This is a genomic window from Acetobacterium sp. K1/6 (assembly GCF_034438075.1).
GTDB classification, from domain to species: Bacteria; Bacillota; Clostridia; order Eubacteriales; family Eubacteriaceae; genus Acetobacterium; species Acetobacterium carbinolicum.
In genome coordinates this window covers 1-57,671 of sequence record NZ_JAXQGA010000021.1, presented here as the reverse complement: position 1 = coordinate 57,671, position 57,671 = coordinate 1, and the positions used below count along the sequence as shown (strand labels likewise).

Here is a 57,671-nt window from a genome sequence, read left to right as displayed (position 1 = left end):
GAAAGACGGCAAATAGCCAGTTGATCGAAATAAGCGCTTTTATTCATGTTGGCACGATTATTGCGATATATAACAGCAAGAATTAACATAACATCTCGTAAATAAGTAAGAAAGGAGAAAAGTGTAATCGTTTAGGCTGCGAGAAAGAAAAAACAGGGTCCATGACTAATACAGACAGGAATAGGACAATTGTTTTTTATGTTGTGAATTTTGCAATAATTAATTATAAGTTTATGAAGGAGACAAAAATGTTTAGATTTACAGCAGATCAGTTTGTTTATGATATTAATGGAACTAAGATTGGTGGACAGCCTGGGGAGTATCCCACCGTTTTAATTGGGAGTATTTTTTATCGCGGTCATAAGATAACCAAAGATTCAGAAAAAGGGTTGTTTGATGAAACAGCAGCCAAAGATTTACTGGATAAAGAAGCGGAACTATCAGCCGAAACCGGTAATCCCAGAATTGTCGATGTATTAGGGGATACCGAGGTCGCTCTGACCAAACATGTCGAGTTTGTCCTAAAGCACACCACTTCTCCAATTTTGCTTGACAGCCCCAGCCCGGAGGTGCGAATTGAAACACTCAAACATTTTGCTAACGATCCAGTGGCGATGAGTCGAATTATTTACAACTCATTGGAAGAAAGTTGTACCGAGCATGAGTTGGAAGTCATGAAAGAGTGTGGTGTTAAGACGGCGGTTGTTCTGGCCTTCAGTAAAAAACATTTACAGCCAGCCAAACGCGTGAAACTGCTGATCGGCGATGAAAAAAACGAAGGGCTGTTGACCAAGGCTAAACGAGCTGGTGTTGAGCAATTTCTGATTGATCCCGGGGTTCTGGATGTTGCCAGTAGCAGTTGGACGGCCATGGCAATCCGAGATATTAAAGAACAACATGGTTTTCCCGGTGGATGTGCTTCATCGAACGCCCTCTATTTATGGAAAAAAATGCGATCAAAAGGCAGTCCTTATTTTGAAGCGGCCGGCGCTTCGGTCTTTACTTTTCCATTGACTCACGGTGCTGATTTTATTTTATATGGACCAATGGCCAATGCCGCCTGGGTGTATCAAGCCGCTGCGACCACCGATGCGATGTTGTCTTATTGCAATAAGATCACCGGAACAAAACTGGGGACACTGGAAACACCGCTGATGAAAATTTTCTAAAAACTTTGAACCAAATCTAAAATAAGAGGAGGAGTAACTAAAATGCAAGAAAAAACGACAAAGAATCGAACAGTGTTGTATATTTCAGCAGCAATCGCTATCGTTTTTGTATTAGCTAGTATGCTTTTTACTGAAGGTACTACAGCCGTATTTAATCTGTTAAATTCATTTATTACAACGTCTTTTGGATGGTTGTATTTATTGGCAGTCGGGATATTTATTGTGTTTGCCATCGGTGTTGCCATCAGTCCATTTGGAAAAATTATATTGGGTAAGGATGATGATAAACCTGAATTTACTAACTTCCAATGGTTTTCAATGTTATTTGGCGGTGGGATGGGAATTGGTTTGGTATTCTGGTCGGTATCGGAACCGATTATGCATTATCTGAGTCCGCCCGTTGGAGAAGGGGGAACTCAGGCAGCAATGGAAATAGCCATGCGAACCACCTTCTTCCACTGGGGATTGCATCCATGGGTAGTCTTTGCAATTGGCGGTTTGGGACTGGCATATTTTCAATTTAGAAAAGACTTGCCATTCTTGATCAGTTCAGCTTTCTATCCATTGATTGGTGAAAAAATACATGGACCAATCGGTAAAACGATCGACATTCTGGCAGTTTTTGCAACGATTTTCGGTGTCGCAACAAGCTTGGGTTTTGGAGCAACTCAAATTGCTACTGGTTTGCAATACATATGGGGGATTCAATCCTCGCCAATGGTGATTTCGATCATTATTGCTGTGATGACAGCAATCTTTACTTTAGCAACAATATCAGGACTGCATAAGGCAATGCAAGCCGCAGCTAATATAAAAATCTGGCTTTCAATTGGATTTATGGTTTTTATCTTTATTTTTGGCGGCAGCGTGTTTATTTTAAATAATTTCACGAATTCATTAGGCGCTTATCTGCAGAACATTGTCGGTCAAACTTTCTGGATGGGGAATGTTGAATGGTTAAACGGCTGGACCGTCTTCTATTGGGCATGGTGGATTGCCTGGGCTCCATTTGTGGGACAGTTCGTTGCACGTGTATCTAAAGGCAGAAGCATTCGCGAATTTATTTTAGCCGTAGCCTTACTTCCTTCTGGTTTTTCTCTGATTTGGATTGCAATTTACGGCGGTGCCGCATTTAATTTAAATGCAATCTCCGGTGGCGCAATCGAAGCGGCAGTTAGTGCCGATTATACCACCGCACTATACGCTCTTTTGCAACAATTACCACTCTATGGCATTACGTCAATCCTAGCGATTTTCCTGATTTTAATCTGCTTTGTTGGAGCAGCGAACTCAGCAACCTATGTTTTAGCGATGCTGACATCAGACGGAGATATGGACCCGGACAAAAAATTAAGAGGTGGCTGGGGTATTGCCCAGGGCCTAATCACCATTATGTTAATTCTTGTGGGTGGAACTTCAGCCTTAAAAGCCTTGCAAACAGCGTCAATTGTCGCGGCATTCCCCTATATGCTGGTTATGATTGTCATGTGTTTTAGTATTCTCAAAGCGCTAAAAGCTGACTATGCTGAAACCCAGTTAAAACTTAATAAAAATGGATTTAAAGAAACAGCCGAAAGCCTACTGGCAGCAGATGTTTCAAACAAAGGTTAAAAAATTTAGAAAAGAGGTATTACAATATGTTACCAAAATTTGATGTCTTGACAGATGAACAAATTGATAAGATTCATAAAAACAGCCTGAAAATTCTTCAGGAAATTGGTGTTGAATTCTCTTATGATCCAGCTATTGAAGTGTTTAAAAAACATGGTCAGCGGGTTGAAGGTCATCGGGTATTTTTAGATCCGGACTTTGTCGAGAACATGGTTGAAAAAGCACCCGCTCAATTTACCCTCCATGCCCGTAATCCCAAGCACAATTTAATTTGTGGTGGCAAAAACATTATGTATATGCCCGGTTATGGGGCACCCTTCGTCTATGATGCCGATGGCGGCAAACGGGATGCCACGATGGAAGATTACAACAATTTTGTTAAACTGGCCGGAGCCAGCAAAAACTTGCACATGACCGGCGGGACCGTGGTTGAACCAAGTGATGTTGAAGATGAGATCAGACATTTAAAAATGGCTTATAGTCATATCATTAATTCAGATAAATGTTTTATGGGCAGTTCTTCTGGTTATGAGCACGCCCGAGATTGCATTGAATTAACGGCAGTCCTCCATGGCGGTTTGGATGTGATTAAGGAAAAACCAGCCCTGATCTGCTTAGTTAACTCGGTGACGCCCCTTAAATACGATGACCGGATGCTTGGTGGATTAATGGCCTATGCCGAAGCTGGACAGCCGATGGTAATTGCTTCACTGGTTATGGCAGGATCAACCGGTCCGGCAACGCTGGCTGGAGCCATGTCGCTTCAGAATGCGGAAGTACTGGCCGGGATTACCCTGACTCAGTGCATTAATCCGGGGACACCAGTGGTTTATGGCTCAACCTCGGCAGTAACCGATATGTCAACCGGATCGTTATCGATCGGAAATCCGGAGAATGCCTTGTTTACATCAGCCAGTGCCCAGTTTGCCCGATTCTATGGCGTACCCTGCCGAGGTGGCGGGGGCTTAACTGATGCTAAAACTGTTGATGCTCAGGCTGGTTATGAATCGATGATGGTTCTCTTTGCCGCCAGCACCACAGGAGTGAATTTCGTTCTGCATACAGCCGGAATTCTTCAATACTACATGGCGATGTCTTATGAAAAGTTTATGGTCGACGATGAAATCGCCGGGATGGTGCTACGTTACCTCAAAGGATTTGATACTGATAGTGATGAAAAAATGGCCTATGATGTGATTGAAACGGTTGGCCCAGGTGGTCACTTCCTGACGCAGAAACACACTCGTAAGAACTTTAAGACAGAATTTTTCAGACCTGCACTGAGTGACCGTCAATCCTTTGATGGCTGGTCAAAGGATTCGCTTGATACCAATCAACGGGCAAAATTAAAATGGCAGGAAGTTCTGGCCAGTTACACTCCGCCTGAACTGGATCCGGCAATCAAAGAAAAAGTTGAAGCATTCATTGAAAAACGATCGAAAGAATTATTGAAATAAAAAAACATAAAAAAAAGGAGAAAAATAATGAACCCAATATTTGAAGAAATTAAAGATGCAATTGTCGATGGTGATGAGGATTTAGCAATTGAGCTGGCCGAAAAAGTTGTTGCTGAAAAAATCGATCCGGTCCAGGCGGTACAGCTTGGTTTTATTAAAGGAATTGAAGAAGTTGGGGCAGCATGGACCAGCGGTGAAGCCTTTTTACCCGATGTAATGATGGCCGCTGATGCTATGAAAGCGGGAATGGATGTGCTGGAAGATGTTCTGGCAGCAGGCGAAGGCGAAGGCGCCTATGAAGATAAGGGTAAGATTATCCTTGGCACCGTTGAAGGGGATATCCATGATATCGGGAAAAATATTGTCGGCGCGCTATTAACCTCTGCTGGTTTTAAAGTCTATGATATCGGCATCGATCAGAAGGCTGAAGACTTTGTAGCCAAAGCAGATGAGATTGGGGCTAAGATTATCGCTGCCAGCGCATTATTGACAACTACGATGAAGTCTCAAAAAGTACTGGTCGAATATCTGGATCAAAAAGGCTTGCGTGATCAATATAAAATTATCATTGGTGGCGGACCAACCAGTGAAAAATGGGGTGAAGACATTGGTGCTGATGGTTGGGCCGAAACAGCCGATGAAGCCGTGGAACTCTGCAAACAACTACTGGGATAGAAAAAAAGATGATACAATAAAGAATTATTACAGAACAGGTGCCAGAATTTTATTAAAATTTTGGCGCCTTTCTATCATATAACGAAGTAGAAAGGAAGTGAATATGATGGTATTTTACATATCAATTGGTCTTATTCTGCTGTTTCTCATTTTTGGTTTTTTATTTCCGGAACAATTGCTGGAGATTACCAGTCAGATGTTTTCTTTTATCACCAATGATTTGGGCTGGCTTTATCTGGCAACGGTTCTGGGAATCTTAATTTTTTCTCTTTATCTGGCGTTTGGCAGGTTTGGAAAAATTCGCCTGGGTAGTGATGATGATCGTCCCGAGTATTCGAATTTTTCCTGGTTTGCCATGCTCTTTAGTGCTGGTATGGGGATTGGGCTGGTTTTCTGGGGTGTTGCTGAACCGGTTTTTCATTATGCCGAACCGCCGATGGGGATTGAACCGTCCTCTACTGAGTCAGCCATGATGGCTTTTCGCTATACTTTTTTACATTGGGGGCTTCACCCCTGGGCGATTTATGCTATCGTCGGATTGGCGCTGGCTTATGTTACCTTTCGAAAAAAAATGCCGTGTTTAATCAGTTCAACCCTCTACCCCCTGCTGGGTGAAAAGACCAAGGGGCCGATTGGACAGGGGATTGATATCCTGGCCTTGATTTTAACAGTAATTGGCGTTGCCACCTCCTTGGGGATGGGAGCCTTGCAAGTAAATGGTGGTTTAAATACCCTCTTTAATGTTCCCAACTCAATCGGCAGCCAGGTTATTATTATCGCTGTTATTACGGTTTTATTTTTAATCTCCGCGGCAACCGGTATCGATAAAGGCATAAAAATACTCAGCAACACCAATATTATTATTGCTGTGTTGCTGTTGCTGTTTTTATTTTTATTTGGTCCAACCGTTTTTATTCTCGACACCTTCTTTGTCAGTCTTAGCGGTTATATTCAGAACTTACTGCCAATGAGTTTGGCCTTATCACCGTTTGAAAAAGATCCCTGGGTTGGCGCATGGACGATTTTTTATTGGGCCTGGTGGCTTTCCTGGGGGCCGTTTGTGGGAACCTTTATTGCTCGAATATCGAAAGGCCGAACGGTGAAAGAATTTATTCTGGGTGTGATTATTCTGCCCGCCGTTTTTTGCTGTCTCTGGTTTACCGTTTTTGGCGGAACGGCCTTGTATTTCGAAATCTTTGTGGGTGTTGATATTGTTTCCCAGGTTATAAATGATATGACGGTGGGTTTGTTTGCCACCTTATCTTATTTGCCGATGGGGAAAATCGTCTCCTTTGTTGCAACGATACTGATTGTCACATTCTTTGTAACATCGGCAGATTCAGCAACTTTTGTCATCAGTATGTTCTCTCGAAACGGGGATTTGAATCCGGATACTAAAATTAAAATGATCTGGGGGACCTTGTTGTCATTAATGGCGATTGTACTGCTTTTTAGTGGTGGACTGGTCGCCATGAGAAATACCTCCATTATTATGGCACTGCCATTTTTAGGCATTATTATTTTAATGTGTGTGGCTATTTTTAAAGCGTTTAATAATGAATAGAAGATATAAAAGTTGACTTATTTAACGGGTAGAATAAGTGACTAAAGTTAATGAAGGACTTATCGTTTAGTTTAGCAAATCGTTTTCGCTATGAGTGAAAGTACTGTTTAACAACTTCGACTAGAAGTTTGTCTTTTATAAAAAATTTAACATAAATGCATTGCTGATAAGAACTACCATAATATATAATGAGTGAAATAAATTTAGAGTCATCGAAGCAAAAGAAAGAGGTTGAGGTTTGAAAGGGAATAAAAGTCATTTGAGAAAATCAAAGTCTATTCGGACAAGGCTGTTAATTGTACCACTGATTTGCGTACTGGCAGGGGTCTTTTTAATTGGTGCAATATCTTCGTATTTGACCAGAGACAGCTTGTTGGCTGAAATGAGAGAGAATGGATTTTCATCATCGCAGCGTTTTGTTGATCGAATTGAAGACAATACTGAAGCCGTTAAAACCATGAATGAAATGCTAGAAACCCAGATTCGCAGTGTCGGAAATATCATTTTTGCCAATCGGGACCGGGTCAACGATGAATATTTAACACAGTTGTCGGAACAAACCGGAATTAATCCCATTTATCTGTATAATCCGACAGGAACTATTTTTAATGCCGCTTACGGTGAATATATGGGATGGACAGTCCCCGCCGATCACCCCATTCATGATTTTATGGTCAGCGGGGCAACAGAACTGATGGAAGAAATCCGAGCTGACAGTGAAACCGGTAATCTGTTTAAATATGGTTATGTGCGAAATAGTAGCGGTGAATTTATTCAAGCTGGAGTATCGGCTGATCGGGTGCTGGAATTAACTGAAAAATTCGGGTATCAGGCCTTGATTGATGAATTGGTGTCGGACGAGAGCATTGTTTATGCGAGCTTTATTGACAGAGATTTGATCGGCGTGGCGGATAACAACAAGGATGACATTGGCGAAAGTTATCAGGACGATGAGACCATAAAAAAGGTCGCGCTTGATGGTGAAATGAGTGCCAAAGAGTTTTTTGATGAAGTGGAAAATGCCAACGTTTATGATGTCTTATATCCCGTTGTGATCAATGGGGAACTCGAAGGGGCTTTGAATATAGGCTATTCGATGAATAATGTTCAAGCCGCAATCACAAAAAATATTATGCTCATTGCTCTGGCGGGATTGTTTGTTTTTCTCATTTTGGGAGTAATCTTATATAAACTGTCAACGTCAATCACCAAACCCATTGCCAGTGTGAACCATATGATCAAAGAGATGGGAAAAGGTCATCTGGGCATTCGCCTAAACATGGATGCACAAGACGAGATTGGTGAAATGGCCATGACCATGGATACCTTTGCTGATGAACTTCAGAATGTTGTCATTGGCACGATGAATCAGATTTCTTCGGGTGATGTTTCAGCCGATATTGAAGAAAAAGACGAATTGGACGAAATTACCCCGGCCTTAAAACACACCATCAAAACCATCCGCGGCTTAATTGAGGAAGCAACCCGCCTGTCTCAAGCTGCTGTGGCCGGTAAGCTCGAGACAAGAGGTAATACAAAGGCTTTTGAAGGTGGTTTTAAAGATATTGTTGAAGGCGTCAATGCCACGCTTGATGCTGTGGTTGGACCGATCAATACGGCAGCGGAATATGTGGATCGGATTGGAAAAGGAGAAATTCCGGAAAAAATTACGCAAACTTATGCCGGCGACTTTGATAAACTCAAGCTAAGTATCAACGCCTGTATTGATGGCTTGGGGGCCCTGAAAGAAGGGAATCGCGTGTTGTCATTAATGAGTCAGAATGACTTAAGTCAGAGTATTGATACGCACTATCTGGGGATTTATGGAGAAATAGGCGAAGGGATTAATGCGGTTCACGGACAGCTGGTAAAAATTGTCAATATTGCGAATCATATTGAAGACGGCGAACTCAGTGACCTAAGAGAATTAAAATCCATTGGTAAACGAAGCGACAATGATACCCTGATTCCGAGCTTGATTGGTATGATGGAAAATATTGTTTTGCTGGTGGAAGAAACCCAAAAAATGACTGCTACGGCAGTCAAGGGGGATTTGCGTTTCAGAGGTGATCAAACACGCTTTACCGGGGAGTATGCAAAAGTCATTGAAGGATTCAACGAGACGTTGGATGCTGTAATTCGTCCAATCAGCGAAGCGTCAGAAACGCTAAAAGAGCTGGCGGCAGGCAATTTAAATACATCAATGCGCGGCGATTATCAGGGGGATCATGCCATTATTAAAGAAGATATGAACCAGACCATTGTTAATTTAAAGCGTTACGTCAATGAAATTACTTGTACCCTTGAAGAAATAAGCCGGGGAAACTTAGATCAAGAAATAACCTCTGTTTATACCGGCGACTTTCTGGCTATAAAAGAAGCGTTAAATGGTATTAGTTCCAGTCTAAGTACAACCATGACGGATATTGATGTGGCCGCAGCGCATGTAGAAATTGGTGCCAGACAGATTTCAGATGGGGGTCAGGCACTGGCTCAGGGAACCACTGAGCAGGCCAGCTCAATTCAGGAATTGACCGCTTCCATTGAAGAAGTAGCTGGTGAAACCAAGCAGAATGCCATCCGAGCGAGCGACGCCAATGAGCTGGCAGTAAGAGTCCGAAAAAATGCCGAAGTTGGTAATGGGCAAATGGCAAAAATGATTTCAGCGATGGGGGACATTGATGAATCGTCCAGTAATATTTCTAAAATTATTAAGGTCATCGATGATATCGCCTTCCAGACAAACATTCTGGCGTTAAATGCTGCGGTTGAAGCAGCCCGGGCCGGGCAGCATGGCAAAGGTTTTGCTGTCGTTGCTGAAGAAGTTAGAAGCCTGGCAGCACGGAGTGCCGAAGCCGCCAAAGAAACGACTGGACTCATTGAAGGATCGATCGAAAAGGTTGGAGTCGGGACGAAAATTGCCGATCAAACAGCAGAAAGTTTAAAAGAAATATTAGACGAAATTGAAAAGGTGACCAGTTTGGTGGGGAACATTGCCAGAGCTTCCAACGATCAGGCCGCCGAAATTGCCCAGATTACCCAGGGCATTGAGCAGGTTTCCGAGGTGGTTCAAACGAATTCAGCGACTGCCGAAGAAAGTGCTGCATCCAGTGAAGAATTATCGGGGCAGGCAGAAATGCTTAAGGTGATGGTCGGAGCCTTTAAGCTTAAGGATCAAACCAAGCAGAGAAATGAGAGCTACCTTGACAAGACTGATGATAAAAAAGAGGCGCGATCGCAGCCAAAGATTGTTTTAGACGACTTGGAACTTGATAAATACTAGAAACTAAAGTAGTCAATTGAAGAAGGCGATCAATCAAAGAGTACGCTTTTACGATACGAGTCAAGTATGTGTGTAGCATCTAGGTCGATAAAAAACAGAGACTATCCCTACAAGGGATAGTCTCTGTTCAGGCTGTCAAAAAAGATAACCGGCAATTGGTCGGTGCGGTAGTTTATTAACAACCTCCGCTGTTTATAATTTGGCCAGGAGTTGTTCTTTCTTCTGGTTGAATTCTTCCTCACTGATAATGCCCTTTTCTTTTAGAACCGCTAATTTTTCGATCAGCGCAATCGGATCTTCTTGAGCCGGTGGAGTGGCTTGAGGGACAGTTTCAAAGGCTTCAGAAGCGGACGAATCGGGAGCATCCGGGGTAACTTCAGCCGGCTTGTAGGTGTTATAAATCGCTTTAAGCCGCTCGGCTTCGCCAGCATAGAGGATGCTGATGGTTTCGATCGCATCGGCTGTTTTTATTTCAGTATCATTGGGGTTCATCCCCAGGGTGAGTGATAAATCCAGAAAAGAAACCGTGCTCAGTTGGGTGGTCAGAGACAAAATCTGGTCATAAGGAAAACTTTTTTTCGTCTCTAAATCGCGGTCATAGAGCACAATTTTGCGATTCGTACAGGTGATGAACTTTTTGGAAACCAGGCTACCCATCCCCCAGGCAAAATAGACCAGTTTTTCGTCGGGTTCTAGAAAGCTTTTAACAATTTCCAGGGTGGTGGGATCCAGTTTGGAAGCAATGAAAGCATCAACCTGGGCATCATCAATGACAAAATCATTGTTTTTCAGACGCCCGAGATATTCAGTCAAAGTGATGATGTCGATGGATTTGATTTCTTCGGCCGGGGTGGTGATCAGGGTGATGGCGTTAACAAGGAGGCTGCAGTGGGCATCGCCCTTATTAATGGTGATGCAAAAGAGCTTTTCACGGGGAATGGAGCCTATCGCAAAAAATGACGGGTTTTCCGGGAAAAGAATTTTAAAATAAAGATGACTGGTGGTGAGTAGGATTATCTGACCTTTGGAATCTTTGAATTGAAATAAGAACTGTTCCTGCATGGAATAGGTTGGAAAATTTTTTAAGACATTTTTCAAAGCTTTTTCGTCATTGGGGTACATCTCAATTTTGGTTGCAACGGGGCTGTTGGCAGGTAGCAAGAGTTTATCAGAGAAATTTCTGGTAAACATCGTGACCTCATCATCCCCGGCATTGATCAGTGGGCTGGCAGGAGCCTCCACCGGATTAAGCAGCTGCTCGACCAGGGTATCGGTATAGGTTTTGATTCGCTGATCCATTTCAGCTCTTAACCGTTCCTGTTCTTCTTTTTTAAGAGCTAAATCTGCTTGAATTGAATCAATACTTTCCTTGGCCAGATCGGTAACATCTTTAAATAGATCTTTTAGTCCCATGATTGGTCTCCTTTTGATTGATGAATTACTTTTTGATTAATTATTTTCATTTTACCTAAGGATGAGTAAAATAGCAAATTAAAACAGCCGCCTGAATCGATCTTTAAGATTAATTCAGACGGCTGAAAAAATATTTAGTTAAGGAGGACTAGCCTTTTAAAATAGAAAGTGCTTCTTCCCGGCCGCATTCCATCAGGTAAGGAATTCTGGTGACTTTAGCACATTCTTCAGTTAACGACATCAGTTCGTTGCGGGTGATGCTTTCAGTACTAAAACATCGGGCACCGGCCATTAATTGTTGTAAGCCAACCCGGATTTTGTCGGAGTAGCTGTAAATACCAATAGCCCCCAAGGGGATATTTTTAATTTCTTTGGCTCCAACGATGTCTTTGACCGCTTCGTAACAGACAAAAATTTCTTCTGGTGTGGAACCGAATTCGCTAACGGTTTTGGGCAGCTTATTTTCTTTGATCCATTGGTCAATGTTTTTACCAACCATCCCAGGAATCATCAGGGCACGGCCCATACAAACCGCTTTGACATAGGGTGCACCGAGGGCTAAGGCTTTGAAAACCCCGTCTTCACTACTGAATCCGCCGGCAAAGGCCAGGTCAGGAACGCGCTCGCCCTGGGATTCCAGAATCTGGGCAAATTCAACGGCTGCTGAATGCAGGTAAATGGAAGGCATCCCCCATTCTTCCATCATTCGCCAGGGACTCATGCCGGTTCCGCCGGGGGCACCATCAATGGTCAACAGGTCGATCTTAGCTTTTGAACACCATTTCATGGCCATTGCCAGTTCTCTTAAGCCATAGGCACCGGTTTTTAAGGTGATTCGTTTATAACCTAAGGCTCGTAAACGCTCAACTTCAGCCATAAAGCTTTCTTCACTGATAAAACCAAGACGACTGTGACGTTCAAATTCTTTAATGGCACCATCGTTAAAAGCGGCTTGAATAACTGGATCCATCGGGTCCGGGGTGACGATGTAGCCACGTTTTTGCAGTTCCATGGCTCGTTCGATGGTATTAACTTTGATTTCGCCACCGATACATTTAGCACCCTGGCCCCATTTCAGCTCAATGGTTTCAATGTTGTGTTTGTTGATGATGTATTCGGCCACGCCTAAACGAGTATCTTCAACATTCATTTGAATGAGAATTTCGCCCTTGCCGGAGTGATATCGTTTATAGGCTTCAATGCGGCGGTCCATGTCAGGAGCCTCAATAACCATATTGTTTTTGTTAAGAACCAGTCGGGGGTCAATCCCACAGACGTTTTCACCACAAACAATGGTAACACCAGAAATAGCGGCACCAACGGCGAAATGATCCCAGTTTTTGCGGGCGATTTCGGTGGAACCTAAAGCACCTGTAAAAATCGGAACAGCCATGGTCACTTTGCTATCCCAGCCATAGGCGCATTCGGTGCTGACATTTGGAAAACGGGCATTGTCAGGTGTGCCCACTTCGCCGTTAGGTAAACCTTTTGCACCGAGGGCATAACCCTGAATATTTAAATGAGAATAATCGACCGGATAATCCTTGTCACCACCGGCGGTTACATCACCGAAGGGACCTGGATAAATCAGTTCCCGGCCTCTGAAAGTGGCTTTGAAAACTTCACAATTACCCCGACATCCATCCACACAGCGTGAACAGATTCCAGAACAGGGTACAACACTTTTGGAACGGTTGAAAGTTTCGGTGGCATCGTTGCCATTGGGTCTTTGAAGATTCATTAATTTTCCCCCTTGAAAATTTTGGTTTTGTAAAACATGTAAATTTCTGTTGATAATTTGCACCTTTGAAAATTATCAATTTATCCTTATTCAGGACAAAAAACTTACTTTATCATTATAAATCAAATAAGAATATTGTCAATAGAACCCCAATCTGAGCAAAGCAAAACGGATACAGTGACTTGATTTGATCGTGTTGTTGTAGTAACGACAAAGATAAAAAAAAACAACCATTGCGCTATAAGTGTACTAATATGGCGTACATTTATAGCACAATGGTACGTGTAAATAGCCCCATTTCGTGATAAAAAATTAAATATAAACTTTTTCATCAATGACTTCTGTATTAAGAACAATGCTTAAATTGCCGTTTCGACATCGTAATTTGTCAATGAATTCTTTTTGATCGGTATTATTTTTCAACGTAATGGTGTAGTTAATTTCAAAAAGAGAGCCAAAATCACTGGTTTTAACCCGCTGAATTTTGTGACTGCTCGTATAGTGCTTTAGAATATCATCAAAACAGTTCTGAAAATCAATATCTTCGGGGATCGTGATTTTTAACTGCATATTTTTAACCTTGGGTTTGCCATAGTTTGAGATGCTTAAGATTACCATCACCGTGCAGAGGATAATCGCAAAGATAGCCCCATATAAAATGTAACCCATACCGCAGGCAAGACCTACCGCCAGGGTAAAGAACACATAAGAGATATCAATGGGATCTCCCGGGGCACTTCGGAAACGGATCAAGCTGAAAGCGCCAGCCAGACTGAAGGCCCGGGCAACGTTATTGCCGACTAATAAAATGATGATAGAAATAATTGCCGGCAGCATAATCAATGTGACCACAAAGCCTGGGGAATAGCCGTCTTTGCCTCGGGTTCGGACATAGACGAAGCTGATAAACAAACCCATCGCCAGAGCGGCGAAAATGACGCTTAAGGTGCTCTCAATCGTTAGGGTTTCGGTCAGGGTGGTGGAAAAAAGTGATTCAATCATGAGTGGTCTCCTTTAGTTATTAACACAGGGTGTCAATTTGCTATTGATCTGATCATTAGTGTAAATGGGAAGGTTAATCAACTTGCCAATACTTTGCTGGCGGTAATCCTTATAAGCTTTTCCGTATTTGGAAAAACTGCTGCTGTAAATTGCTAATTCGGTTAAGGCGTGAGTCAGCCAGAGAGGAATGGCTCCCAGAATTTTTATCTCCATCAGATAGTGATCGGCTGGGATAAGAGAATGTCCGAAATCTCCTTTTTCGAGGGACAGACTATGCTGTCGACTTTTCAGGTTGTAGTCAAAGGTCACTCGGAGCTCAGGGTCGTTTTTTCCGACAAAAGCAATCCGTTGATAGCCGATGTAGGTCTTGGGCGTGACCAGATGATTTTTTAAGAAAAACTCAATCTCTTCCAGGACCAGCCGATTTATGGTATTAAGTTCTTTGGGGTATTCCAGCTTTGAAACAAAACGGGATGCTTCATTAAGACGAAGGATCGCCCGCCGTTTATTGACAACACCGCCGATTTTCTTTTTGAGTTCCAGGAAAACCTGATCATCGGGAGAGGTGGGGATCGTATAGCTTCGCAAACGAAGCTTTTCCTTGTAATAGGGTTTGGCAAGGGAATGGCGGATAATGTCGTAATTTTCGGTGTCATAATAGATATTGTAAATGGAATAGCCGTCATTTTTTTTTGTATAGTCATCGGGTTTCATCTGGGTTAAAAGCAAAGGCATCAGTTGTTTGAGTTGGCTAGCACTTAACTGATATTTATTTTCAAAGCGTTTAAAAGTTTTTGTGATCATGATAGTACCTCCATAAAGTTTTCTTCATATCGTTGCTTTTCTAAAGTATACTCGACCCGTTTGTTAAGCGTTTGTTAATTTTGTGTTTTTTTTGTGAACGTTCTGAAAATAAAAAAGATGCACCCAAGGTGCATCTTTGAGGCAGTCAATAAACTACCGACCAATTGTTAATCTGTTGTTTTTCGCCATGCGAAAATCGCTACGCTACTTTCGCATTGGTCGCGGGTAGCCGCCAACTATAAACAAGCTTATGATTGGCTCGTTGCCTGCGCCCAGAATCAGACAGGCTCTGCCATATCCGCTCCGATACGTACAACATGCGAACAATTGTCGGTACTGGGCTATCTTTCTTATTGTGCAGTACTAAATTTTTAGCGTAAACCAGAAAATCGAGCCTTCATTAAGCTTTGAGGTGACACCGTAATCTCCGTGGTGGATATCGAGGATGGATTTGACGATGGATAGACCCAGACCAGTGCCGGTGACTGCCCGTTTGTGGGTTTTATCGACCTTATAATAGCGATCCCAAATATAGGGGAGATCTTCAGCGGCGATTCCTTCGCCGGAATCAGCCACTTCGATCTTAACCCAGTTGGTCAGATCGTCGGCCGGATTTTGGAAGATCGTCTGGGTGACGGTGATTTTTTTATCGTCTCCGGTATAATTGATAGCATTGGTTAACAGGTTGTAAAACGCCTGAGAAATTCGGGTTTCATCCGCCGTCAGGGTAACCTCCCGGTCAGCGATAAAATCAATCTGGTAGCCATCGAGTTCCATCATTTTATTCATTCGGTTAATGGAGTTGCTCAAGCTGACGGTCACGTTATAGGGCTGAAGATGGACATTGATGTTGCCAGTTTGCAGCTTGGAAATGTCCATGACATCATTAACCAGGGTGGTTAACCGTTTGGTTTCATCCACAATAATCTGGGCATTTTCGGAATTGTTTTCATCCGGTAAATCCCGCATTGCTTCAGCATAGCCGCTGATTAAGGTTAGAGGGGTGCGCAAATCGTGGGAGATATTGGCAATTAGTTCCTGACGTAGTAGCTCAACCTTTGAAAGCTCTTTGGCGGTAAAGTTCAAGGTGTCTGAGAGCTCGGCAATTTCTTTGTAGCCTGTTCCCTTAAACTGGGTTGAATAGTCACCGGTGGCCAGCATTTTAGCACTTTCGTTGATGGCTTCAATAGGTCGGGAGATCCATTTGGCAATGATAAAAGCCAGGATTACCGAAAACAGAATCATAAAGGCTGTAATATAATAAAGTTGCACCCGTAGGGTATTAACCGTCGCATTCACCGGCGAAATCAGTGAGTTGAGTACCAAAATTAATTCGTTATTGTTCGCATCGATGATGGTTTTAGAGTAAATAAGGGTATCCTTTTCTTTTTCCTCCGCTGGCGGTTTATCCTGAATTTGAGTGTTTTCAGGTTGAACAGAATCAGGCTCTGTTTCTCTGGCGTAGCCATCATGATTATAATACTGAAACAATTCGCCGTCATTGTTGGTCACTTCGGAATGAAGCGCTTTTTCATCAAAGGTTGGCTTACTGTGAATGATGCATCCCTTGACAACATGGGAAGAGTAGATGGTATCTCCGGAACTTGACAAAACCTTGATGCAAATATCATTATTTTCAGAAACGGTGGAAATGATGGTGGCAATATTTTCGTCATTAATACTCTTTTCAATGGTGTTGGCAGTGGCTTTGATTTCATTGATTTTGATGCTTTTATAAAAACTGTTCAGAAAAACGACCTGAAAAAGCCAGAGCAGTATCAGTAACACCCCGCAAAAGCCAAGCAGAAATAGAAAAATTTTCCATTTGATACTGATCTGTCGGGATTTATTTTTTGGGGGGAAAAATGACTTGCTTTTTTTCAATGGTTTAACCTTCAAACCGATAGCCCACGCCCCGCAGGGTAGTGATCAGTCGGGCATATTCTCCAAGACTTTTGCGGAGTAATTTAATATGGGTATCCAGGGTTCGGTCATCCCCGTAGAAATCATAGCCCCAAACTTCAGTAATCAGTTTTTCTCGGGTCAAAGCGATGTTTTTGTTACGGATCAGATAAAAAATAAGGTCAAATTCTTTTGGCGACATATCGATGCTTTCGTTATCGATAAGGATTCTTCTGGCGGTAAAGTCAGCGGTCAGGCCATCCTTCACAAAGATATCATGTTCCAAAGACTGATCCCGGGCGGCCCGCTTCATGATGGCATCGATGCGCATCATCAGTTCTTTGGGCGAAAAGGGTTTTACAACATAATCGTCGATGCCCAGTTCAAAGCCATGAATCTTGTCATATTCTTCACCTCGGGCAGAAAGCATCAAGACCGGAATGTTTTGGGTTTTTCTAATTTCTTTGACGGCAGAAAAACCATCCAGTTCCGGCATCATAATATCCATAATAATAATATCAAAGGTTTCGTTGCGGCAGCGTTCAACGGCTTCCATCCCGTTTGAGGCTTCAACCACCGTATGACCTTCAAAAATTGCGTATTTTTTAATCAATGCTCGGATTTTTTCTTCATCATCCGTTATTAATAGTTTATACATCCACGTCACCTCTTTTTCTCATTATAATATAAACAGGATAATATTGCTAAGTGTTTATTGCGTGAACAAGTTCTGATTTATGGCTGAAAAATCTTTAGAAAGCTGATGATTTATGTGACATCATCACAGAAAAAAAACGGCAAAGGCGATAAGATAATAACATAATAAAGAAGTACTAAAATTTACACCAATAAATTATATAAAGGAAGGTTTTATTATGTTAAACTTATTATCAAGAAAATCAGAGTCAAAAAATTCAGTAAAAAGAATATCTCCGGCTGAGGCCAAAAAACGATTGGATGCCAATGAACCAATCGTGCTTCTCGATGTGAGAGAAAAAAATGAATATGCCGGCCAACATATTCCGAATAGTATTAATCTACCATTAGGCCAGATTCAGACGGTGGATAAAATCGTTCCGGATAAAAATGCTACGATCTTTGTTTACTGTTTGAGTGGCGGCAGATCACAAAGTGCTGCGAGTCAGATGGCCAAAATGGGATATCAGAACATTTATAATCTTGGTGGCATCGGCGGTTGGAAATATGGAACCGTTAGCAGTCATTAATTAAAACTTGAGGTGGGTATGGGAGATCAAGAAATTCAGGCGTTATCCAGAAAAATATTTTTAACCATTTCACCACCCGGAAATGGGGATATTATCGGTGATCAGGAACGCATTCTTAACGCATTGACTCCAGATTTTGGAGCGGTGCGTTTTTCTCGACGCCTACTAAAAAAAATATACCCCTTGTGTCGGGAAGCCAATTGGGAGATTACGCTGACGCTGGTAAAAAGCGGCGCAACCTGGGAGCTGGTGGAACTGGAACGAGGGGATTGGCGGCATCGCCATTTGGGGTTGGCCGTCGATTTGGGCAGTACCTCCGTGGCAATGAGGATGGTGGATTTAAATACCGGTAAGGTCCTGGGTGAAGAAAGTATCCTAAATCATCAGATTGCGTATGGTGATGACATTCTCAGTCGTATCTTTTATGCCAAAAATAAACCGGCTCATCTTCTGGCTGTGCAGGAAGCAACGATTGGTACCTTTAATGCCCTGATGAATCGATTGGAAGAAGCGACTGGAATCAATGCTCAGAAATCCTGTATCATGGTTGTTTCTGGCAATACCACGATGATCCATTTTTTATTGGGTATTGATCCCTGGCCCATTTTCGAGTATCCTTTTGCGCCGGTATTTAACCATACCGGTTATCTTGACGCCTGGGATCTGGGGCTTAATACCAGTGGCTATCTTTATTGTATGCCCTCGGTTGCGAACTATTTAGGCGGCGATACCATCAGCGGTTTGCTGCTGGCCGGTCTTCACGAAAAAGATGAATTGGGATTATTTATCGATATTGGTACCAACGGTGAAATGGTCTTAGGAAATAAGAACTTTCTGGTGGCCGGAGCCGGAGCAGCCGGACCGGCATTAGAAGGCGGTATCAGTAAAAACGGCATGAAGGCCACCGTTGGGGCTGTGGATTCGGTTATTATTGTCGAAAATGAGCTCAGGTTGACAACCATCGGCGGTCATCGGCCCCTGGGTATTTGTGGGTCGGGGATTGTTGATCTGATTGCCCAGATGCTGTTAAGCGGCTGGATTGATTTCTCAGGCCGCTTTAATCCCGAGAAATCCCGCCGGATTGTTAAACGCGATGAAGAATATGGGGTTCTATATGCCACCCGGGATGAGTCCGGCAGTGGTGAAGAACTGCTTTTTACGCAAAAGGATATGAGCCAATTTATCGATACGAAAGCTGCCGCCAGCACCATGGTTGCCTATCTGCTGGAACGGTTGGGTGTTGAGGCCATGGATGTTGATCGGCTGTATGTTTCTGGGGCTTTTGGGACTTACATTAATCTGGAGTCAGCGATCACCATCGGTCTTTATCCGGATTTACCCCGAGAACGTTTTGTTTCGTTGGGAAATAGTTCCTTAAATGGGGCTTATTCCCTGTTAACCAACGGTGATAAAATGGAAACGGTCACGATGCTTCAGGAACGGATCGAGTATCTGGAGTTTGGAGCGGCCACCGATTTTATTTCCCGGATGTATGCCGCCCGGTTTTTGCCCCATACGGATTTTGATCTCTATCCCACCGTTAAGGCAGCACTAAAAAAACAGGGACGCTTGCGATAGCTGTCAAAAAAACAGGCCGCCAGACAATGGATGTCATCCATTGTCTGGCGGCCTTTATTCTGTGAGTCGTTATTTTTGTTCGACTTGGGGCAGACTGTCAAAACCGATTTGAAGATCTTCATCAGTGGGAATATAGTCGGTCATGTTGCCAGCGTTGTAGTTCATATAGGCAGTCATATCAAAGTAGCCGGTGCCGGTTAAGCCAAAGACGATGACTTTCTTTTCGCCGGATGCCTTGCAGGCTACTGCTTCATCAATAGCGGCTTTAATGGCATGAGCAGATTCGGGGGCAGGCAGGATGCCTTCGATTCGGGCAAACTGGGTGGCCGCTTCAAAAACTTCATTCTGGGTATAAGATTTAGCGCGGATATAGCCGTCATGGTAAAGCTTGGAAATAATTGGGCTCATCCCGTGGTAGCGTAATCCGCCGGCGTGGTTGGGTGAAGGCATGAAGCCGCTGCCCAGGGTGTACATCCGAATGAGTGGAGTGGTTTTCCCGGTGTCGCCAAAGTCCAGGGCATAACGTCCCCGGGTTAACGATGGGCAGGATGCTGGCTCAATAGCAACAAAGTCGATGTCATTCTTGCCTTCAATTTTGTCGGCCATAAACGGCGCAATCAGACCCAGTAAATTGGACCCGCCTCCGGCACAGCCAATGATGATATCCGGTTTGATGTCATATTTGTCACAGGCAATCTGGGTTTCTAACCCAATGATAGATTGATGCAGACCGACATGGTTTAAAACGCTGCCCAGAACATATTTGCAACTGTCGGTGGTGACGGCCACCTCAATGGCTTCGCTGATGGCACAACCTAGCGAGCCGTTGGTGTCTGGGGTTTCAGCTAGAATTTTTCGTCCGGCGTTGGTGGTGTTGGAAGGGGAGGCAATCACCTTGGCGCCATAGGTTTCCATGACTGCCCGGCGATGGGGTTTTTGCTCCGCTGAAACCTTAACCATATAAACGGATAAGTCCAGATTAAAGTAGGCACAGGCCATTGACAGAGCAGTGCCCCATTGTCCGGCACCGGTTTCGGTGGTTAATGCGGCTAAGCCCTGTTTTTTGGCGTAATAGGCCTGGGCAGCAGCAGAGTTTAACTTATGGGAACCGGAGGTGTTGGTTCCTTCATATTTATAATAGATCTCTGCCGGAGTATCCAGCTCTTTTTCCAGACAATAGGCCCGGACCAGGGGCGAGGGTCGGTACATTTTATAGAAATCACGGATTTCTTCGGGAATTTCAATGTACTGCTCGGTAGTATTAAGTTCCTGATCCACCAGTTCTTCGCAGAACACAGGCAGCAGTTCCTCTTTGGTGCAGTATTCACCGGTGCCGGGATTTACAAAAGGCTCAGGCAGCTCCTTCATTTTGGCCCGGAGATTGAACCAGTATTTCGGCATCTCATCTTCACTTAAATAAATCTTATAGGGTATCTTTTTCATGGCATTTCCTTTCTTTCTGTTGTTAAATCATTACAGACTAGACGTCTGTAAATACAAAAAACTCGTCCTCTACTAAACGTAAAGGACGAGTATAACGACTCGTGGTGCCACCTTTTTTCACAGGATCAGACCTGTCTCTGCAGAATACCAACATATTCCTCAACACTTACGTAGTTGTCACGTCATGGAATACTCGGCCGAAGCCTTTGACCATGCCCTCAGCGGTCCATTTGATGGATTGCGTTCTGCAAGGCTCTCAGCCTACCTCGCTCTCTGTTAGTGCATCTTCCACCGTTATCTCCGCATCAATGGTTTGTTTTTATTTAATTAGCTATATTCTAAATGAAAAATTAAGAAAAGTCAATTAGTAAATTCTAATCTTGACAATTATCCGGAAATGAAGTACAATCGAATTGTAAAGAAATTGTAACGAAACGGAGTTTCGATCTGAGGATTGAAATCGAAATGGAGGTTTTATGATAGAAAAAAAGAATCAGAGTTCGAATAAAAGAAAAAAGTCGATTCTTAAGATCGGGATGGCCAGTGTGATCATCACCTGTGTGGTAGGAACGGCCAGTTCTTTTGTTTTTGCTAAGGAGATCAAAGTAACCGTTGATGATAACGAGAGAATGCTCAGCGGTGGCATATTTCAAAATGTTGGCGATGTGCTTGAAGACAACGGGATAAAACTGGGTGATCAATATTCTGTCAATGTGAATACCAAATCGGTACTGTTTACGGTTGATAATATCGAAGTGAAAAGCAAAGCCAGTGGTGAGCTGGCTTTTGACGGGAAAACCATTATTTATCAGACAGAAGCAAAAACAGTGGGTGATTTACTCAAAGAGTATCAGATCGAACTAGAAGATCTTGACCGGGTTGAACCTGGCAAATCGACGCGCTTAGAAGATGCAAAGAAAATTAAGGTGATCCGGGTTCAGGTTGAAGAATTGCCAAGCCGACAGGTTGTCACCTATACCACCCAGAATAAAGATAATCCGGAAATGGAAGTTGGTAAAAGCAAAACTGTTCAGGTTGGGGTTGATGGCGAATCCAGTCAGGTTGAACGGGTGCTTTATGAAAATGGTGTGGAAGTTAAACGAGAAATTATTTTTGATGAAATTGTAACCGCACCGACACCTGAAATTGTGGAAGTGGGAACAAAAGCAGTGGTTGAAACTCCAGCAGCGGTGGCAGAAACTCCGGCAGTGGTAAAACCCCCGGCAGTGGTCGAGACTCCCGTGGTTGAAACACCAGTAGTAAAAGAGCCGGTTCCAGCTCCGGTAATTGAAACACCGGCGCCCACACAAACAACAGCGACCAATACGATTCCGGAAGGGGCCGTAAAAATGACCATTCAGTGTACAGCTTATACGGCAACGGGAAATGCAACCGCATTGGGTGTGATGCCAAAAGCCAATCACACCGTAGCAGCCTGGAGTGGTTTGCCCTTCGGCACTAAGATTTATATTCCGGCCATGGGTACCACCTATACGGTTGAAGACCGGGGCGGTGCAGTAACTCAGGGAATCGTCGATATTTATATGGATTCCTACGATGCCTGTATTCAATTTGGACGACAGAATCTGGAAGCGTATATTATTTATTAAATTGAATAAAAAGCAGGATGTGCGTCGCACATCCTGCTTTTTACAGAAAAAACGATTATAAAAAGATTGAAATAAAAAAGCAGAAACCGATCGCGCGGTTTCTGCTTTATTTTTTTAGATGTCTTAAAACGATGGCCCGATAGTCGAAGGGATTGGTGATATCCCGGGTGTAGGGAATCGCAGCAATGTTTAGTTTTACATCCGCTTCTATGGCTTCATATTCTGATATCAGCGCATTGAAGGCATCGGTAATCTCCTGATTAATCAGCAACTGATTTTTTACGGAAGTATTTTCCATCAGAATACTGAAGACACTGCCATCAAGAATATAAATCAGATGATTACTGTAGCAGTAGTTCTTGATAATCTTTAAGGTTTTATAAAGAATCTCATCCCAAAGCCTTGCTCCGTTCATGGTTTTGAGTTCGTCCAGATGGCAAACCGTAATCATTTCCAGGGTAAGAATCGTTTCGCCTCGGGAAGCCCGATCCATGGCGTATTTGAGATCCTTGTAGTAGGCTTTCTCAATGGTTAATCCGGGACTTTCTTCCAGATTGTCATAGGAAGCAATTTGTTGTTCCAGATTTTTTTTGAAATGGAAAAGCTCCCGGACCTTTTTGATTAATAATGCCGAGCTCCATAAAATCATCGGGATCACAACCAGCCAGCCGATCTGATACAAGTTAAAGGGAACGCCCAGGTAGAAAACAGAAATGAGGGTTAAAACCACATAACTGCAGAGTAGCAGGATCATAAAAAAGATACTCGCACCATAGGGCATAGCAATGGTAAAAATCAGACAGGTAAATAAAATAAATACCACCGAGTAATCAATAAAGTTAAAGTCCGAGGCGGTAAAAATCAGGAAAGCCCCAAAAACCATTAATCCCATAAAGAAAAAAACAAGCGGCGGAACCATATTGGTTAAGCTGGGCTTTTGGATGGGGTTGTGGTTTGCTTTTTTGGGTGGTGTTTTTTCCAGATCTGGCGGTTTCGTAGTCAGAACGGGTTTTTCTACCTGGCGTGGCGGTGTTTTTTTCAGTTCGGGGGGAGGAGCGGTGTTTATTGGATTTGGGACAACTTCCGCTAACGGCTTTGTTTCAGAAAAGCTGGAATTGGAAAAATTGTCACCTGTGCCTGGCATGGCTTTATTGGCGATCTCAGATGCCGTTGCCATTTTGGGGATGGCTGAGGTCCGCTCCGCTTCAGAAGCGTAAGGCGTGGTCCGTCCTAATATTTTAGATAGGGTAGGCAGTTCCTCATCATCCTCAATTTCATCGTTGGGGGTGGAAAAGCCAACCTTGTCACTAAGTGGTGATGTTTTTTTACTGAGAAGATCGCCATTAAAGGCAAGCTGGTTTGTCCGGGTTTCGAAAGGACGGGAATTGAGGACGGCCTGATCGAGCGCATCATCATCCGAAATATCCACCCCAGAAAGAAAATGTTCATTGGGGTGGTAGGGATCATGAATAGTTGTTTCAACAGCCTCAGGATTCATTTCTCGCGAAATAAAGCCGTCTTCTAGGAGTGAAGTAAGCTTTGCATCTATTCGTATTTCACAGTCCTGGATGGTCGCATCCAGAAGCTGTTTTTTTTCGAGAATAATATCCAATTTACTCGGCTGGATTTTGTCATTATTCATATATATCCATCGCTTTCGCAAATAATTTCGTTGCAATAATTTTTGGTCATTGACTTTATCATCATAATCATGGATGATAAAGGAGCTTTTAGAGGCGGGTCAACCGACAGTGAATTAGAAACGGTCCTCTACAACTACACATTATAGCAAAGATTTGGCATAGATTAAAGGAAAAATCGAAAAAAGGCCGTAAATTCAGATAAATATTTTTATCAACAGCTAGAAAGACCGGTTTTTTTAAGTAAAAAAAGTTTAAGTCGCCTGTTTAAAGGGTTCTTAAGAACCGGCTGATTTGTTTCAACTTTTAGCTGTGTATATGTGGATAAGTTATTAAAAAACTATCAACAGGCCGATTGTAAAAAGGCAGATCAGAAAATCCCATGATTAGGGATGTTTTGAGCATAATTGGCGTTGTTTACAAAAGTTATCCACAAATAGTGGATAGAATCGACGAATTTGTGGATAAACCTGTTGACAAACCTGGAAAATATAAAAAGCGTGTGGAATAGGAGGAGTTAATTGTGGATAACTTTATAAAAAAAGGGGAAAGAATCGAGGATTTAGGGCTTAATAATTTGAAGATTATTCAAAATCCGGATTATTTCTGTTTTGGTATGGACGCAGTGTTGCTATCCTGGTTTGTTTCCCGGTTAACAAAGGGATCTCCCCACATCATCGATCTGGGAACCGGAACAGGGATTATTCCATTATTACTTTATGGCAAAACAAAGGCAGCCTCACTCACTGGGCTGGAGATTCAAAAACCGCTCGTGGAAATGGCCAGGCGGAGTATGGCGCTCAATGGTTTGTCAGCCCAGATCCGGATCATTGCCGGGGATATTAAAAACCCTGGTAGTGAAATTCTGCCAAACACGTATGATGTGGTGGTTAGTAATCCGCCCTACATGCGGGCCCAGGCGGGGCTGAAAAATAATTGTGAAACCAAGACAATTTCCCGACATGAAATTTTGTGTAGTATTGAAGACATTCTCATTTTCAGCAAACGGATGCTAAAGGATCGGGGACGCCTGTTTCTGGTTCATCGACCGGAACGGCTGGGGGATATCATTTCTTTGATGCGCCTTTATAAAATCGAGGTCAAACAGCTGCAATTTATTTACCCATCCTTAAAAAAAGAGGCCAATCTGGTTTTGATTGAGGGGCGAAAAAGCGGTCAACCGGGGTTGAAAACGGATGCTCCTCTGATTGTATACCAAGAAGACGGGGAATATACTCAGGAAATTTATGATATCTATGGGATGACCAAGCCGCAATAAAAAAATGAAATGAGAAAAAACCGATCTCGGCGATTAGCTGAGACCGGTTTTTTTATAAACGGCCCCGCCGGGCCTTGAGAATACGAATGTCTTCACCCAGAAAGGGAATCGTTTTAAAATAGCCAGAGATCCGTGAGGAAAGCCGTTCGTCATAAAGTGATTTTATTTTAAGCACTGTCAGATTGCTGGAAATAATCATCTTTTTTTCGGCATTAAGGCGGCTGTCGATGACCTCATAGAGCTGTTTTTGGCTGTATTCTGAAGAAAATTCAGCCCCCAGATCATCGATAATTAAGAGATCACAGAGCAGCAGTGGTTCATAAATTTCGGTCGAGGTTTTCTTTTCCCGGAAAAGTTGATCCTGAATGCTGGCGACCAGGTGAGCAGCGGTGACATAGACAATCCCATAGCCCTTTTCAGTGAGTTTGTTGACAATGCAATTGGACATAAAGGTTTTGCCCACGCCAGGCGGACCGACAAAAAGAAGCTGATCTTCAATCGTTTCAAAATTCTGACAATATTTTAACATATTTTGTTTAATGTTGAGGGCGTTGGACCGATGACTGGCAGTTGTAGAACCAATGGGCTGCTCTGAATAATAGTCGGAATTAAAGGTTTCAAAGGTTTCCCGTTGGGCCCGGGTTTTTAAGTCATAGCTGGAAAAACTGATTTCGGCCAGACATTGATTAAGACAAGAGCAAGGTCCTTCAGGAAGAATTCCTGAATCCTGACAAAGCGAGCAATAATACGAATGGCTTAGTAGAGCGGCCTTTTCTCCGGCAAAATCTTTTTTTCTGGTTTCAAGCGCACTCATTTGCTTTCGGATGGCAGCGGTTTTATCCAGTTCATTGGCGATGGTGGCCCGGGTCAGGGCAACTCCCAGGCGATTGATTTGATTATCCAGATCAGAAAGCGCGGGTATCTGACGATAGAGGGCTTCTTTTTTTTGGCGTTGTTTAAATTGGTAAGCATGTTGTTTTTTTTGTAGCAGGGCAAAGGCGGCATTATAGGTCTTCATCACTTATCTCCAGTTCCGGCCATAAATCCTCGGCGTAGTCAACTTCCATATCCAGGTAAGCCTGTTTACGGGAATCACTCATCGGTTCAAGGGCTTCTTTATGATCAAATTTGGGTTTTGGTTTGTCGTTTTTAATGTCTTCCAGGGTTTTAAAGCCCTGTTCGTGCCAATTTTTCAGGATCCCGTCAATATATTTCATATTCGGTTTATTGGTTCGGGATAAAGCCTGGACAATGATTTCCATGGAGAAACCGTAATTCTTAAACCAGGTGTCCATCATCTGTCGCTCAGAAACCATGGGGTTTCGTTGAATTCCCAGGTATTTAAAGATTTGATAATAGCTCGTTCGTTTATGGGCGGAGTCTTTGATATAAGCTTCGGCCTCAATATGATCCCGAACCTCGGCAGCATGAAAGCTTTTAGCGACAGTTTCCAGATAGGAGATCACCTGGGCCGGGGTAAAGGTGCGGTCTTTTTTATTGATCATATTAATGGAATACTCCACAATCAGGATCACCGCTTCCGGAGTGAAATTGTAGTCATCGAGCCAGCGCTTAAAAAGCAGGGTTTCTTTTTTGGTGATGGTCCGGCTTTCATACATATCCTGGATGGTGGTGTACATGCGTTGAATTCGGTCTTCGATGCTGTTGGAGGATTGCGTATTTCTAGGAATGGTGGTTTCCGGGATGGCTTCATTTTTATAGAGGATGGTGCCGGTGATATTATAAAAACGGACCAGTGCATCACGGGTGCCGGTGTATTCAATAGCGATAATTTTTTCAGATGCCCAATAATCCCAGGCTTTTTTTACGTCGGTCTCCAATAAATTCAGATCCTTGGCGATATCTTCATTACTGATCGGGGTCAGACCCTGATTAAAACATCGCTTTAAGCCATAAAGATAGACCTTGACGTAGTCCCCCCGAGCCATGGGCATGTAGTGATTAATAAAAATATTTTCAATGGGTGTTACACCCAGGTCATCATGGCTGGAAACTAATTCAAAACGATTCATTTTTTACCTCAAGTTATGGATTGATAATCTTTTTTACTTAAAATCTTTTAATTGTATAAATACAATGATGTTATTATATCACATCACATTTAATTTGTGAGGAATTCCTGTTTTCTTTAGGCCGAGAAAAGAATTCTTAAAGAGTATAAGAAAAACCGGCAGGCAGATAAAAAAATGGCATAAAAACTCAAGATTTCTTGATAAAAATGAAACTTATGATATAATTACCAATTGGATATTGCATATACACTTGCACTGAAAGGAATAAATATGGATGCTTTTATTATAGAAGGAGGTAACCCCCTACAAGGCGAGGTTACGATCTCCGGGGCAAAAAATGCGGTACTGGGAATAATTCCAGCTGCGGTGCTTTGTGCCTGCTCAAGTAAGATAGAAAATGTTCCCGATATTAAAGATGTTAACAAGATGATTGTTATTCTGGAAAAATTGGGCGCTGAAATATATAGAGAAAAAGATACTTTGATTATTAATACCGAAAAACCAATTTCATATGACGTATCGGAGTATGAAGAGGAAACGGGTCAAATGCGGGCTTCTTATTACCTGCTGGGCGCTTTATTGGGACGCTATCGCAAGGCGATTGTGCCATTGCCCGGTGGTTGTAATATTGGCGATCGCCCGATTGACCAGCATATCAAAGGCTTCCAGGCCTTGGGAGCAACCGTGGTGATTGAACATGGTCAGGTAAAAATGGAGGCACCAGAACTGAGAGGCGCCCATATTTTTCTCGACGTGGTCAGCGTCGGTGCAACGATTAACATCATGTTGGCGGCAGTCCGGGCTGATGGCAAAACAATTATTGAAAATGCCGCCAAAGAACCCCACATCGTTGATGTGGCTAACTTTTTGAACCTGATGGGAGCAAACATCAAGGGTGCGGGAACAGATGTTATCAAGATCGTTGGGGTTGAAGAAATGCATGGCTGCGAGTATTCAGTGATTCCGGATCAGATTACTACTGGTACCTATATGATGGCCGCAGCGGCCACACAAGGAGATATTTTAATAAAAAATGTCATTCCCAAGCATATGGAGGCGATCACGGCTAAACTCAGCGAAATGGGTGTTATTGTTATGGAAGAAGACTATGGGATTCGGGTTATCGGCAAGCACCCCTTAAAAGCGGTGAATGTCAAGACCATGCCGTACCCGGGCTTTCCGACCGATCTGCAGCAACCAATGGCCGTATTAATGACAATCGCCCAAGGTACTAGCACCATTACTGAAAGTATCTTCGAAAGCCGCTTTAAATATGTGGATGAACTGCGCCGGATGGGCGCCAATATTTCGATTAACAGCCGGACCGCGAGTATTATTGGGGTGGAAACCTTATCGGCTACTAAAATAAAAACCACCGATTTAAGAGCTGGAGCCGCCATGGTTATTGCTGGTTTGATTGCCGATGGTGAAACAAAAATCACTGAAATTATTCATATCGATCGGGGATATGAAAATTTACAGGAAAACCTGAGAAACCTGGGAGCTGATATTCGGCGAATTTCCGAGAAAGACCCTTCTTTTCTTTAGTTCGATTCTGACTGATGGAAGGAATTGGGAAAAGATTACCTTAAATCTCGTAAAGTTAGGTTAAGTCAGGTTTAAGCATCATTCGCTAGGATTAACCTAACAATTTGACTGGCCCCTGGTGCATTTAAATGGAATAGTTTTACATCGTTTTTTAAAATGAACAGGGGAGCAGCGATTGAAATTTTGTAGTCTATATAGTGGAAGTTCAGGTAACAGTTTATTTATCTCAAACAACAACACAAAGATACTCATTGATGCTGGGCTCAGTGGGAAACGGATCCAGAGTGCCATGGACCTTATCGCGGAGGATCTTCGAGAAATCGGCGGTATTATGGTGACCCATGAACACAGTGATCACATCCATGGGGTGGGGGTATTATCGCGCCGTTTTGACCTGCCGATTTATGCCAATGAAAAGACCTGGGAAGCGATGCTAAAAAGCCTGGGTAAAATCGCTGAACATAATATTAAAATCTTTGATTTTGAAAAACCATTTGATATTCAGGATCTTCAAATCAAAGCCTTTAAAACATCCCATGATGCAGCAGATTCAGCCGGATTTGTCATTTTTGACGGAAAAAAGCGGTTGGGAATTGCCACTGACTCCGGGATTATAACTCCAGAAATGCGCGGTGCCCTTAGTGGTTGCGATTTGGTGGTGCTGGAGTCTAATCATGACGTGTCGATGCTGGAAGCTGGATCGTATCCTTTTTATCTCAAGCAGCGGATAAAAAGTGATTTCGGACACTTATCCAATGAGACCGCCGGTGATTTGGCTTTGGCGCTGGTACAGGAAGGCACGAAGCAGTTGGTGTTGGCCCATCTCAGTCAGGAAAACAATTACCCCCTGCTTGCTTACGAAACTACCGCCCGGATATTATCAGAAGCTGGGATAGTTCTGGATAAGGATGTGAAACTTTGTGTGGCCAAAAGAAGTAGTGCCAGTGAGACAATTAACCTGTGAGATCTTCAACTAAGATTGAGGAGAAACGATGGATGACGATCTGAAAAAAGAAAAAAAGCCAAATTCTCTTATTATCGGTATGCTTGGTGCAATAGTTGGCGGTATAATTGTGGGCGCTTTATTCCTCGGTGTGGACTTTTTTTTCGACAACAGCACCGTGATACAAGGTGCTAAGAATGAAATTGTCGTTAACCAGGGATCGGCAGACTCGGTGGTTGAAGCGATCGCTCAAACTGTGCCGCCATCGGTGGTGGGGATTGAGACAACCGGAGTGGCTATGACCGCGTATGGTCCGCAAGAAGCAAGCGGGGTTGGTTCCGGTTTTATTTTAACCAGTGATGGCTATATTGCCACGAACCAACATGTTGCTTCAAATGATATTTCAGGCATGACCGTATCACTGGCTGATGGGAAAACGTATGACGCTAAACTGATTTGGTCGGATTCAACTCTTGATATGGCGGTTATAAAAATTGATGCAACGGATTTACCGGTTCTTGAACTGGGTGATTCAGACAATGTCGTTGTCGGCGAACTGGCGGTCGCAGTGGGTAATCCATTGGGGCTAAATTTTGAGCGAACGGTAACATCTGGCATTGTCTCTGCAATTAATCGGAGTATTCCTCTAGACAGTGGGTTGGCCGAAGACCTGATCCAAACCGATGCTTCAATTAATTCGGGAAATAGCGGGGGACCGCTAGTCGATAAAAATGGCAAGGTGATCGGTATTAATACCTATAAACTGACCACAGGTGAAGGCATGGGTTTTGCCATTCCGATTAATATTTTAAAACCAATTCTTAACGAGATTGTGGCAACCGGTAAGTTTGATGCCACTGTGATGGGAATCACTGGATATGATCGGGCGATTGCCGATTATTATGTCACCGACAGCAAGGTCGACTTTAATGAAGGGATCTATATCGCATCGGTGCAACAAGGCGGCGGTGCTGCCAATGCCGGACTGCTGGCTGGCGATATCATCAAAGAAATCAATGGGGTTAAAACCAATACTATGCTTAAGATGAAAGAAATTCTCTATGCAGTTGATGCGGGCGAGAAGGTGAGCGTTACCTTTGAGCGAAATGGCCAAAAACAGACAAAAGATGTGGTGGTTACATCAGGACAATAAAAAATGATCAAACAGGAGTCAATCATTCAATGATTGACTCCTGTTTTTTTCAGTGCTATAATCCTGACCAATGTTGTTTAAGATGGCGTAAAAATTAGAAGAAGCCCCATATGTTTACACATGTAAACATATGGGGCCTTTTTAGGTATTCTTTTTTACAAAAAACAACGAAATGATTGACTTTTCTATAAAAATAAATATAATAAGAATTATAGTTACAAAATTTCAGATGCGAATAAAAACAAAAGTAATTAGCCGGAAACAAGAGAGGTAATAAAAATGAAAAAGGTAGTTGATGATGAGCGTCTGATGGTGAAAATTTGTGAGATGTACTACAATCAGGATATTAATCAGAAGTTGATTGCCAAGGAATTGGGGCTTTCACGACCAACTGTGTCGCGGATTCTTCAGAATGCCAAGGCGCGCGGGATTGTCAAAATTGTCATCGATCCAATTTTTGGCAACAATTACGTGGATCTGGAAAAGAAACTGGAAAGCCGATATGGTTTAAAAGAGGTTTTTATCGTAGATAGCAAACAGGATAACCGGGATCAGAAAGATGAGTTGGCTAAGGCGACCGCCAATTATCTGGAACGATTGATCAAAGATGATACCATTATCGGGATATCAATGGGTTCTTCTATCGGTCAGATCTATCGTTTTGTGTCAAAGGGAACCATAAAGCGGGTGACCTTTATCCCGCTGATTGGTGGAATTGGACATCTGGGTATGGAACTCCACTCCAATACGATTGTGGAAGCTCTGGCCAAGGCTTTTGGTGGTGTTTCTTATTTGCTCCATGCGCCAGCTCGGGTATCAGGAGTCAAGATTAAAGAGGAGCTGATGAAGGAACCGGATATCAAACGGATCATTAAAATGGGCGATGGCCTGGACGTGGCGGTAGTTGGAATCGGGGTTCCTAATCGTGGTTCGGCCATTATGTCCACCGGTTATTATGATGAAAAGGATATGGAAACAATGCGTCAGAAAAATGTGGTGGGGGATGTCTGTATGCAGTTTTTTGATATCAATGGTAGCACCGAACCATTTGCTGCCGACAATTGTGTGATTGGGGTTGATATTAAAAAGCTGCGACGGGTTCCACATTCGATTGGGGTTGCCAGTGGTCCTGAAAAAGCGCTGGCTATCCAGGGTGCCATAAAAGGCGGGTATATAAATGTTTTAGTTACTGATGCGGAATGCGGAAAAAAACTACTGGCGATTGAGCAAGCATCGGAACGGGTTTAAAAAAGAAAGAAGCGTAAAAATGAATGAAATTTTAAAAATGTCTATGAATGAAATGGCAGAAGCAGATTTTGATTGCTCATGTGGACGACACCACACGCTGTCGATAAAAAAAATCGCCATTGGCAAAGGTGTAATTCAGCAATTGCCCGATATTGCAGCAGAATTCAAGGGAAAACAACTCTACATGATCAGCGATAACAATACCTGGAAGGCGGCTGGCGAGCAGGCCTTTAAAATTTTGAGTGATTCCAATTTTGAGGTAAAAAGCCATCAGTTTGAAACCGGTACAGAAATACTTATTCCCGATGAATTAGCAATGGGAAGAATGCTTCTGGAAATGCCTCTGGGCACCGCTTTAATTGTCGCTGTGGGTTCTGGTACGCTTAATGATATGGCCAAATACCTGTCATCGCGGACCGGGATTCCCTATATTATTGTGTGTACGGCGCCATCGATGGATGGGTATGTCGCCGATGGGGCACCATTAATCTGCAACGGACGAAAAATATCCTATGTGGCAACTTTGGCCTACGGCGTGGTTGGTGACACCGATATTATGAAACAGGCACCCATGCATATGATTCATGCCGGGCTGGGCGATGTACTGGGAAAATTAACGGCGTTAACTGACTGGTCGTTGGCAGTTGCGATGATTGATGAATACCGATGTGAGACCTGTGTTAAATTGGTTGAGGAAGCCCTGCGAAAATGCATTGAGTTTGCCCCAGCCCTAAAAGAACGAAATGAGGAAGCAATTCTCTACCTGATTGAAGCCTTGACATTAACTGGGGTGACCATGGCCATCGTTGGTGTATCGCGGCCGGCGTCCGGTTCGGAACACTTGCTTTCACATTACTGGGAAATGGATTTTATCGCCCGTCACAAATACCCGGAACTCCATGGGGTAAAGGTCGGCATCGCCACCCCCATCGTAGCCGAAATTTATCAGCTGCTAGACGATGAGCTACCACCAGAAACGAAGGCCCTGGCTCCCCAACGTGAAGTCGTGGAAGCTCTTTTAGAAAGTGCCGGAGCGATGATTTCCCCAAAAGAAGTTGGCATCGACCGGGATCTTTTTTATCGCAGTTTAATGGAGGCGAATACAGTACGTAAACGTTATAGCGTTTTTCAGTACGCAAAAGATAAAGGGCGATTAGAAGAAATCGCCGGGATAATCACCGAAAGGATTTACGGAAAATGATCATGCCAAAAAAAGAAGCGCTAAAAGATGTTAAGTTATTTGCCCTGGATATGGATGGTACGGTTTATCTGGGAAATGGTTTAATCGACGGAGCACTGGACTTTATAAAAGAATTGCGAGCCCGAAAAAAGGATTTTATTTTCATCACCAATAATTCATCCCGAGTGCCCAGCTTTTATCAGGAAAAATTAAAAAAAATGGGCTGTTTTGTAGAAGCAGATCGGATCATCACCTCTGGAGATGTGACCATTGAATATTTAAAAACGTATCACCCCGGACAATCGGTCTATTTAATGGGTACACCGCTGTTGGAAGAGAGTTTTAGACAACACGGCATCAATCTGGTCCAGGAACAGCCAGATGTAGCAGTGGCCAGCTTTGATACCACCCTGACCTACGAAAAGCTGGAGAAAATCTGTACCTTTATTTTAAATGGCGCAGTTTTTTTATCGACCCATGTGGATTTAGTTTGCCCTACGGAAACCGGTTTTATTCCCGACTGCGGTTCCATGTGTGCCCTGATTACCAAATCCACCGGTGTGGAACCCAAATATTTAGGTAAACCCTTTGCTGAAACGATGGAGATGATTCTGTCCATTACCGGGCATAAAAAAGAAGATGTGGCCTTTGTCGGAGACCGGATCTATACTGATGTGGCCACCGGCGTCAACAACGGCGGTAAGGGTTTTTTAGTGCTGACCGGGGAGACCAAAATAGCGGATATAAAAAATTCAGATGTGGTTCCGGATTGCGTTTTTGAATCGCTAAAGGAAATGACAGACTACTTATAAAGGAGGGAATCATTTGATTTATTTAGCATTGGTCGCGTTTGTGATGATGATCTTACAGAGTGGATTAACTTATTTTCAGTATAAAAATTATCAGCAGGCGGTCAATAGTCTGTTAAGTCAGGGAACCATACTGGGTATTGGTTTACGTAAGGGCGGTTTTCGTTTAAAAGGAGGGGCGATTATTGTTTTAGCCATGGATTGTCGTAGCGGACGTATTTGTGGGTGTAAGAAACTAGAAGGGATCGCCCTATGGAAGCGGTTTTTAGAAACCGATTATTATAATGGCCTGTCGCTATCAGAAATTCGCGAGGTAGGTCTGGCAGAAGATCTAAAGATTAATAAAAAAAGACGAATAAAGGAACCATATGCACCCAATGGTTTGGATAAAAAAAGAAAAAAAGGGGCCTTGATTCAGGCCGTTGAAGCCATCGATAAGCGATTGGAAAAGGACGTAAAGAATGCACAATATCTTAAAAGACGGGAAACCGAAAGAGCGATGGGAAACAAACAGCCCAGATCAACATAAACTGCTTTGATAAAATAGTGCGCTGTAAACGTTATAATTAATAAATAGAAATAGAACAAGGAAAGAGATAAAAATTGCGCGCTGGGTGAGCGTCAAAGATACAGCGGCAACAGGTATTGGTAATCATTTTTGTCAGGCTTTAAAATAATAATAAAGGGAGAACTTATTTATGGAAATACTAGCAAGTATCGGCAATCATTTTTATGGCTTATATCAGGCGGGTGGTCAATTTCTGATGATCTATATCACTGATTTTATCCCCTGGATTCTTTTGATGATCACATTTATGCACATATTATTTAAACTCATTGGCTTGGAACGGATTGAAAAATTAGCAAAATTATTGGGGAAAAACCCCATCACGCGATGGTCCCTGATGCCCATGCTATGCATGATGTTTTCAGGAAACCCGATGACCTATCCCTATGCCCGTTTTTTACCGGAAAATCAGAAAGTTGCTTTTTTTGATGCTTCTATTTCATACTGTCATCCGGTTACCGGTTTGTTTCCCCATGCCAACCCGGGGGAATTATTTGTTTACCTGGGTATCGCCACGGGGGTTTTTCTGGCCGGATATGATTTAGGATTTTTGGCTATTTCTTATTTCCTGATTGGTATTTTAATTGTCTTTATTCGCGGTTTAGTAACTCAGCTTATTTATAATGCCAAATACAAGAAAAAATACGGCACAGCAGAAAAGAAGGAGGCGTAAGCATGTTTAAAGCAGTTAAAATTGAAAAGGGTCATGGCGGCTGGGGTGGTCCACTGGTTATACAGCCGACGGAAAAGAAGGATAAGATTGTCTCCATTACTGGCGGCGGAATTGATCCGTTGAGTAAACGAATTGCCCAGATTACTGGTGCAAAAGCCATTGATGGCTTCAGTAACGGTGTGCCTGATGATGAAATTGCCTGTGTTGTCATCAATTGTGGAGGCACTTTACGATGTGGGGTTTATCCCAAAAAAGGCATTATGACCGTCAACATTACGCCAGTCGGACAGTCGGGTCCACTGGCAGAGTATATTAAAGAAGAGATCTATGTGTCAGGGGTTGTTGATAAAGGGATTAGCTTGGCAGATGGTTCTGAGGTGGCTCCTGAAACAGAAGCGGTGGTTGAAGTGGTCGTTGAAGCGGTTACGGAGCATCGCTCAGATGATAACTGGGTAGCCAGAGGTGGTAAAGCCTTGGCCGGCTTTGCCACAAAATGTGTCCAGGGCGGTAAGGAAGCCGTTGACATTACAATTAAGGATATTCTTCCGTTTATGGCTTTTTATGCTTTACTGCTGGGGATCATTATGTATACCGGCCTGGGGAATTTAATGGCCGTTTATGTTTATCCCTATTTGGGAACACTGCCCGGCTTGTTGATTCTGGTTGTCATTTGTGCGTTACCGATGATTTCGCCTCTGGTTGGTTCAGGTGCATTAATCGGTCAGGTTTTAAGTGTCCTGGTTGGACTGGGTATCGCTTTAGGAGCCTTTCCAGTTTATCTGGCACTGCCGGCGTTTTTTGCTGTAGATGCACAGGTGGGCTGTGATTTTATCCCGGTGGGATTATCGATGGGAGACGCCGAAAGCGATACTGTGGATATTGGTGTGCCATCGGTGCTATTATCCCGTTTGATTACCGGCCCCATCGCGGTTGTGATTGCCTACTTTTTTGCGATGGGCATGTATGGACTTCTATAAATATGTTTATATAAAATAAAAAGGGGAACAAAGAATGTATAAAACAATCATAACTGAAATTGGGCCAATGGCTTATGAATTGATCGGCGGGGGGATGCTGGTAGTATTTAATGAAAACGCCCCGGCAGCATTAAGAGAGATGTCCGTCATGCATACCATCGAATCCTTGCGTCATCCAGTTAAGGTGGATGATATTGTGGTGTTTGGCGATCAGGAGTACTTAGTGACAGCTGTGGGTCATGAAGCGAATAACACCTTGGATACTATGGGGCATTGCACATTTTGCTTTAACGGAAAGAGTGAGGTTCAAATTCCGGGACAGATTGAATTATCAGGTGATGGAGTACCAACGCTAGCGATTGGATGCGGTTTTCATATTTATTCAACCTGATAAAGAATAAAAAAGAAAGGAATGAAGGATTCATTAACAGGTAGTCATATGCATGCAAAACAGGTTACCATTATTAATCCCACCGGCTTACATGCACGACCGGCGGCAGAGTTTGTCCAGAAGGCTGGAGCGTTCAGAGCAAATATCCAGATCAAAAAAATGGATGAGGATCCAGCAACAGGTGATGCAAAATCGCTACTGGGGATTATGTCAATTGGTTTGGGCCAAGGGGATACGATTGAAATAAGTGCCGAGGGTGAGGATGAAATGCTGGCGGTGGAAACTCTGGTCGCCCTGGTTGGCAGTGGGTTTGGAGAAGTGTAATGATTCTAAGACGTTAAAAAAACACCGTCAGGTGTTTTTTTAACGTTTAAAATCAGGCATAAAGCAGTTTGCTTTTATAGATGATCGATTTTAAATCGGTCTGACACCATTGGAGTTCCTCCAAACTGATGCCGAAGTCCAGTTGCCCCTGGGTAGCGATCAGGAGATGCTCAAGGTTGCAGTTGCCGGCCCGCTCGCCGATCCCAAAGAGGGTGGAATCGGCATATTTAGCCCCGCAGCGAAGCCCCTGGATGGAATTGGCGACAGCCATGCCGAGATCGTTGTGCATGTGTACCTCAATGTCGATGTTGGGGGGGATTCGGCTGATGGTGGCCTTGCAGAGGCTGGGTGACATGATCCCCACGGTGTCCGAAAAACGCAGGGTAGTGGCGCCCAGATCCCGGGCCGTTTCAACCAGTTTAACAACAAAATCCCAATCGGCTCGGGAGGCGTCCTCCAGGCCGATGGTCAGTTCTCTTTTGGCGGTGTGGATGGCCGCGGCACAGGTACTTAGAGTTTCTAACACCTGGGAGCGGCTTTGACGCAGTTTTTCGCGAATCAGCAGATCCGAAGCGGGGACACAAACGTGAATAATATCGGCACCACAGCCGATGGATTGGTCAATATCAGAGAGACTCATCCGATTCCAGCCAATAATCTGAGCCTTTTTACAGGCCAGCTTGATTTTTTCAAAGGCCCGGCATTCTTCTTTACCCATGGCGGGGGTACCGGCTTCGATCCGGGTAACCCCCAGGGCATCGAGAGATTTGGCGATGGTGACTTTTTCCCGGACGGAAAAGGCCATTCCCGGGCTTTGTTCACCGTCTCTTAAGGTGGTATCAACAATATATTTCTGTTTTGATGTCATTCTGGACCTCGCTGGCAAGGGTTCGCAGTTCCAGTTCGGACAGGTTTCGGCCGAGCTGGGTGCAGCGTCCTTTGATTTGTTTTAAAATGGAATGGGCCATCGATTCGGATAAATCTGAATCGTTTAATTTATACAACAGGCTTTTCCGACCAGAGTGTTTGCCTAACACAATTTCACGTTGGTTGCCGACGGTTTGGGGATTAAAGGGTTCGTAGGTACGGGGATTTTTTAACACCCCATCGACATGAATCCCGGATTCCACCTTAAAAATATCGGCTCCGATGATGGCCTTCATTTTTGCCACCGGCTGGCCGGCAAGTGCTTCATAAAGGTGGCGCAGTTCACTTAAAACCGATAAGTCACCGCTAAACGTGTGGGGCAAATGGAGCTTCAGTCCCATCAGTACTTCTTCCAGCGGTGGAAAATTATGGTGGTTGGTAAAACCGCAACTGATGCTCGTTCCGCCGGCCAACACCCATTCCAGGGCGATGGCCGTGGCGCAGTGCTGCTGGTTGCTTGGGCAGAGGTCCAGGGTTTGGGCACCGCTGCCTAGCAGGGCTTTAAAAATTGACGGATAGTCTCGGGTCATCAGGTCTTCCAGCCCGGTGATGCGGATCTTTTGATGCTGATAGGGATCTAATTGGCCAACAGAAATGTTTTTTTGCACCAGATCATTGGGCTCCAGCTTCCAGAGGGGTTTCGGTTCGTTCATCCCGGGGCTGCCTGAAGCGAGGGACTCGGGATGAATCTGGGTCAGAAAAAAATTTCGGTTCCCCAACCATTGCTTCAAACCGCAAGCATTAGCCGGAAAACCCAGCCGGGAAAGCAGATCCGGGGTTAATTCGATTTTTGTGACCCCACAGGTAAAAAGCAGGTCACAGAAATGGTTAAGATCCCGGGTGGTCATTCCGGCCGTATTAAAGGTTGTCAAGGTCCGATCAATAATAGTAACCATTTGTGTACCCCGCTTTCGTTTGTTTTAATTAAAGATTGATGCTGCCAATGTAAGGGCAGCATCAATCGGTGAAGTATAAAAACAGAAGATTAGCCAAGTACCGACAATTGTTACATCATGTTGTTTGCATCGGAGCGAACCGGTTGATAAACCTGTCCGATTCTTCGCGAAGGCAACGAGCCAATCATAAGCTTGATTATAGTTGGCGACTGCCCGCGACCAATGCGAAAGGAGCACAGCGGATTTCGCATGGTGCAGCAAACAACAGATTAACAATTGGTCGGTACGGTAGTTTGGCACTACCCAAGAGGGTTAAATAACCAGGTCTTCGACCACCTTGCCGCCTTCGACGTGCTCGTCCATAATCCGTTCCACATCGTCCACGGTGACCTTGCCATACCAGACGCCTTCGGGATAAACGACCACGATCGGGCCCTTGTCACAGATCCCGAAACAGCCGGTGTTGTTTAGCATCACGTCGCCCGATAAATCCCGTTCGTCGATTTCTTCAAGAAAGGTCTGCAGGATTTTCACTGAATCCTGTTGAAAACAGTACCCTTTTTGGGTGCCGTTGATCCGGCAGCTGGTGCAGATAAAAAGATGATGTTTGGGACTAACCATTTTAAATTCCTCCTGATCGTTTATAATAGTTTTAAATAATGATGATAACTGTCAACTTAACTGACAGATAGCCTGTCTAAAAAGTTAACCCAGTACCGACAATTATTACATCATGTTGTTTGCATCGGAGCGAACAGGTTGATAAACCTGTCCGATTCTTCGCGAAGGCAACGAGCCAATCATAAGCTTGATTATAGTTGGCGACTGCCCGCGACCAATGCGAAAGGAGCACAGCGGATTTCGCATGGTGCAGCAAACAACAGATTAATAATTGGTCGGTATGGTAGTTAGCAATGCTAGAAATTACCGGCGGTGCGCAGTTCGGACTTTAAGATTTCCTGGGCTGCCGTTTTAACAGCATCTTCAATGCGGTCGTAGGTTGAGATGACCTTGATGCCCTTGCTTTCCAGCCGTTTGGTGGGCAGATCACCAATGCGCATAGTGATGGCGCCGTCGCAGTCATTTAGAGCTTTTAGAATGGTGCCGATCTTATCTTCTTTTTCGTCGCATTCTTCGGCGCCCGTGCAATACTTGCCGATTACCCGTTTTTCTTTAAACCGGACCTCATCGTCAAGGTAGTCATAGATATAAAGCTCTGAAGCCTGGCCGAAATGCTGGTCCACCAGCATCCCGCCTTTAGAGGTGATCGCAAAGCGCAATCCCGTTGGTGCTGCCAGAATCATTTCATCTTTTTTAGCTTCAGTTTCCCGGAAATTCAGGGAGATATCACTATCCAGTTTGCCGATGGCATCGGCCCGGCATTGTTTGCAGTGATACATCTGTTTTAAATGAACCCCGCATTTATCGCGAATCGCATTAATTTCGTGGTTGGTGGCAATTTGCAGATCTTCAAAGGCGGAACCTTTAACCGGAATCAGGGGCATCACATTGGAGATAAAGCAGCCCAACTCTTTTACCGTTTTGACCACTTCTTCGATGTGTGTATCATTGATTCCCATCAGGGTGACAGTATTGATTTTGACGATTACCCCTTCATCGATCAGGAGCTTGATCCCTGAAAGCTGGTTAGCCAGTAAAATAGAGGCACCGGCTTCGCTACGGTAGCGGTTCCCCATAAAATCGACATGTTTGTAGATCTTGGCACCGATGGCCGGGTCAACCGCATTGACGGTGACGGTAACGTGGGAAACACCCAGTTTTGCCAGTTCTTTGGCATAGTAGGGCAGCATTAAACCATTGGTGGAGACGCAGAAGGTAACAGAGGGGTCATAGTCATGGATCAGGGTCAGGACCTTTCTCGTTTCTTCAAAGTTTGCCAGGGCATCTCCGGGGCCGGCAATTCCGACGACGGTGAGGTTTTCCACCTTTTCTTTAACCAGTTTATATTTTTCAAAGGCCGCTTCCGGGGAAAGAATTTCAGTAGTCACGCCGGGACGGCTTTCATTGGGGCAATCAAATTTACGAACACAGTAGTTACACTGAATGTTGCATTTAGGAGCAATGGGGAGGTGCATCCGGGCGTTTTTCTGGGAGGCACCGCAGCTATAGCAGGGATGATTGGCGGTTTTTTCTTCAATGGTTTGGGCTTGGGGTGTTAACGGGTTATTTGTCTTTATTTTTTCCAGCACTTTCATGTTAGCTTCCGTTTCCGGCTCTAATCCGTATTTGGATTTTGGTCCTTCATTATAGTAGGTGTTATATAGGGTTTCCCGGAAACCGCCTTCCACCGCTTTAAGAATGGTGTTGGTGATCAGGTCCAGGAGCACCTGGGAACCTTCATAGCCCAAGGTCCGAACCCGCTGGCCGCCGACGCGGTCATGGATTGGAAAAGCACAGCGGATGAGTGGAATCCCGTGTTTTTCTTCAATCCGGCGGCCGTCGGAATTTCCCAGCATCAGGTTAGCACCGAGTCGCAGGGCTTCTTCTTCAATGGTTTCAAAGTCGACATCATTTAGGATCACGTAATTGTCAACAAAAAGAACATCGGCCAATTTGGAAAGCTCGGCTTCGATTTTTCCTTTAAGCTGGGGACAATTGGAACCAGTAGCCGCGATCACCGGCATCACCCCATTTTCACAACAGAGTCGGACTGCCGAAACGACAAAATCCGGTTCACCGAAGATGGCAATGCGACCCAGGGCGTTGTATTTATGGGAGTCGACCATGCCATCAAGGTAACGACCGCGTTCCTTAGCAATTTTTTCAGGAATGGCTTTTTTTGACAATTCAGCTAAGAGATCGATTAAGGCATCAGTATCACGGAGTCCCATCGGTAGGTTCAGGCGTTTGTAAGGAACCCCATAGTTTTCATACAGGTAAACCCCGGGAGATTCATCGGGCTTGATGGTATCAGAGATTTCGATGGTGGCCCGGGCGCCAGCCATTTTCTGGATTTCCGAAATCGGGGTACCATGCATCGGCAAACGATAATAACTGCTCTGATGGACGCCGTCGAGATTTTCGGAAAGATCTGGCAAAAGAATATATTCCAGTCCAAACTGGTCCAGTAGATCGATTAAATAACGGGTATCCGCCGGGGAAATCATCGTGGTGACGATATTGACCTTATTGTGTTTGGTGGCGTCCATCTCAACATGGGAGACAATCGCTCGCAGCGCCCGGGTAAATCCTTCAAATTGGGTACCGCCGTACCCAGCCGATTTAACGGGAATAATTTTTACCGTTTCGTCAGGATGAGCGGCGTAAAAATTCTTGATGATATATTCAATATCTTCACCAATGGTTTCGGCCAGACAGGTGGTCGAAACGCCGATGACCTCAGGTTCATACAATTTAATCAGATTTTCCAGCCCGATAATCAGATTTTTCTCACCGCCGTAGACAGTGCCTTCTTCAGTGAGGGAAGAAGAAGCAATATCAACCGGTTCATTGTAATGAGTGGCCATGTGGCGGCGGATATAGGTGCTGCATCCCTGGGAACCATGGAGGATATTCATACATTTTTGAATACCGTAGAAGGCATTGGCGGTTCCCATCGGCATGCACATTTTACAGGGATTGACATTTAGGTTGACTAAATTTTTAGACATTTTTCATACCTCCTATGACTTCCCAGACAGGACTGTTCATTGACAGATTGATTTCTGAGGCGAAGTTCAGGGTGCCTTCGTAGCCTGCCAGGGGATGCTTGCGTTCATGGTTATGATCACAAAAGGCGATGCCCAGTTTATAGGCCAGCGGCCGTTCCTTGACGCCGCCTACTAATATATCGGCTCCCATTTCTTTCATAAAGGCTTCCAGTTCAGCCGGGTTGGCGTCGTCTAAAATGACGGCGTCTTCGTCGACCAGATGTTGGATGACTTCATAATCATCCTTGCTCCCGGTTTGGGTGCCGACCATCACGGTATTCATGCCAAATTCGTGAAACTGGCGGATCAGGGAGATTGCTTTAAAGCCGCCGCCGACATAGATAGCGGCTTTTTTTCCTTCAAGATTATTACGATATTTATTTAAAAGAGGGATGACTCTATTTTTTTCTTCTTCAATAAAGGCTTTGGCTCGCGTAATGACTTCTTTATCACCGACGGCATAGGCAATCCGCATCAGTGAATCGGAGGTGTCGGTCACACCAAAAAAACTAACTTTGATAAAAGGGATTGAGAAAACCTCTTCCATCTGTTTAGCCAGGTAGGTCATCGAACCGGCACATTGAACCAGATTGAGTTGGGCCGCGGGGGCTTTTTTGAGATCTTCGACTTTGGCATCGCCAGTAATATTAGCAACCACTTCGACGCCGATTTGTCGTAAATAATTTTTAATAATCCACATTTCCCCGGCCAGGTTAAAATCGCCGAGAATGTTGACACCGTGCGTTTTTTTAGGTAAGAATTTGGGGGTAACCAGGCTCATAATAGCGTTGCAGGCCATCTTATAGCCGGTTTTTTTGGTTCCCGAGAACCCTGGTGATTTAACTGGAATCACACGAATTTGGTATTTTTCTTCGGCTTCGCGACAGACAGCGTCAATGTCATCACCGATAACACCAACAATACAGGTGGCGTAAATAAAAATAACTTTGGGTGAGTGGATAGCCATGACTTCATCAACAGCAGCAGCTAATTTCTTTTGTCCACCAAAGATAACATCGCGTTCGCGTAGATCCGTTGAATAACTGTTTCGATAGCCTTCTTCGTCACTGGATAGACTGCCGCGAATATCCCAGGTATAGCTGGCACATCCAATCGGGCCATGGATAATATGGAAGGCATCGGTGATGGGGTTCAAAACAACCCGGGCCCCACAGAAAACACAGGCTCGTTGACTGACGGCCCCTGAGACACTTGCTGACTCACACTTGATTCCGTCTCCGCTGCATTCCGAAAAACGGATTGACTGGGCTCTTTCTGGTAAAATTGCCGCATCATTTTTCATTTTACAGCCTCCTTTCAAATAAAGGGGAGGAAAACCTCCCCCCCAATAATTACATAATCATTTCCATATCTTCATCTGCACAGTCACGATCCTGACGATCCATGAGGGCATTTAAGATCATTTCGGCTAAACGCATAGCACCCTTATATCCGACCAAAGGCAGGTAAGAGTGAACATAGCGGTCAACGATGGGGAAGCCGGCGCGTACTAAAGGAATATCTTCGGCTTTGGCGACATATTTGCCATGGGTGCCGCCGATCATCAGATCGACACTGTCGTTTTTAATCCATTGGTGGAGTTCAAACAAATCAGCATTCCCTTTAGCGGTACAGCCTTCCACACCAAACTTTTCAAAAAGTTCATTGGCTTTTGCTTCAAATGTTTTACCGGGTGTCCCGGTGACCAGATATTTTGGAATCATACCCATTTCTAAAGTGAATTGTGCCAAAGCTAAGACGGTATCGGGATCGCCGTAAATGGCAACGGTTTTATTTTGAGAATACTTATGTGAATCTAATAAGATATCGACTAATTGACCACGTTCTTCTTCGATGATGTAAGGAACCTCGTTTTTAGAAAAACGATTTAACGCCATGATATATTGATCCGTTAACTCAATACCAATTGGCAACGGAAGCGTAGCAAAGGGAACCTTACATTTGGTTTTTAAAGATTCAGCAGGTGGTGTCGAAGTGATTTCACCTAATGCCAAGGAGAGCTCGCAATTTCCAAGATCTTTGATATCATCAATGGTGGTTCCGCCTTTAGGATACATGGTGTATTCACCGGTCATTGGTGAGTCCATAACACCACTGGTGTCTGGCAGCATGGTATACTTAACCCCCATCAGGGTCATCAGTTTTTTCATTTCGCGCATGTCGCCAGGATTGACAAAGCCGGGGAAAAGAGCCAATTTGCCATTTTTTTCACCGGTGTTTACTGATAAGTAATGGATTAATCCCGTGATCATGCTGGAAAATCCAGTGATGTGTGACCCGACATAACTTGGGGTGTTGGCATGAACAACGATTTTTCCTTCGGGAATCTTCGCATCAGTGATGTAAGTAACAAGGTCATCGCCGATGGTTTCACTTAAACAGGTCGTATGAACGGCAATAATATCGGGTTCATAAAGGTCAAAGATATTTTTTATGGCTGTTTTTAAATTTGAACCGCCGCCAAATACGGAAGCACCTTCGGTAAATGAACTGGATGCAGCAATGGCCGGATCTTTAAAATGTCGCGTTAAAAACATTCGATGGTATGAACAACACCCTTGTGAGCCATGGCTGTGCGGCATGCAATTATGGACGCCCAGCGCAGCATACATGGCGCCGACCGGTTGACATGTTTTTAGTGGGTTAATGCGCAAAGCAGATCGTTCGGATATTTCTTTTGGTGTAACATCTAACATTATTCCATACCTCCTAAATTGCCAATTAATGTCGGCTCGCTTTTCCAGGGAGCTTGAACTAAACTAAAAGCTGGTGTATTAACAGCTAAGGTTACATCTCTGGCAAAATTTAATGCACCTTTAAATCCAGCATACGGACCGCTGTAGTCATAGGAGTGTAATTGTCGCGATGGCACGCCTGACCGTTGAACAATATATTTATCCTTAATCCCAGAAAAGAAGATGTCTGGTTTTAATAATTTTAAAAATGCTTCGGTTTCAAACTGGTTATAGTCATCGGTAATCATGGCCTTATCGGCGATATCGGCCCATAAACCATCATAGGATTCAATCGGTAAACCGGCCTCTTTTAATTCTTTTATGCGTTCTTCGGTGTGGAAAGTCCGGTATTTAGCAGGATCTTTTACAACCGTGATGCTTTCAATGTTTTTAGAATCGGCATCCATTTTAAGCGGTAGCACTTGACGACCTTCGTAATCATCACGATGGGCAAATTCATAACCGGCTAAAATAACTTCGACACCGAGGCTTTTTAATAAGTTAATATAATGGTGAGTTCTTGAACCACCAACATAAATGGCGGCAGTTTTGTCTTTCAGCATCGATTTGTAGTAAACCATTCCAATTGCAATTTCTTCTTCTTCATCAGCAATGACTGCTTCTGTTTTGGCTGTTAAAGCAGGATCGTTGAAAAATGCGGCAACATCTCTGAGTGACTGCTTAATCCCTTCGATGCCAATAAAATTGACCTTAAGCCATTCGGTTCCATATTTCGTCTTTAGCATTTCAGCAATATAATTAATGGAACGATGGCATTGAACAAGATTCAGGTCGGCCGTATGCGCATTTTTCATTTCTTCGTAGCTCCCATCACCAGTCATGACCGAGACAATGTTATAACCGATCCGTTTAAGAACCCGGCAAATTTCCCAACCATCACCACCGATGTTGTATTCCCCTAAAAGATTAATGGAGTATTTTACCGGTTTTGCGTCACCGGTACCAATAACATTTTTCATTAAACCGTTATTGGCAATATGATGTCCCCCGGATTGACTAACGCCTTTGTAACCCTCACAACTGAAGGCAACTACTTTAATATTGTACATTTCTTCAGCTTCAGCTGCGACGGCGTGGATATCATCACCGATCAGTCCGACTGGACACGTTGAAGCAATCATAATACAGGCGGGATCAAAGATTTCAACCGCTTCTTTAATTGCTTTTTTTAATTTCTTTTCACCACCAAAGACAATGTCGGTTTCTTGCATATCCGTCGAAAAACAATATTCTAAAAAGTTCTTCGTGTTTTCATCGCCTTTGGCTTTATTTCGTCGGGTTCCCCAGGCGTAGTAACTACATCCGATCGGGCCATGAACGATTTGGACAACATCTTTTAGTGGGCCAATAACAACCCCTTTACATCCTGCATAACAGCAACCACGGTTGGTCATGATTCCCGGGATGGCTCGAGTATCAGCGGCAATGACATTCGGTTCACCGTCTTCAATTTGAATAACATGTTCTTTTCTGTTTTTATAGAGTTTAGAGCTATATTGATCGAGCACTTTATCTCTTGAATCCATTTTAATCACCTCTTTCTAAAATGCATCCGCATTTTTTTCGCCACTTCGTACCCGAATGGACTCTTCAATTGGGATGACGAAAATTTTACCATCACCGGGATTTCCGGTCTGATTGTTGTCAATAATAATAGAAACGACCTTCGCGACATCTTCATCCTCAACGATTAATGTAAAAAATCGTTTTGGAATTAAGCGGGATGATTCAGTTAAGGATTCACCAATCGGTGAGATGGGCATTTCTCCTGCGTCAACGATATCCTGAACGATGGATAGATCAATCGTTTTTTTTCCGCGTCCGAGAACCTTTAAACAGGTAAAAGCGGGATAGCCATCTTTTACAAGGGCTTCTTTGGTCTGATTTACTTTATTCTGTCGAATAATTGCCATAACTTCTTTCATATCAATTCCTCCTTTTAAAGGCCCGGTTTTCCAGTACTGATTGTATACGCTTCTTCTACCGGAGAAATAAAAATACGACCATCTCCAAAAGTACCATCCTTGCCAGTTTTTGCATTTTTCATGATTATTTTAACAACATCATCTTTGTCTTCATCGTTGACGATACACAGGAGCATCACTTTTGGAATTTCATCATAGTGAACGTCTCCAACCTTGATCCCTTTTTGTTTTCCACGTCCATAAACATCTAATTTCGTAACCGCTGAGTAATCAGCGGATAACATTTCGGATAATACAACCCCTACTTTTTCGGGTCTGATAATTGCTCTGATCATTAACATATTTTTTTACTTCCTTTCACAATATAGACTAAATATCCATAATTCCATGTTCCATCAGGATTTCTTCGAGTCGATCCTGATGCATGGGCTTTGGAATGACAAACATTTTATTCGTATCAATAGCCATCGCTAAATTACGATATTCTTGAGCCTGATTAGCTGTATCATCAAATTCTAAAACGGTTTTTTTGTTGATTTCAGCACGCTGTACCATATTGTCACGTGGGACAAAGTAAATCATTTGGCTGCCTAGTTCTTCGGCAAAGGCTTGTACCAATTCTTTTTCACCATCAACATTACGACTGTTACAGATAATTCCGCCTAAACGAATACCACCAGTTGTAGCATATTTCTGAACACCTTTGGCAATATTGTTAGCTGCATACAAGGCCATCATTTCTCCGGAAGCAACAATGTAAATTTCTTGAGCCTTCCCTTCACGCATTGGCATTGCAAAACCACCACAAACAACATCACCTAAAACATCATAGAATACATAATCCAGATCATCGGTATAAGCACCTAATTGTTCTAACATTCCGATGGAAGTAATAATTCCCCGACCAGCACAGCCGACCCCTGGTTCCGGTCCGCCTGATTCAACACATTGAATGCCTCGGAATCCTGGTTTCAGGATGGCATCGAGTTCAATTTCTTCACCTTCTTCGCGAAGAGTATCGAGTACCGTTTTTTGTGCCAGACCACCAAGCAACAATCGGGTTGAATCGGCCTTTGGATCACATCCGACGACCATGATATTTTTGTCCATGAGTCCTAGTCCTGCCGTGAGATTTTGCGTTGTGGTCGATTTACCAATACCACCTTTACCATAAATAGCGATTTGTCTCATTATCTTTCCTCCTGAGTGTGAAAAATTTTAAGATCCAATGCAAGTTTTTCTGCAAAAAGTAAAGAAGCCTTTGCCTTTCACAAAAGCGTAAAAGGTAAGACTTCCTTGTCTAAAAAAACTTATTTTGTTTTGCATAAACGAAAAGATCTTAATCGGCTGCATTGATTGAGCAGCAAATTAAGACCTCATTGTCTAAATAGAGTAGGGAATGATGGGAACAAAAAAGGTCTCAGCGCTTACCTAATTGTAAAGAGCTGAGACCACATTGTCTTTGTCAAATCCGTATTGCATTGTTTTCTATGGGCTTATTATCCATGGAATAGGAGGATAAGTCAAGCAGGTTTGGTTGTAAACCCTTTTCAAAGTGAAATGGGTTTACGAATAAAAGAGATCGGCGACAGGTTTTTTTAGCCGGAAATCGGGATTGTACTTTAGTTAACTGATGTATTTTCCATCTGATAGGTGGGGTGAAATCATTTTCAGGGGTTTAGAATGTTCTTAGCCTGGAATGCCGTTTTCTTGCTTAAATAAAACTTAAGTAATTCTTAAACAAACGGGAAATCCGGGAGATCAGCCGCAGCTTGAACAGGAAGAACAGTCGCCGCAGGATTTTTTCATTGGATCATGAACCAGAATAGCCCGGATCGTGGCGGTTTGTAAATCGACCGTTACGATTTCATCCTGGAGAATCTCCATTTTACCATCGGTGAAGATGATCGTCATTGGTTCGGGAACCATTACGTCTGGGTCCAGAGTGCCTGGTTTCATCAGGGGCTGAATAAATTTTTTGCCTTCCGGTTCAGTGATCATCAGGCCGTTATTGCCGGTGATCAGGGATCGGATCACCCCGGTAGGCGAATAGTTGACTGAATTTTCGTCACAATTAATGCCGTGGGCAGTGCTGTCATAGGCGATCACAATCCCGATCGGGGTGACAATGGGTTCGGGCAGGGCGGGTTCAAAGCTTTTCAGCTTGCCGTTTTCATATAAGGAAAAACCGTAACGCACCTTCACCAGGCCGTCGGGGCTATTGAGTTCAATGGTTTCCTGAGGCCACATGGTCAAACTTTTCAGGGCACCGCTTTCATAAAAGCAGAGGCTTACAATCTTGGTTGAAAAGGAACCCACAGCCAGATCAAAGTCTATCGGTTTAGCCAGGGTATATTCATCATTCTCGGTCCAGTAGCCGTTGATTCGGCCATTTAGCGGAAATAAACGGTGGATTCGACCGTTTTCATAAAAACTGATCCGTTCGGCGGACAGGCTCCCAAGCGAGGTGATGACTGCGGTGGCGCTTTCCAGATCGATGCTTTTGATCTGGCCGTTTTTGAAAAACTCCAGCGCTAACCCTTCCCGATTTCTCAGGTTTGAGGGGCCGTAGTTGGGAACCAGAATGCCCACAGGGGTATTGATGGTGTTGGGCTCGTCGAAGGCACAGCCTTTTGGCGAACCATCGGTATAGGTTTCAAAAAAGGTGATCCCGGTGAGGGGGCCATATTTTTGCGTTTGGCAGGTTGACATAACGATCTCCTTTTATTCACACACGACATGGGTGATAATAACATGCTTAGTGGAATCATTTTTATTTTCGATGCGGTATTGCAAGTGCATTTTTGGTAATTGGTGTTCAAACCATGGCGGGATATGGTTACAGACCACTTCCAGAGCGTCAAAGGGAGCTTCTTTTAAAAAGGGCTGCAGGGCCATCTTTGAACTCATCTCCGGGTACTTTTTTTGCACCTGGGTTAAATCAAAGCGGTAATAACCAGGGACATCAGTTTCGGTTGGTGTTCTAGTTAGTAGACGGGCAACTTCTTTCGCTTGTGCGTCTTGACTGGCCAGGTCGGCCGCAATGGCATCAAGTAATTCCAGATCAAAGTCTTCGGTTTCGCAGATAATAAAGCCGGAACGGTCAAAAACCTGGTAGGGAATACCAATGATGGATTTGGTGATGATGATCCGGCAGTCGTTGAAGACACCAAGCATCTGTTTAATGTTTTCCCGGATGGCGGCCAGCCCGCCGGAAAGATCAGGGCATAAGGGAATCATTTCGGATTTATGCCAACCGCTTTTTTCTTTGGTGTAGAAAACAAAATTAGTCATCTCATCGAACCGGGCAATCCGGCCATTGTCATCACAAAAAACAGCCATTAGATTTAGTTTTTCTTTCATTTGTTCACCTCTTAGAATTGAATCAATACGGATTGCTAAATTAAAACAGAATTGCTTAAAATTAGTTGTAGTATAGCACAGAAACAAAAAAGTGCGACTTAATTAGCACTAAATCGGTAAAAAAACGATTGCAGAAATTTTGCAGTTTAAAAACGCGGGCTGGCTAGTGGTGTCAAAAGCTGTCAAATATAACAACAAAAAACCCCTGAACAATCAGGGGCATGCTTTGCCTGAAAAGATAAAGCTATTGCGGGTCATGATCACTGAATTGGTCTTCCAGTTTTTTCTGACGTTTTTTTATCAGGGTGCCACTGACAAACAGGGCAACGAAAATCAGGGCAAAGAGCAGGGCAAAGATAAGGAGAGTCAGTGAGCCAAGTGCCAGCAGATGGCCTTTTAAATAAGCGTGGTTCATATACAGCGTAATGGCGTAAATGATGGCAAAAGCACCAGCGCCAATGAGGCTGTAAATCAGATAGTTTTTGGTGGTGGGTTTGCTGTAAAAATCCCATTGTCCCTTTTTATAACAGCCAACGATAACCCCGCCACAACTGATCATAAAGATGGCCCATTCAAAACCCCATTGACTAAAGGGAGCATTTAGAAACATCGACTGAACAATAATGCTGCCGAGCAACAGCCAGAAAACAATCCAGAAACAGAGATGTTCTATTTTATACAGCTCCAGTTCCTGGCGCTCATCAACTACTTTTTTCATTTTTTTCATTGTCATTTTCCTCCCAGAATAAATCGTTTAATGTTTTTCCCAAAGCTTTACAGATGGCGATGCACAATTGCAAAGATGGATTGAATTTACCGGCTTCAATCATGCCGATTGTCTGCCGGGTGACGCCGACCCGTTTGGCCAGCTCTTCCTGGGAAATATCGTTCTCGGCCCGAGCCACCTTTAATTTTATGTTTTTCATTTGATCACTCCCTATATGACATATAGTACAGTATATAAGATACAATGTCAAGTATATATTGCATAAAGAACGATATAATAGGCAGACAGTGATTGTCTGCTGGTTGGAAAAGACCCTTGGGGGGAGCCTGCCGTACCGGGTAAGGCTTAATTGGTTTGATCCTTCAGCGTTGTGCTGGTCTGGGGTTACCATTATCGTTGTTTACAGCCATTAATAAAAGCACGTTTTAAAACAAAAATGACAATTGCTGGCTGCCGTGTTCCAGTTTGTACCGGGAGACGATGTCTTCCATTTTGTAAAGAACCCCATGGCGTTGACATTCCCGGGTGAAGGTGGCCCAGAGGCTTCTGGCCTGGGGGCTGGCGCAGCTATAGGAATTACCGAAATTGCGGAGATACTTTTTTTTAATGCCAGGGAAATGAGCATCGAGCTGGTCGTAAAAATAAAGGCGTTGGGAATCCCGGAGGGTGACCCCAAAGGCGGGATAAATAAATTGGGCGCCATGTTCGGCGGCATTGGTCACAATGGCTTTGATGTTCGCCGGGGTATCATTGATAAAGGGGAGAATTGGCATCAGCAGAACGCCTGTAAAGATGCCGCTGTCTGCCAGCTCATTGATCGCGGTAAAGCGGGCAGAACTGGGGGCTACCCGGGGTTCGATGATTTTTGCCAGTGAATCGTCGGCACTGGTAATGGTAATTTTGACAATGACAGGTGACCGTTTCTGAATCGATAAAAGCAGATCTTTATCCCGGGTAACAAGGGGGCTCTTGGTGGCGATGGCTACCCCGTAACCGTTGGTTTTGAAGAGCTCCAGCGCCTGGCGGGTGAGCTGGTGTTTCTGCTCCATGGGATTATAGGGATCACTCATGGCACCAGTACCCACCACGCCCTTTAAGGTCTTGCGTCGCAGGTTGTCTTCCAGAATGGCCAGGGCATTTTCTTTGGCCCGGACCTGGTCAAAAGCTTCAATCCCATAGCAGTCGCTACGACTGTCACAATAAATGCAGCCATGGGAACAGCCCCGATAGATATTCATATTATAGTCGGTGCCAAACCAATAATTATTTTTGGTCCGGGTCAGCATGTTTTTAGCAGGGATGGTTTCCATAAGTCCTCTTTCTTTTATTGAGTTATCAGCGCACAATTAAGCCCAACAACTTGGCCAGTTCTGCGGCCTGATAGGCGGAGACAACGGCACCGTTTAATGCTTCAATAGAGACACGTAGGCCATCGATTTGGCAGGTGGTGAAGTCCAGTCCTTTTAGCGGCGTTTTGAAAAAACTGGTGGCTTCAAAGTTGATACCATCGAGTTTTAACTGGGTGAGTTTGCACTCGGAAACAGAGGCATAACTGAAATCGCACTGTGAAATCTCCAGAGCTTTGAGTTTGGCTTTGCTAAAATTGGCGTACTGGAAATTGCTGCTGGAAAAGCCGAGGTTCTCCAATTGGGCCTGATGAAAATCAACCCCTATCATTTTGCAAAAATTGAATTCACAGCGATTAAAATAACCATCAGTAAAGTCACTGTTGGATAGATTACAGGATTGAAAACGGAGATCCCGACAATCCGCTTTCTCAAAGTGACAATCGGTTAACTCACAGTTTTCAAAAACAGAGCCCCGAAAGGACAGGTAGGAAAAATCAATGCTTGTTAGGGTCAAGTCTTTAAAATACTTATCTTCCATATCTATTTCTTCTTCCCGGGCCCAGGCCACCAGTGATGGTAAATCTCTGGTGAATTCCAGATCGGGGAGAATGTTTGGTTTTGAACGTTTCATAAAGCCTCCGTAATGATGTTGTATTCTAATTAGTTTAACATGATTTTTAAGGACTGTACAATATAATAGTCCTCAGAAATTTGCAATTTTTTCTGATAAAGTTTATAATTTTTTACAGAGTCATGTAATAATACGAACAAGCAGGAGTTATAATGGAAACATCTCAGCGTATCCAAAAAATGGGAGAACCCGCCCTTTTAAAATACTATCCTCTGGTGAGCGAGGCGCAGAAAAAGGGGAAGAAGGTTTATTTTTTAAACATCGGCCAGCCAGATATCAAAACGCCAGCCGGTTTTCTGGAAAGTGTCAATTGCATTGATCAGAAAGTTTTATCCTATCAAGCCCCGGAGGGGATCATCGAACTGCGGGAAGCGGCCTGCGATTATTACCGGCGGTTGGGTCTTAGTTACGACACCAGCGATCTCTTTGTTACGAACGGTGGCAGTGAAGCGCTGCTGTTTACCTTTATCGGGATTTGTAATGCCGGGGATGAAATTCTCACCGCCGAACCGCTTTATAGTATTTATAAGGAAATGGCCGCGGCTACCGATGTGACCCTGGTCGGTTTTAAAACCTATGCCGAAGACGGCTTCGCCCTGCCGGATGCGGCGGTGATTGAAGCGGCCATTACTCCGCGGACCAAAGCTCTGCTAATGACTAATCCCGGGAATCCCACCGGCAAGGTATTTTCTAAGGAAGAAATTGAGGTGATGGTGAAACTGGCCATCAAACACAACCTCTATCTGATTTCGGATGAGGTGTATCGGGAGTTTGTCTACGATTGTCAGGACTATTTAAGTCCAGCCCAGTACCCGGAGCTGGCTCAGCATTTTATCCTGATCGATAGTATTTCCAAACGCTATAGTGCCTGCGGAGCCCGGATCGGTTTTATTGTGTCAAAAAATAAAACCCTGATGAATCAGCTCAAAAAGCTGGTTCAGATGCGGCTGTCGGTTTCCACAGTAGATCAAATTGGGGCGGTGTCCCTGCTTAAATTGGATGGGCATTTTTTTGATGCGGTGTTAAAGGAATATACTTGCCGTCGGAAGATCGTTTATGCGGCCCTGCAGCAAATTCCCGGTGTCATCTGCAAAGAACCCCGGGGCGCCTTTTACTTTATGGCCAAGTTGCCAATCAAAGAGGCCTGCCATTTTATCGAGTGGCTGATCAACGACTTTGAGTATCAGGGCGAAACGGTACTCTTATCGCCGGCCAATGATTTTTATTTAAATCCCCAGGATGGCGCCGATGAGGTGCGCATCGCCTATGTATTAAACGGCGATGAGATGAAAAAAAGTATGGAAATTCTAAAGCGCGGTTTAACCGCTTATGCCAAAGTTTTTCCCGAGCAATGTAAATAATAAAACCACGAGGAGAACAAATTGAAAATTAAGTCCGTACAAAAAGGTCAGGATTACCTTGGCTTTTTATTTATAAAGTCGCAGATGACCAAAACTGCCACCAATGGCAGCCGTTATTTTAACATGGTATTGAATGATGCCGATTTTGACGAAATTGATGGCAAAAAATGGGATGTCAAGCCGGAAGATGAGGAAATCTTCACCAATGGCAAACTGGTTAAAATAAAAGGCAAGGTCCAGGAATTCAACAGCCGGCTCCAACTGATCGTTGAAAAAATGCGATTGGCCGACGAAAGTGATGAGGTGGAGATCGATGATTTCATCGAAACTGTACCAGTCGACATCAATGAAATGCTGGGCTATATAAGCGATACCATCGATGATTTTGCCAATACCGACATCGCCGCCATCACAAAAAAAATATTTAGTGACCAGACTGAGATTTTGAGCTATTTTCCAGCAGCAAAAAAGCATCATCATGCCATTAAAGGTGGGCTGCTTTACCACACCTATTCGATGTTGCGAATCGGCAAAGGCCTGGTGGGGATTTATCCCTTTATCAACCGGGATCTGCTTTATGCTGGCATCATCCTCCACGATATCGGTAAAATTAATGAAATGGTTTCTGATGAAAATGGATCAGTTTCTGATTATACACCAGAGGGAAAACTGCTGGGACACATCACCCAGGAAATTGTGGAACTGGAACTAGTGGGTCAGTCACTGGGCACCGCCCCTGAGGTGTTAATGATGCTCAAGCACATGATTTTGTCCCATCATTACCAGCCGGAATTTGGTAGTCCCAAACGGCCGATGTTCCCTGAAGCTGAGCTGCTTCACCATATTGATATGATTGACGCTCGGATGTACACCATGGAACAGGCCCTCAATCGGGTAGAACCGGGGACCTTTACCGAACCCAACTGGAGCCTTGACGGTATCAGCTTATATCGAAGAAGCTTTGAGTAGGAGCGATTGCCATGAGCCTAGTTTATTTTGAGAATCAGAAAATTGCCTGTTATGAATCCGACTCGACTGGAAAAATGCTGCCAACTACTGCCATGAACTATTTTCAGGAAGCGTCCACCAACCAGGGCGACGCGCTGGATATCGGTGGGGAGTACTTAAAAAAACAGGATCTCGCCTGGTTTTTAGTAAAATACAGCGTTCAGTTTAAGTGTTTCCCCCTGTATCAAGACGTGGTAAAGGTAACAACGCAGGCCACGGGTATGGAAAAATTTCGTGCAACACGCCGTTTTACCATTGAAGATATTAGCGGAGAAGTAAAGGTAATTGCAAATACGCAATGGTTGTTGGTTAACCGGAAAACTGGAAAAATGGAGCGTATCGATGCCTATCCGGAAATGGAGCGGTATCAGTGCTTCGAAAAAGGCGAGCCGGTTTTTAAAAAGATCCGGAAATTAAATCGGGTTGATGCTCAAAAAAACTTTTCTGTCCGTTTTCTGGATATCGACTTCAATCAGCATGTGAATCATGTCAAGTATTTGGCATGGGCGATCGAAGTGCTGCCACTGGAGGTTGTTAAGAAAAAGCAATTAAAAGAAGCCCGGATGGTTTTTAAAGCGCAGTGTTTTTATGGTGACCAGGTGAGCGCTTTAAGTGAGCAGGTGGAAGATGATCACTATCGCATTGATGTTGTCAATCAGGATGAGACAATATTGTGTCAGTTAGATCTAATCCTTGAATAAAAGAAAACCTTCGACTGCCTAGTCAGCGAAGGTTTTTTTTATGACAATACCCCTCAAAAAGCAGATAAAACAGATACGGAATTAAGAATGGGAGCATATCGACATCAAAAATAGTATATATAGTATAATTTACAAAAATAAAATTAAAAATAACAATTCTTTTAATAAGATTTATTTAAATTTAAATAAATTAAATTGCAATTTACTACAATATGATTGTTCAATTGAATGTTTCTTTCTGATATGATGATTATCATGATAAATGAGTAAAAAATGATACAAAATTAACAAGTATTCAATCAAAAACACCGAAATAATTGTTAATATTTTATCATATGAATTATTTGATTTTTGTAAAGAAATGGTTTAAACTGAATGTAGTTGTTAAAAAAATATCAAAGCTGTGAAATCCAAGTAAGAAAGGCACAATTTAGCTGAATGTGTGATAAACGACGATGATATTTTTATTCTTTGAATTGTGGCATGGTAAGAAAAAGCTAAAAAGCAATTATTAATTAGTGTAATTATTCGACTGAATTAAGATGGAATAGAGTGAATGCACGCTTATTTTCTTGCGATATTTTACTTTGTGATGGATTGTTTGAGAAATAACGAACAATAAAAGAAAATAAATTGACTTAAAGTAGAAAAATATTGACATTGTCGAAGAATAGTGATAATCTAAAAAAAATTGTATATACATGTAGACAGTTGACTATCTGCCCGGGATTTGTATCAAAGTCACTTGGGGCAATTAAAATAAACAGATGTGGCAAGTTGATGATTGTAAAGATGTTTAGGAGGTGAGTGAATTCATTATCGTCAAATAGTCGATCATTTGAGTATAAAGCGAACGTTAAGTTGTGGATGCGAAGATGAGTGACAGTAAAAAAGCATGTAAACGTTTTTTAAGTAGTTGTAAAATTGTTTAATAATTATCTGATTTTTTATTGAGATCAGATATTTAAATTTTTAAAAAAATATTGGAGGAAAAAAATGGGATTTAAATCAGACATTGAGATTGCACAAGAGGCTACCCCACAGGACATCCGTGAGATAGCAAAGAAATTGGGTTTAACGGAAGATGATCT

General features: G+C 43.5%; 50 protein-coding genes. 24 read left to right on the top strand and 26 right to left on the bottom strand.

Annotated features, from left to right (window positions below):
• The first annotated feature begins 248 nt into the window (after positions 1 to 248).
• The 6 genes from mtgA to U2P91_RS15170 all read left to right on the top strand — a co-directional run bounded on the left by mtgA (position 249) and on the right by U2P91_RS15170 (position 9,759).
• Positions 249 to 1,169, top strand: a complete 921-nt coding sequence (gene mtgA / locus U2P91_RS15195) for a [methyl-Co(III) glycine betaine-specific corrinoid protein]--tetrahydrofolate methyltransferase MtgA (RefSeq protein WP_111888983.1) — start codon at positions 249 to 251, stop codon at positions 1,167 to 1,169.
• 42 nt (positions 1,170 to 1,211) lie between these two features.
• A complete protein-coding gene (locus U2P91_RS15190) occupies positions 1,212 to 2,780 on the top strand; it encodes a glycine betaine uptake BCCT transporter (protein ID WP_322519951.1) in 1,569 nt (522 codons plus the stop codon).
• Positions 2,781 to 2,806: 26 nt separating this feature from the next.
• The gene (mtgB, locus tag U2P91_RS15185) at positions 2,807 to 4,237 is read left to right on the top strand and encodes a glycine betaine--corrinoid protein methyltransferase (protein ID WP_322519950.1); all 1,431 of its coding nucleotides are present in this window, start codon (positions 2,807 to 2,809) and stop codon (positions 4,235 to 4,237) included.
• Positions 4,238 to 4,264: 27 nt separating this feature from the next.
• Positions 4,265 to 4,912, top strand: a complete 648-nt coding sequence (gene mtgC, locus U2P91_RS15180) for a glycine betaine-specific corrinoid protein MtgC (protein WP_322519949.1) — start codon at positions 4,265 to 4,267, stop codon at positions 4,910 to 4,912.
• 103 nt (positions 4,913 to 5,015) lie between these two features.
• Positions 5,016 to 6,476: a glycine betaine uptake BCCT transporter gene (locus U2P91_RS15175; protein WP_305781825.1), complete on the top strand. Its 1,461-nt coding sequence runs from the start codon at positions 5,016 to 5,018 to the stop codon at positions 6,474 to 6,476.
• 238 nt (positions 6,477 to 6,714) lie between these two features.
• Entirely contained in the window at positions 6,715 to 9,759 is a 3,045-nt protein-coding gene (locus tag U2P91_RS15170; protein WP_322519948.1) for a methyl-accepting chemotaxis protein, read from the top strand.
• A 192-nt stretch (positions 9,760 to 9,951) separates the two neighbouring features.
• On the opposite strand, the gene U2P91_RS15165 is transcribed toward U2P91_RS15170, so the two are convergent.
• The 6 genes from U2P91_RS15165 to U2P91_RS15140 all read right to left on the bottom strand — a co-directional run bounded on the left by U2P91_RS15165 (position 9,952) and on the right by U2P91_RS15140 (position 17,279).
• Positions 9,952 to 11,172 (bottom strand): SHOCT domain-containing protein, encoded by a 1,221-nt coding sequence (locus U2P91_RS15165; protein WP_204355419.1) that lies wholly within the window; start codon positions 11,170 to 11,172, stop codon positions 9,952 to 9,954.
• A 148-nt stretch (positions 11,173 to 11,320) separates the two neighbouring features.
• On the bottom strand, positions 11,321 to 12,913 hold the full coding sequence (locus U2P91_RS15160; protein ID WP_111888986.1) for an FMN-binding glutamate synthase family protein: 1,593 nt from the start codon (positions 12,911 to 12,913) through the stop codon (positions 11,321 to 11,323).
• A 312-nt stretch (positions 12,914 to 13,225) separates the two neighbouring features.
• Complete coding sequence (locus U2P91_RS15155; RefSeq protein ID WP_322519947.1) at positions 13,226 to 13,915, bottom strand: DUF4956 domain-containing protein; 690 nt, start codon at positions 13,913 to 13,915, stop codon at positions 13,226 to 13,228.
• A gap of 12 nt (positions 13,916 to 13,927) precedes the next feature.
• A complete protein-coding gene (locus U2P91_RS15150; protein ID WP_322519946.1) occupies positions 13,928 to 14,719 on the bottom strand; it encodes a polyphosphate polymerase domain-containing protein in 792 nt (263 codons plus the stop codon).
• 363 nt (positions 14,720 to 15,082) lie between these two features.
• Positions 15,083 to 16,603, bottom strand: a complete 1,521-nt coding sequence (locus U2P91_RS15145; RefSeq protein WP_322519945.1) for a HAMP domain-containing sensor histidine kinase — start codon at positions 16,601 to 16,603, stop codon at positions 15,083 to 15,085.
• A gap of 4 nt (positions 16,604 to 16,607) precedes the next feature.
• Positions 16,608 to 17,279, bottom strand: coding sequence for a response regulator transcription factor (locus tag U2P91_RS15140; RefSeq protein WP_322519944.1), 672 nt, complete (start codon positions 17,277 to 17,279; stop codon positions 16,608 to 16,610).
• A 217-nt stretch (positions 17,280 to 17,496) separates the two neighbouring features.
• On the opposite strand from U2P91_RS15140, the gene U2P91_RS15135 reads away from it, so the two are divergent.
• The gene (locus tag U2P91_RS15135) at positions 17,497 to 17,847 is read left to right on the top strand and encodes a rhodanese-like domain-containing protein (protein WP_322519943.1); all 351 of its coding nucleotides are present in this window, start codon (positions 17,497 to 17,499) and stop codon (positions 17,845 to 17,847) included.
• Between the two features lie 18 nt (positions 17,848 to 17,865).
• Positions 17,866 to 19,425, top strand: a complete 1,560-nt coding sequence (locus U2P91_RS15130) for an ASKHA domain-containing protein (RefSeq protein WP_322519942.1) — start codon at positions 17,866 to 17,868, stop codon at positions 19,423 to 19,425.
• Positions 19,426 to 19,494: 69 nt separating this feature from the next.
• On the opposite strand, the gene U2P91_RS15125 is transcribed toward U2P91_RS15130, so the two are convergent.
• A complete protein-coding gene (locus tag U2P91_RS15125; RefSeq protein ID WP_111888993.1) occupies positions 19,495 to 20,868 on the bottom strand; it encodes a TrpB-like pyridoxal phosphate-dependent enzyme in 1,374 nt (457 codons plus the stop codon).
• Positions 20,869 to 21,344: 476 nt separating this feature from the next.
• Here U2P91_RS15125 and U2P91_RS15120 point away from each other — a divergent pair, with 476 nt between their 5' ends.
• Complete coding sequence (locus U2P91_RS15120) at positions 21,345 to 22,478, top strand: 3D domain-containing protein (protein ID WP_111888994.1); 1,134 nt, start codon at positions 21,345 to 21,347, stop codon at positions 22,476 to 22,478.
• A gap of 106 nt (positions 22,479 to 22,584) precedes the next feature.
• Here the strand turns inward: U2P91_RS15120 and U2P91_RS15115 are convergent, their stop codons facing one another.
• On the bottom strand, positions 22,585 to 24,120 hold the full coding sequence (locus U2P91_RS15115) for a hypothetical protein (RefSeq protein WP_322519941.1): 1,536 nt from the start codon (positions 24,118 to 24,120) through the stop codon (positions 22,585 to 22,587).
• Between the two features lie 521 nt (positions 24,121 to 24,641).
• Here U2P91_RS15115 and U2P91_RS15110 point away from each other — a divergent pair.
• Entirely contained in the window at positions 24,642 to 25,397 is a 756-nt protein-coding gene (locus U2P91_RS15110) for a tRNA1(Val) (adenine(37)-N6)-methyltransferase (RefSeq protein ID WP_111888996.1), read from the top strand.
• Between the two features lie 52 nt (positions 25,398 to 25,449).
• On the opposite strand, the gene U2P91_RS15105 is transcribed toward U2P91_RS15110, so the two are convergent.
• On the bottom strand, positions 25,450 to 26,415 hold the full coding sequence (locus tag U2P91_RS15105) for an ATP-binding protein (RefSeq protein WP_322519940.1): 966 nt from the start codon (positions 26,413 to 26,415) through the stop codon (positions 25,450 to 25,452).
• On the bottom strand, positions 26,402 to 27,430 hold the full coding sequence (locus U2P91_RS15100) for a DnaD domain protein (protein ID WP_322519939.1): 1,029 nt from the start codon (positions 27,428 to 27,430) through the stop codon (positions 26,402 to 26,404). The genes U2P91_RS15105 and U2P91_RS15100 overlap by 14 nt, the downstream gene beginning before the upstream one ends.
• 270 nt (positions 27,431 to 27,700) lie before the next feature.
• Here U2P91_RS15100 and U2P91_RS15095 point away from each other — a divergent pair, with 270 nt between their 5' ends.
• The 11 genes from U2P91_RS15095 to U2P91_RS15045 all read left to right on the top strand — a co-directional run bounded on the left by U2P91_RS15095 (position 27,701) and on the right by U2P91_RS15045 (position 37,244).
• Positions 27,701 to 28,978: a UDP-N-acetylglucosamine 1-carboxyvinyltransferase gene (locus U2P91_RS15095; protein ID WP_111888999.1), complete on the top strand. Its 1,278-nt coding sequence runs from the start codon at positions 27,701 to 27,703 to the stop codon at positions 28,976 to 28,978.
• Positions 28,979 to 29,153: 175 nt separating this feature from the next.
• Positions 29,154 to 29,942: an MBL fold metallo-hydrolase gene (locus U2P91_RS15090; protein WP_111889000.1), complete on the top strand. Its 789-nt coding sequence runs from the start codon at positions 29,154 to 29,156 to the stop codon at positions 29,940 to 29,942.
• A gap of 28 nt (positions 29,943 to 29,970) precedes the next feature.
• Positions 29,971 to 31,074 (top strand): S1C family serine protease, encoded by a 1,104-nt coding sequence (locus U2P91_RS15085; protein ID WP_322519938.1) that lies wholly within the window; start codon positions 29,971 to 29,973, stop codon positions 31,072 to 31,074.
• Positions 31,075 to 31,353: 279 nt separating this feature from the next.
• On the top strand, positions 31,354 to 32,322 hold the full coding sequence (locus tag U2P91_RS15080; protein WP_322519937.1) for a sugar-binding transcriptional regulator: 969 nt from the start codon (positions 31,354 to 31,356) through the stop codon (positions 32,320 to 32,322).
• Between the two features lie 19 nt (positions 32,323 to 32,341).
• Positions 32,342 to 33,523, top strand: a complete 1,182-nt coding sequence (locus U2P91_RS15075; RefSeq protein WP_322519936.1) for a sn-glycerol-1-phosphate dehydrogenase — start codon at positions 32,342 to 32,344, stop codon at positions 33,521 to 33,523.
• A gap of 2 nt (positions 33,524 to 33,525) precedes the next feature.
• A complete protein-coding gene (locus tag U2P91_RS15070) occupies positions 33,526 to 34,314 on the top strand; it encodes an HAD-IIA family hydrolase (RefSeq protein WP_414732535.1) in 789 nt (262 codons plus the stop codon).
• Between the two features lie 13 nt (positions 34,315 to 34,327).
• Complete coding sequence (locus tag U2P91_RS15065; RefSeq protein WP_322519934.1) at positions 34,328 to 34,840, top strand: transcriptional regulator GutM; 513 nt, start codon at positions 34,328 to 34,330, stop codon at positions 34,838 to 34,840.
• A 169-nt stretch (positions 34,841 to 35,009) separates the two neighbouring features.
• Positions 35,010 to 35,552: a PTS glucitol/sorbitol transporter subunit IIC gene (locus U2P91_RS15060; protein WP_111889008.1), complete on the top strand. Its 543-nt coding sequence runs from the start codon at positions 35,010 to 35,012 to the stop codon at positions 35,550 to 35,552.
• 2 nt (positions 35,553 to 35,554) lie between these two features.
• A complete protein-coding gene (locus U2P91_RS15055; protein WP_322519933.1) occupies positions 35,555 to 36,529 on the top strand; it encodes a PTS sorbitol transporter subunit IIB in 975 nt (324 codons plus the stop codon).
• Positions 36,530 to 36,563: 34 nt separating this feature from the next.
• A complete protein-coding gene (locus U2P91_RS15050; protein WP_111889010.1) occupies positions 36,564 to 36,920 on the top strand; it encodes a PTS glucitol/sorbitol transporter subunit IIA in 357 nt (118 codons plus the stop codon).
• 48 nt (positions 36,921 to 36,968) lie between these two features.
• Positions 36,969 to 37,244, top strand: a complete 276-nt coding sequence (locus tag U2P91_RS15045; RefSeq protein ID WP_111889011.1) for an HPr family phosphocarrier protein — start codon at positions 36,969 to 36,971, stop codon at positions 37,242 to 37,244.
• A gap of 52 nt (positions 37,245 to 37,296) precedes the next feature.
• Here U2P91_RS15045 and U2P91_RS15040 read toward each other — a convergent pair whose 3' ends face one another.
• The 16 genes from U2P91_RS15040 to U2P91_RS14965 form a co-directional block, all read right to left on the bottom strand.
• Positions 37,297 to 38,112 (bottom strand): homocitrate synthase, encoded by an 816-nt coding sequence (locus U2P91_RS15040; RefSeq protein WP_111889012.1) that lies wholly within the window; start codon positions 38,110 to 38,112, stop codon positions 37,297 to 37,299.
• Positions 38,084 to 39,067, bottom strand: a complete 984-nt coding sequence (locus U2P91_RS15035; protein ID WP_111889013.1) for a hypothetical protein — start codon at positions 39,065 to 39,067, stop codon at positions 38,084 to 38,086. The genes U2P91_RS15040 and U2P91_RS15035 overlap by 29 nt, the downstream gene beginning before the upstream one ends.
• Before the next feature lie 312 nt (positions 39,068 to 39,379).
• The gene (locus U2P91_RS15030; RefSeq protein ID WP_111889014.1) at positions 39,380 to 39,688 is read right to left on the bottom strand and encodes a 2Fe-2S ferredoxin; all 309 of its coding nucleotides are present in this window, start codon (positions 39,686 to 39,688) and stop codon (positions 39,380 to 39,382) included.
• 296 nt (positions 39,689 to 39,984) lie between these two features.
• Complete coding sequence (gene nifB / locus U2P91_RS15025; protein WP_111889015.1) at positions 39,985 to 42,699, bottom strand: nitrogenase cofactor biosynthesis protein NifB; 2,715 nt, start codon at positions 42,697 to 42,699, stop codon at positions 39,985 to 39,987.
• Positions 42,692 to 44,041, bottom strand: a complete 1,350-nt coding sequence (nifE, locus tag U2P91_RS15020; RefSeq protein ID WP_111889016.1) for a nitrogenase iron-molybdenum cofactor biosynthesis protein NifE — start codon at positions 44,039 to 44,041, stop codon at positions 42,692 to 42,694. Before nifE ends, nifB begins: the two co-directional genes overlap by 8 nt.
• Positions 44,042 to 44,090: 49 nt before the next feature.
• Entirely contained in the window at positions 44,091 to 45,455 is a 1,365-nt protein-coding gene (gene nifK / locus U2P91_RS15015; protein ID WP_111889017.1) for a nitrogenase molybdenum-iron protein subunit beta, read from the bottom strand.
• Complete coding sequence (locus U2P91_RS15010; protein ID WP_111889018.1) at positions 45,455 to 47,041, bottom strand: nitrogenase component I subunit alpha; 1,587 nt, start codon at positions 47,039 to 47,041, stop codon at positions 45,455 to 45,457. The genes nifK and U2P91_RS15010 overlap by 1 nt, the downstream gene beginning before the upstream one ends.
• Positions 47,042 to 47,056: 15 nt before the next feature.
• The gene (locus U2P91_RS15005) at positions 47,057 to 47,440 is read right to left on the bottom strand and encodes a P-II family nitrogen regulator (RefSeq protein WP_111889019.1); all 384 of its coding nucleotides are present in this window, start codon (positions 47,438 to 47,440) and stop codon (positions 47,057 to 47,059) included.
• 14 nt (positions 47,441 to 47,454) lie between these two features.
• Positions 47,455 to 47,781, bottom strand: coding sequence for a P-II family nitrogen regulator (locus U2P91_RS15000; RefSeq protein WP_111889020.1), 327 nt, complete (start codon positions 47,779 to 47,781; stop codon positions 47,455 to 47,457).
• Between the two features lie 28 nt (positions 47,782 to 47,809).
• Positions 47,810 to 48,631, bottom strand: coding sequence for a nitrogenase iron protein (gene nifH, locus U2P91_RS14995; protein ID WP_111889021.1), 822 nt, complete (start codon positions 48,629 to 48,631; stop codon positions 47,810 to 47,812).
• 570 nt (positions 48,632 to 49,201) lie between these two features.
• Positions 49,202 to 50,152 (bottom strand): hypothetical protein, encoded by a 951-nt coding sequence (locus tag U2P91_RS14990; RefSeq protein ID WP_111889022.1) that lies wholly within the window; start codon positions 50,150 to 50,152, stop codon positions 49,202 to 49,204.
• Positions 50,153 to 50,164: 12 nt separating this feature from the next.
• Entirely contained in the window at positions 50,165 to 50,803 is a 639-nt protein-coding gene (locus tag U2P91_RS14985) for a Fe-only nitrogenase accessory AnfO family protein (protein WP_111889023.1), read from the bottom strand.
• Between the two features lie 244 nt (positions 50,804 to 51,047).
• Complete coding sequence (locus U2P91_RS14980; RefSeq protein ID WP_111889024.1) at positions 51,048 to 51,530, bottom strand: DUF6773 family protein; 483 nt, start codon at positions 51,528 to 51,530, stop codon at positions 51,048 to 51,050.
• Entirely contained in the window at positions 51,505 to 51,729 is a 225-nt protein-coding gene (locus U2P91_RS14975) for a helix-turn-helix transcriptional regulator (RefSeq protein WP_111889025.1), read from the bottom strand. The genes U2P91_RS14980 and U2P91_RS14975 overlap by 26 nt, the downstream gene beginning before the upstream one ends.
• A 226-nt stretch (positions 51,730 to 51,955) precedes the next feature.
• On the bottom strand, positions 51,956 to 52,840 hold the full coding sequence (locus U2P91_RS14970; protein WP_111889026.1) for an SPL family radical SAM protein: 885 nt from the start codon (positions 52,838 to 52,840) through the stop codon (positions 51,956 to 51,958).
• A 25-nt stretch (positions 52,841 to 52,865) separates the two neighbouring features.
• Entirely contained in the window at positions 52,866 to 53,510 is a 645-nt protein-coding gene (locus U2P91_RS14965; protein WP_111889027.1) for a pentapeptide repeat-containing protein, read from the bottom strand.
• Positions 53,511 to 53,662: 152 nt separating this feature from the next.
• On the opposite strand from U2P91_RS14965, the gene U2P91_RS14960 reads away from it, so the two are divergent.
• Genes U2P91_RS14960 through U2P91_RS14950 form a run of 3 tightly spaced genes read left to right on the top strand, consistent with a single transcriptional unit; the run spans position 53,663 to position 56,580 of the window.
• Positions 53,663 to 54,871, top strand: a complete 1,209-nt coding sequence (locus U2P91_RS14960) for a pyridoxal phosphate-dependent aminotransferase (protein WP_111889028.1) — start codon at positions 53,663 to 53,665, stop codon at positions 54,869 to 54,871.
• Positions 54,872 to 54,892: 21 nt separating this feature from the next.
• Complete coding sequence (locus U2P91_RS14955) at positions 54,893 to 55,840, top strand: 3'-5' exoribonuclease YhaM family protein (protein WP_111889029.1); 948 nt, start codon at positions 54,893 to 54,895, stop codon at positions 55,838 to 55,840.
• Positions 55,841 to 55,851: 11 nt separating this feature from the next.
• A complete protein-coding gene (locus U2P91_RS14950; protein ID WP_111889030.1) occupies positions 55,852 to 56,580 on the top strand; it encodes an acyl-[acyl-carrier-protein] thioesterase in 729 nt (242 codons plus the stop codon).
• Positions 56,581 to 57,671 lie beyond the last annotated feature (1,091 nt).

Coding starts and splice junctions, on each gene's coding strand:
- U2P91_RS15165 (WP_204355419.1), bottom strand. CDS start 11,172: ATGGGACTAAAAGATCTATTTAAAGATGTTACCGATCTGGCCAAGGAA.
- U2P91_RS15105 (WP_322519940.1), bottom strand. CDS start 26,415: ATGAAGACCTATAATGCCGCCTTTGCCCTGCTACAAAAAAAACAACAT.
- U2P91_RS15030 (WP_111889014.1), bottom strand. CDS start 39,688: ATGGTTAGTCCCAAACATCATCTTTTTATCTGCACCAGCTGCCGGATC.
- nifH (WP_111889021.1), bottom strand. CDS start 48,631: ATGAGACAAATCGCTATTTATGGTAAAGGTGGTATTGGTAAATCGACC.
- U2P91_RS15115 (WP_322519941.1), bottom strand. CDS start 24,120: ATGAATAATGACAAAATCCAGCCGAGTAAATTGGATATTATTCTCGAA.
- U2P91_RS14970 (WP_111889026.1), bottom strand. CDS start 52,840: ATGGAAACCATCCCTGCTAAAAACATGCTGACCCGGACCAAAAATAAT.
- U2P91_RS14985 (WP_111889023.1), bottom strand. CDS start 50,803: ATGAAAGAAAAACTAAATCTAATGGCTGTTTTTTGTGATGACAATGGC.
- U2P91_RS15000 (WP_111889020.1), bottom strand. CDS start 47,781: ATGTTAATGATCAGAGCAATTATCAGACCCGAAAAAGTAGGGGTTGTA.
- U2P91_RS15135 (WP_322519943.1), top strand. CDS start 17,497: ATGTTAAACTTATTATCAAGAAAATCAGAGTCAAAAAATTCAGTAAAA.
- U2P91_RS15095 (WP_111888999.1), top strand. CDS start 27,701: ATGGATGCTTTTATTATAGAAGGAGGTAACCCCCTACAAGGCGAGGTT.
- nifB (WP_111889015.1), bottom strand. CDS start 42,699: ATGTCTAAAAATTTAGTCAACCTAAATGTCAATCCCTGTAAAATGTGC.
- U2P91_RS15005 (WP_111889019.1), bottom strand. CDS start 47,440: ATGAAAGAAGTTATGGCAATTATTCGACAGAATAAAGTAAATCAGACC.
- mtgA (WP_111888983.1), top strand. CDS start 249: ATGTTTAGATTTACAGCAGATCAGTTTGTTTATGATATTAATGGAACT.
- nifE (WP_111889016.1), bottom strand. CDS start 44,041: ATGAAAAATGATGCGGCAATTTTACCAGAAAGAGCCCAGTCAATCCGT.
- mtgC (WP_322519949.1), top strand. CDS start 4,265: ATGAACCCAATATTTGAAGAAATTAAAGATGCAATTGTCGATGGTGAT.
- U2P91_RS15120 (WP_111888994.1), top strand. CDS start 21,345: ATGATAGAAAAAAAGAATCAGAGTTCGAATAAAAGAAAAAAGTCGATT.
- U2P91_RS15070 (WP_414732535.1), top strand. CDS start 33,526: ATGCCAAAAAAAGAAGCGCTAAAAGATGTTAAGTTATTTGCCCTGGAT.
- U2P91_RS15150 (WP_322519946.1), bottom strand. CDS start 14,719: ATGATCACAAAAACTTTTAAACGCTTTGAAAATAAATATCAGTTAAGT.
- U2P91_RS14965 (WP_111889027.1), bottom strand. CDS start 53,510: ATGAAACGTTCAAAACCAAACATTCTCCCCGATCTGGAATTCACCAGA.
- U2P91_RS15085 (WP_322519938.1), top strand. CDS start 29,971: ATGGATGACGATCTGAAAAAAGAAAAAAAGCCAAATTCTCTTATTATC.
- U2P91_RS15155 (WP_322519947.1), bottom strand. CDS start 13,915: ATGATTGAATCACTTTTTTCCACCACCCTGACCGAAACCCTAACGATT.
- U2P91_RS14960 (WP_111889028.1), top strand. CDS start 53,663: ATGGAAACATCTCAGCGTATCCAAAAAATGGGAGAACCCGCCCTTTTA.
- U2P91_RS15175 (WP_305781825.1), top strand. CDS start 5,016: ATGATGGTATTTTACATATCAATTGGTCTTATTCTGCTGTTTCTCATT.
- U2P91_RS14950 (WP_111889030.1), top strand. CDS start 55,852: ATGAGCCTAGTTTATTTTGAGAATCAGAAAATTGCCTGTTATGAATCC.
- U2P91_RS15190 (WP_322519951.1), top strand. CDS start 1,212: ATGCAAGAAAAAACGACAAAGAATCGAACAGTGTTGTATATTTCAGCA.
- U2P91_RS15040 (WP_111889012.1), bottom strand. CDS start 38,112: ATGACATCAAAACAGAAATATATTGTTGATACCACCTTAAGAGACGGT.
- U2P91_RS15060 (WP_111889008.1), top strand. CDS start 35,010: ATGGAAATACTAGCAAGTATCGGCAATCATTTTTATGGCTTATATCAG.
- U2P91_RS14975 (WP_111889025.1), bottom strand. CDS start 51,729: ATGAAAAACATAAAATTAAAGGTGGCTCGGGCCGAGAACGATATTTCC.
- U2P91_RS14990 (WP_111889022.1), bottom strand. CDS start 50,152: ATGTCAACCTGCCAAACGCAAAAATATGGCCCCCTCACCGGGATCACC.
- U2P91_RS15055 (WP_322519933.1), top strand. CDS start 35,555: ATGTTTAAAGCAGTTAAAATTGAAAAGGGTCATGGCGGCTGGGGTGGT.
- U2P91_RS14980 (WP_111889024.1), bottom strand. CDS start 51,530: ATGAAAAAAATGAAAAAAGTAGTTGATGAGCGCCAGGAACTGGAGCTG.
- U2P91_RS15075 (WP_322519936.1), top strand. CDS start 32,342: ATGAATGAAATTTTAAAAATGTCTATGAATGAAATGGCAGAAGCAGAT.
- U2P91_RS15125 (WP_111888993.1), bottom strand. CDS start 20,868: ATGAAAAAGATACCCTATAAGATTTATTTAAGTGAAGATGAGATGCCG.
- nifK (WP_111889017.1), bottom strand. CDS start 45,455: ATGTTAGATGTTACACCAAAAGAAATATCCGAACGATCTGCTTTGCGC.
- U2P91_RS15080 (WP_322519937.1), top strand. CDS start 31,354: ATGAAAAAGGTAGTTGATGATGAGCGTCTGATGGTGAAAATTTGTGAG.
- U2P91_RS15035 (WP_111889013.1), bottom strand. CDS start 39,067: ATGGTTACTATTATTGATCGGACCTTGACAACCTTTAATACGGCCGGA.
- U2P91_RS15050 (WP_111889010.1), top strand. CDS start 36,564: ATGTATAAAACAATCATAACTGAAATTGGGCCAATGGCTTATGAATTG.
- mtgB (WP_322519950.1), top strand. CDS start 2,807: ATGTTACCAAAATTTGATGTCTTGACAGATGAACAAATTGATAAGATT.
- U2P91_RS15160 (WP_111888986.1), bottom strand. CDS start 12,913: ATGAATCTTCAAAGACCCAATGGCAACGATGCCACCGAAACTTTCAAC.
- U2P91_RS15045 (WP_111889011.1), top strand. CDS start 36,969: ATGCATGCAAAACAGGTTACCATTATTAATCCCACCGGCTTACATGCA.
- U2P91_RS15010 (WP_111889018.1), bottom strand. CDS start 47,041: ATGGATTCAAGAGATAAAGTGCTCGATCAATATAGCTCTAAACTCTAT.
- U2P91_RS15100 (WP_322519939.1), bottom strand. CDS start 27,430: ATGAATCGTTTTGAATTAGTTTCCAGCCATGATGACCTGGGTGTAACA.
- U2P91_RS15140 (WP_322519944.1), bottom strand. CDS start 17,279: ATGTATAAACTATTAATAACGGATGATGAAGAAAAAATCCGAGCATTG.
- U2P91_RS15130 (WP_322519942.1), top strand. CDS start 17,866: ATGGGAGATCAAGAAATTCAGGCGTTATCCAGAAAAATATTTTTAACC.